This is a genomic window from Streptomyces sp. NPDC001858 (assembly GCF_053594615.1).
On the sequence record NZ_JBSFEV010000036.1, the window covers coordinates 57,672 to 100,217 of the forward strand.

Annotated in this window: 40 protein-coding genes (1 of these 40 cut by a window edge); 12 read left to right on the forward strand and 28 right to left on the reverse strand. The window is 72.1% G+C overall.

The features are described 5' to 3' along the window. A protein-coding gene (locus ACWCPF_RS35770; RefSeq protein ID WP_451049276.1) for an FAD-dependent oxidoreductase crosses the window boundary here: on the forward strand, positions 1-1,568 show its 3' portion. It extends 103 nt beyond the left edge of the window; 1,568 of the gene's 1,671 nt are visible here — the last part of the coding sequence; its start codon lies beyond the left edge, outside the window; the stop codon is at positions 1,566-1,568. A gap of 10 nt (positions 1,569-1,578) precedes the next feature. Here the strand turns inward: ACWCPF_RS35770 and ACWCPF_RS35775 are convergent, their stop codons facing one another. Both ACWCPF_RS35775 and ACWCPF_RS35780 read right to left on the reverse strand, forming a co-directional pair. After that, positions 1,579-2,751: a DSD1 family PLP-dependent enzyme gene (locus ACWCPF_RS35775; RefSeq protein WP_451049277.1), complete on the reverse strand. Its 1,173-nt coding sequence runs from the start codon at positions 2,749-2,751 to the stop codon at positions 1,579-1,581. 68 nt (positions 2,752-2,819) lie between these two features. Continuing rightward, the gene (locus tag ACWCPF_RS35780; RefSeq protein ID WP_451049278.1) at positions 2,820-3,824 is read right to left on the reverse strand and encodes an aldo/keto reductase; all 1,005 of its coding nucleotides are present in this window, start codon (positions 3,822-3,824) and stop codon (positions 2,820-2,822) included. 101 nt (positions 3,825-3,925) lie between these two features. Here ACWCPF_RS35780 and ACWCPF_RS35785 point away from each other — a divergent pair, with 101 nt between their 5' ends. Further along, entirely contained in the window at positions 3,926-4,852 is a 927-nt protein-coding gene (locus ACWCPF_RS35785) for an AraC family transcriptional regulator N-terminal domain-containing protein (RefSeq protein WP_451049316.1), read from the forward strand. Positions 4,853-4,879: 27 nt separating this feature from the next. Here ACWCPF_RS35785 and ACWCPF_RS35790 read toward each other — a convergent pair whose 3' ends face one another. Continuing rightward, complete coding sequence (locus tag ACWCPF_RS35790; RefSeq protein WP_451049279.1) at positions 4,880-5,581, reverse strand: hypothetical protein; 702 nt, start codon at positions 5,579-5,581, stop codon at positions 4,880-4,882. A gap of 171 nt (positions 5,582-5,752) precedes the next feature. On the opposite strand from ACWCPF_RS35790, the gene ACWCPF_RS35795 reads away from it, so the two are divergent. Next, complete coding sequence (locus ACWCPF_RS35795; protein ID WP_451049280.1) at positions 5,753-6,736, forward strand: DUF4037 domain-containing protein; 984 nt, start codon at positions 5,753-5,755, stop codon at positions 6,734-6,736. On the opposite strand, the gene ACWCPF_RS35800 is transcribed toward ACWCPF_RS35795, so the two are convergent. Continuing rightward, a complete protein-coding gene (locus ACWCPF_RS35800) occupies positions 6,708-7,136 on the reverse strand; it encodes a VOC family protein (protein ID WP_451049281.1) in 429 nt (142 codons plus the stop codon). The two genes, ACWCPF_RS35795 and ACWCPF_RS35800, sit on opposite strands and share 29 nt — an antisense overlap. Before the next feature lie 228 nt (positions 7,137-7,364). Between ACWCPF_RS35800 and ACWCPF_RS35805 the strand changes: the two genes are divergently transcribed. Next, positions 7,365-8,924 (forward strand): carboxylesterase/lipase family protein, encoded by a 1,560-nt coding sequence (locus ACWCPF_RS35805; RefSeq protein WP_451049282.1) that lies wholly within the window; start codon positions 7,365-7,367, stop codon positions 8,922-8,924. Here ACWCPF_RS35805 and ACWCPF_RS35810 read toward each other — a convergent pair. Beyond that, entirely contained in the window at positions 8,850-9,527 is a 678-nt protein-coding gene (locus tag ACWCPF_RS35810; RefSeq protein WP_451049283.1) for a maltokinase N-terminal cap-like domain-containing protein, read from the reverse strand. The two genes, ACWCPF_RS35805 and ACWCPF_RS35810, sit on opposite strands and share 75 nt — an antisense overlap. A gap of 39 nt (positions 9,528-9,566) precedes the next feature. After that, positions 9,567-9,860: a hypothetical protein gene (locus ACWCPF_RS35815; protein ID WP_451049284.1), complete on the reverse strand. Its 294-nt coding sequence runs from the start codon at positions 9,858-9,860 to the stop codon at positions 9,567-9,569. A gap of 179 nt (positions 9,861-10,039) precedes the next feature. On the opposite strand from ACWCPF_RS35815, the gene ACWCPF_RS35820 reads away from it, so the two are divergent. After that, on the forward strand, positions 10,040-11,008 hold the full coding sequence (locus tag ACWCPF_RS35820) for an aldo/keto reductase (protein WP_451049285.1): 969 nt from the start codon (positions 10,040-10,042) through the stop codon (positions 11,006-11,008). Between the two features lie 92 nt (positions 11,009-11,100). Here the strand turns inward: ACWCPF_RS35820 and ACWCPF_RS35825 are convergent, their stop codons facing one another. Beyond that, complete coding sequence (locus ACWCPF_RS35825) at positions 11,101-11,646, reverse strand: GNAT family N-acetyltransferase (protein WP_451049286.1); 546 nt, start codon at positions 11,644-11,646, stop codon at positions 11,101-11,103. A gap of 66 nt (positions 11,647-11,712) precedes the next feature. After that, the gene (locus ACWCPF_RS35830) at positions 11,713-12,825 is read right to left on the reverse strand and encodes an ABC transporter substrate-binding protein (RefSeq protein ID WP_451049287.1); all 1,113 of its coding nucleotides are present in this window, start codon (positions 12,823-12,825) and stop codon (positions 11,713-11,715) included. Between the two features lie 119 nt (positions 12,826-12,944). Here ACWCPF_RS35830 and ACWCPF_RS35835 point away from each other — a divergent pair, with 119 nt between their 5' ends. Continuing rightward, positions 12,945-13,982 carry a Gfo/Idh/MocA family protein gene (locus ACWCPF_RS35835; RefSeq protein WP_451049288.1) on the forward strand — a complete coding sequence of 346 codons (1,038 nt, stop codon included), beginning with the start codon at positions 12,945-12,947 and terminating at the stop codon, positions 13,980-13,982. A 27-nt stretch (positions 13,983-14,009) separates the two neighbouring features. On the opposite strand, the gene ACWCPF_RS35840 is transcribed toward ACWCPF_RS35835, so the two are convergent. From ACWCPF_RS35840 to modA, 4 genes are all read right to left on the reverse strand, one after another. Continuing rightward, complete coding sequence (locus ACWCPF_RS35840) at positions 14,010-14,780, reverse strand: class I SAM-dependent methyltransferase (RefSeq protein WP_451049289.1); 771 nt, start codon at positions 14,778-14,780, stop codon at positions 14,010-14,012. Positions 14,781-14,998: 218 nt separating this feature from the next. Next, complete coding sequence (locus ACWCPF_RS35845; protein WP_451049290.1) at positions 14,999-16,102, reverse strand: ABC transporter ATP-binding protein; 1,104 nt, start codon at positions 16,100-16,102, stop codon at positions 14,999-15,001. Beyond that, positions 16,099-16,971: a molybdate ABC transporter permease subunit gene (modB, locus tag ACWCPF_RS35850; protein WP_451049291.1), complete on the reverse strand. Its 873-nt coding sequence runs from the start codon at positions 16,969-16,971 to the stop codon at positions 16,099-16,101. Before modB ends, ACWCPF_RS35845 begins: the two co-directional genes overlap by 4 nt. Beyond that, positions 16,968-17,795, reverse strand: a complete 828-nt coding sequence (modA, locus tag ACWCPF_RS35855; RefSeq protein WP_451049292.1) for a molybdate ABC transporter substrate-binding protein — start codon at positions 17,793-17,795, stop codon at positions 16,968-16,970. Before modA ends, modB begins: the two co-directional genes overlap by 4 nt. Before the next feature lie 203 nt (positions 17,796-17,998). Here modA and ACWCPF_RS35860 point away from each other — a divergent pair, with 203 nt between their 5' ends. The 3 genes from ACWCPF_RS35860 to ACWCPF_RS35870 all read left to right on the forward strand — a co-directional run bounded on the left by ACWCPF_RS35860 (position 17,999) and on the right by ACWCPF_RS35870 (position 22,496). Further along, the gene (locus tag ACWCPF_RS35860) at positions 17,999-18,139 is read left to right on the forward strand and encodes a hypothetical protein (RefSeq protein WP_451049293.1); all 141 of its coding nucleotides are present in this window, start codon (positions 17,999-18,001) and stop codon (positions 18,137-18,139) included. A gap of 52 nt (positions 18,140-18,191) precedes the next feature. Then, the gene (locus ACWCPF_RS35865) at positions 18,192-18,884 is read left to right on the forward strand and encodes a M24 family metallopeptidase (protein WP_451049294.1); all 693 of its coding nucleotides are present in this window, start codon (positions 18,192-18,194) and stop codon (positions 18,882-18,884) included. Between the two features lie 129 nt (positions 18,885-19,013). Continuing rightward, entirely contained in the window at positions 19,014-22,496 is a 3,483-nt protein-coding gene (locus ACWCPF_RS35870) for an NACHT domain-containing protein (RefSeq protein ID WP_451049295.1), read from the forward strand. A gap of 45 nt (positions 22,497-22,541) precedes the next feature. On the opposite strand, the gene ACWCPF_RS35875 is transcribed toward ACWCPF_RS35870, so the two are convergent. Both ACWCPF_RS35875 and ppk2 read right to left on the reverse strand, forming a co-directional pair. After that, positions 22,542-24,305 (reverse strand): SulP family inorganic anion transporter, encoded by a 1,764-nt coding sequence (locus ACWCPF_RS35875; protein WP_451049296.1) that lies wholly within the window; start codon positions 24,303-24,305, stop codon positions 22,542-22,544. Between the two features lie 88 nt (positions 24,306-24,393). Next, positions 24,394-25,197 carry a polyphosphate kinase 2 gene (gene ppk2, locus ACWCPF_RS35880; RefSeq protein ID WP_451049297.1) on the reverse strand — a complete coding sequence of 268 codons (804 nt, stop codon included), beginning with the start codon at positions 25,195-25,197 and terminating at the stop codon, positions 24,394-24,396. A 290-nt stretch (positions 25,198-25,487) separates the two neighbouring features. Between ppk2 and ACWCPF_RS35885 the strand changes: the two genes are divergently transcribed. Further along, positions 25,488-25,976, forward strand: coding sequence for a hypothetical protein (locus ACWCPF_RS35885; RefSeq protein WP_451049298.1), 489 nt, complete (start codon positions 25,488-25,490; stop codon positions 25,974-25,976). A gap of 113 nt (positions 25,977-26,089) precedes the next feature. Here ACWCPF_RS35885 and ACWCPF_RS35890 read toward each other — a convergent pair whose 3' ends face one another. From ACWCPF_RS35890 to ACWCPF_RS35930, 9 genes are all read right to left on the reverse strand, one after another. Next, positions 26,090-27,814, reverse strand: coding sequence for a SulP family inorganic anion transporter (locus tag ACWCPF_RS35890; protein ID WP_451049299.1), 1,725 nt, complete (start codon positions 27,812-27,814; stop codon positions 26,090-26,092). A 6-nt stretch (positions 27,815-27,820) separates the two neighbouring features. Then, complete coding sequence (locus ACWCPF_RS35895; protein WP_451049300.1) at positions 27,821-30,604, reverse strand: cation-translocating P-type ATPase; 2,784 nt, start codon at positions 30,602-30,604, stop codon at positions 27,821-27,823. Positions 30,605-30,647: 43 nt separating this feature from the next. After that, complete coding sequence (locus tag ACWCPF_RS35900) at positions 30,648-31,613, reverse strand: polyphosphate kinase 2 family protein (protein ID WP_451049301.1); 966 nt, start codon at positions 31,611-31,613, stop codon at positions 30,648-30,650. Continuing rightward, positions 31,603-32,043, reverse strand: coding sequence for a DUF7144 family membrane protein (locus ACWCPF_RS35905; protein ID WP_451049302.1), 441 nt, complete (start codon positions 32,041-32,043; stop codon positions 31,603-31,605). Before ACWCPF_RS35905 ends, ACWCPF_RS35900 begins: the two co-directional genes overlap by 11 nt. Before the next feature lie 45 nt (positions 32,044-32,088). Then, positions 32,089-32,532 carry an SHOCT domain-containing protein gene (locus tag ACWCPF_RS35910; RefSeq protein ID WP_451049303.1) on the reverse strand — a complete coding sequence of 148 codons (444 nt, stop codon included), beginning with the start codon at positions 32,530-32,532 and terminating at the stop codon, positions 32,089-32,091. Between the two features lie 630 nt (positions 32,533-33,162). Continuing rightward, the gene (locus ACWCPF_RS35915; protein ID WP_451049304.1) at positions 33,163-33,831 is read right to left on the reverse strand and encodes an HdeD family acid-resistance protein; all 669 of its coding nucleotides are present in this window, start codon (positions 33,829-33,831) and stop codon (positions 33,163-33,165) included. A gap of 146 nt (positions 33,832-33,977) precedes the next feature. Next, on the reverse strand, positions 33,978-34,175 hold the full coding sequence (locus ACWCPF_RS35920; RefSeq protein WP_451049305.1) for a hypothetical protein: 198 nt from the start codon (positions 34,173-34,175) through the stop codon (positions 33,978-33,980). A 125-nt stretch (positions 34,176-34,300) separates the two neighbouring features. Further along, positions 34,301-34,873, reverse strand: a complete 573-nt coding sequence (locus ACWCPF_RS35925) for a TetR/AcrR family transcriptional regulator (RefSeq protein WP_451049306.1) — start codon at positions 34,871-34,873, stop codon at positions 34,301-34,303. Positions 34,874-34,930: 57 nt separating this feature from the next. After that, the gene (locus ACWCPF_RS35930) at positions 34,931-35,413 is read right to left on the reverse strand and encodes a winged helix-turn-helix transcriptional regulator (protein ID WP_451049307.1); all 483 of its coding nucleotides are present in this window, start codon (positions 35,411-35,413) and stop codon (positions 34,931-34,933) included. Positions 35,414-35,505: 92 nt separating this feature from the next. On the opposite strand from ACWCPF_RS35930, the gene ACWCPF_RS35935 reads away from it, so the two are divergent. Continuing rightward, complete coding sequence (locus ACWCPF_RS35935) at positions 35,506-36,006, forward strand: PaaI family thioesterase (protein WP_451049308.1); 501 nt, start codon at positions 35,506-35,508, stop codon at positions 36,004-36,006. Positions 36,007-36,026: 20 nt separating this feature from the next. Here ACWCPF_RS35935 and ACWCPF_RS35940 read toward each other — a convergent pair whose 3' ends face one another. The 5 genes from ACWCPF_RS35940 to ACWCPF_RS35960 form a co-directional block, all read right to left on the reverse strand. After that, a complete protein-coding gene (locus tag ACWCPF_RS35940; RefSeq protein ID WP_451049309.1) occupies positions 36,027-36,725 on the reverse strand; it encodes an SDR family oxidoreductase in 699 nt (232 codons plus the stop codon). 316 nt (positions 36,726-37,041) lie between these two features. Continuing rightward, complete coding sequence (locus ACWCPF_RS35945) at positions 37,042-38,436, reverse strand: aldehyde dehydrogenase family protein (protein ID WP_451049310.1); 1,395 nt, start codon at positions 38,434-38,436, stop codon at positions 37,042-37,044. Continuing rightward, positions 38,436-39,536: a phenazine antibiotic biosynthesis protein gene (locus ACWCPF_RS35950; protein WP_451049311.1), complete on the reverse strand. Its 1,101-nt coding sequence runs from the start codon at positions 39,534-39,536 to the stop codon at positions 38,436-38,438. Before ACWCPF_RS35950 ends, ACWCPF_RS35945 begins: the two co-directional genes overlap by 1 nt. Before the next feature lie 122 nt (positions 39,537-39,658). Then, a complete protein-coding gene (locus ACWCPF_RS35955) occupies positions 39,659-41,635 on the reverse strand; it encodes a prolyl oligopeptidase family serine peptidase (protein WP_451049312.1) in 1,977 nt (658 codons plus the stop codon). A 92-nt stretch (positions 41,636-41,727) separates the two neighbouring features. Continuing rightward, on the reverse strand, positions 41,728-42,159 hold the full coding sequence (locus ACWCPF_RS35960; protein WP_451049313.1) for a cupin domain-containing protein: 432 nt from the start codon (positions 42,157-42,159) through the stop codon (positions 41,728-41,730). Between the two features lie 291 nt (positions 42,160-42,450). Between ACWCPF_RS35960 and ACWCPF_RS35965 the strand changes: the two genes are divergently transcribed. Continuing rightward, on the forward strand, positions 42,451-42,546 hold a 96-nt coding region (locus ACWCPF_RS35965; protein WP_351812805.1), incomplete at its 3' end, for a hypothetical protein.

The following is a 42,546-nucleotide window of genomic DNA, read 5'->3' on the forward strand; positions in this document are numbered from 1 at the left end:
TCGCCAGTCCCGACTACGTGGTGGTGGCCACGAGCACCGCCGATGTGGTCGCCGCGCTCAACACCTACCTCCCCGGCACGGCGGGCAGCTCCTCGCCGCCGCGCCGGATCACGGTCCGCTCCGGCGGCCACTGCTACGAGAACTTCGTCTGCGGCGACGACGTCGCCGTCATCCTCGACGTCAGCACCATGGACGGCGTCTACTACGACGCCGACATGGAGGCGTACTGCGTCGAGGCGGGCGCGACCAACTGGCACAGCATCACCCAGCTGTACCGGCGCTACGGCCTCGCCCTGCCCGGCGGCTCGTGCTACTCCGTCGGAGCGGGCGGCCACATCTCGGGCGGCGGCTTCGGTCTGCTCTCCCGGCTGCACGGGCTCACCGTCGACTACCTGTACGCCGTGGAAGTGGTCACGGTCCGCGACCGGACGCACGCCGAGGTCACCGTGGCGCGCAAGGACTCACCGGAGCCCGCGCTCCAGGACCTGTGGTGGGCGCACACCGGCGGCGGAGGCGGCAACTTCGGCGTCGTCACCCGCTACTGGTTCCGCGGTCTGCCGGAGCCGCCGTCCCAGGTGCTGACCAGGGCGGTGGCCTGGGACTGGGGGCTCTTCGCGGGTCCCGAGGGGGACCCCGCCAGGTTCAAGTCACTGGTGCGCCGCTACGGCGAGTTCTTCGTGGCCGAGCGCACGGGCGAGGGCGGCCCCGCGTGCCTCCGCGACTTCGACTACAGCGATCTGTTCACGCTGTTCAAGCTGACGAACCTCGCCAAGGGCAAGATCGGCCTGGCCGTTCAGCTCGACGGCACCCGGGCCGACTCGATCGAGCGGCTCAACTGCTTCCTGGACTGGATCGCCCCCGAAGCCGACTACCCGCAGACCGTGTTCGACGTGTCCATGGGTGAACAGCCGCCGCTCAGCGACCAGTTCATCCCCACCCGGCTGCCCTGGCTGACGGCGACCCAGAACTTCAACGGTTCCGGCCCGAGCCGGTGCGGCAAGTACAAGTCCGCCTACCACACGGCGAACTTCAGCGACCGGCAGCTCGACGTGCTCTTCGCCCGCCTCACCACGGGCTACCCGAACGAGGACGCCCTGGTCCAGGTCGACTCCTACGGGGGCCGGGTCAACGACGTCGAACCGTTCGCCACCGCCGTGCCGCAGCGGTCGTCCGTGCTCAAACTCCAGTATCAGACCTATTGGAGCTGGGAGACCGACGCCAACCACGACGGCGTCTTCGACTACCAGGACGCCCTGGCCGACCCCTCGATCGCCGCACCGCACCTGAAGTGGATCCGCGACCTCTACCAGGACATGTACGCGGAGACCGGCGGCGTGCCGGTGACGCCCACCCCGGAGTCGTCCGACGTCAACACCGACGGCTGCTACATCAACTACCCCGACGTCGACCTGGGCGATCCCGCGTTCAACGATCCGGAGGTCGGCCAGCCCTGGCACCACCTGTACTACGGGGCCAACTACGCGCGGCTGCAGCGCGCGAAGGCGTACTGGGATCCGCGCGATGTGTTCCGGCACGCCCAGTCGGTGCGCCTTCCCGGCGCCCCGTAGCCGAGGCCGGTCACCAGCCGCTGACCCGGTCCCAGACGGCCTGGACGGCGGGCGCGCCGGTCGTCGGCTGTGCGCTGTCGACGACGTGGTAGCCGCGGTGCTGGGCCGCCGTCGCGCAGGCGTGGTTGGGCAGGATGCGCAGCCGGGCGCCGACGGGCAGGTCGGGCAGGACGGCCCCGTCCCGGGCGGTGAGGGTGCCGTGTTCCTGGCTCGCGGCGCTCATCACCAGGCCCGGGACGATGTTCCCCCACAGGTCGGCGACCAGGCCGTAGCCCTGGTCCTGGGACTGGTTCGCGGTGCCGCGGTCGCGGGACATGGCCATCCAGCCGCCGTCGGTCAGGATCCAGCCGTACTCGGGGCGGTGTCCGATGACGGTGACGACGACCGACAGGGCCAGATCGTCGAGCCGGCAGACGCCCAGTCCGGCCATGACCAGGTCGAAGAACACATAGTTGCCGGCGCGCAGTTCGGTGACGCCGGTGAGGTCCTCGGCGGCGTGCGCGGTGGGGGTGGAGCCGACGCTGACGGTGTGCACCGTCAGCCCGGCCGTGCGCAGCCGCTCGGCGGCGGCGACGGCGCTGTCGCGTTCGTTCTCCGCGGCCAGCCGCTGCTCCTCGCGGGTGTAGGCGAAGTAGGACTCGCCCGCGTGGGTCAGGACGCCGTCCAGGCAGCCGGCGTCCTGGAGGATCCTGCCGATGTCGACGAGCGAGGGGGCGTCGGTCTTGAGGCCGCCGCGGTGGCCGTCGCAGTCGATCTCGATCTGGGCGGGGACGGCGAGACCGGCCTCGCGGGCGGCCTTCGCGACGAACATCGCCTGCTCGGTGCTGTCCAGCAGGACGCGCAGGGTGACCCCGCGGCGCAGCAGTGCGATCACGCGGGGCAGCTTGTGGGGGTCGATGCCGACGGCGTAGGTGATGTCGGTGTAGCCGCCGTCGGCGAACGCCTCGGCCTCGGCGAGGGTGGAGACGGTGACCGGGCAGGGTGTGCCGCCGCCGCTCATCAGGGCGGCGACGCCGAGGCTCTTGGCCGTCTTGACGTGCGGGCGCAGCGCGACGCCGAGCCCGGACGCCCTGGCCGCGAGGCGGTCGATGTTCCGCAGCGCCCGATGCACGTCGACGACGGCGAACGGTGTGTCGGGATCGGCCAGGGTGTTCGGGATGTTCGGGGTGTTCGGGGTGTTCACAGGGGGAAACGATAGTCCCGCCTGGACGGGGTGTCCATTTCTGGACCTTCAGTCCAAGCGGGCGGTTGTTACCAGGTGGGCATGTAGGCCGCCGGGTAGCGGGCGCCGGCCGCGCCGTGCGGCAGGATCTGCTGGACGCGGGCGAGGTCCTCGGCGGTGAGGGTGACGTGCGCGGCGGCGACGTTCTCCGCCAGGCGCCGGGGGCTGCGGGTGCCCGGGATGGGCACGATGTCGTCGCCCTGGGCCAGCAGCCAGGCCAGGGCCAGCTGGGTGACCGCGATGCCCTTGGCCTCCGCCAGGGCGGTCAGCTCACGGACGGCGGCCAGGTTCTTCTCGTAGTTCCCGGGCTGCCAGCGCTCGTCCCACCGGCGCATGTCGCCCTCGGCGTACTCGGCGGCCGGCTTCACGCCGGCGGTGAGGAAACCGCGGCCCAGCGGCGAGTACGGCACGAAGCCGATGCCCAGCTCGCGGACCACCGGCAGTACCTCCACCTCCACGGCCCGCTCGAACACCGAGTACTCGGTCTGGAGCACGGACACGGGCTGCACGGCGTGCGCGCGCCGGATGACGTCGGGGCCGGCCTCGCTCAGTCCGAAGTACTTCACCTTGCCTTCGGCGATCAGCTCGCCGACCGTGCCCGCCACGTCCTCGATGGGTACGTCCGGGTCGACCCGGTGCTGGTAGAGCACGTCGATGTGGTCGGTGCCGAGGTAGCGCAGGCTGTTCTCGGCGACCGTGCGGATCCGTTCGGGTCGGCTGTCCGGGGCCCCGACGTTGCTCGGGTCGCTCAGGTCGAAGCCGAACTTGGTGGCGAGGACGACGTCGTCGCGGAAGTCCTTCACGGCCCGGCCCAGCAGCTGCTCATTGCTGCCCGTGCCCATGCCGTAGAGCTCGGCGGTGTCGAAGAACGTGACGCCGAGCTCGTAGGCGCGGCGGATGGTGTCGATGCCGCCCTGCTCGTCGGGGGCGCCGTAGGCCATGGTCATGCCCATCGTGCCCAGGCCGACGACGGCGACCTCCAGACCCTGGGTGCCGAGCCTGCGGTGGGGGAGTGTGCTGTCGTGCTGTGTCATGCCTCCACGCTAGGAACGCGACGCCGGGACGTCATGGGGCACCGCTCGCATAGGATTGCCTGATCCTCTCAAGCGGAGCTACTGTCCGAAGGGTGCGACTCATGCTGGACCGCCTCGCCGACGCCATCGAACGGCACTGTCCCGGACCGTGGACGGAGACCGCCGTGCCCAGACTGTCCCTGGTCGCGCTCGACGAGCTCATGGAACCGATCGACGTGACCTACGAGCCGATGATCTGCTTCATCGCCGACGGATCCAAGCGGACCGTGGCGGGAGACCGCAGCTGGGCCACCCCCCGGGGCGAGATGCTCCTGGTCACCCTCGACCTGCCGGTCACCGCCGCCTTCGAGAAGGTGCCCTACCGCTCCGCCGTCATCCGGCTCGACAACCAGGCACTCGCCGCCGTGCAGCTGGAACTGGACCAAGCCGGCCCGCCCGCGCCACCGCCCGTCGCCGTGGAGGTCACCGCGGAGATCGCCGCGCCGATGTCGCCGGAACTCGTCGACGCCGTCACCCGGTGGATCCAGCTCCTCGACACCCCGCAGGACATCGGGCCCCTGGCCCCCCGCATCGAGAGCGAGATCCTCTACCGGTTGCTGCGCAGCCCCCTCGGACCCGTGCTGCGCCACTGGTCGCTGGCCGACTCCGCCGCCGCCCGGATCCGCACCGCGGCCCGGTGGATCTGCGACCACTACACCGAGCCCCTCGGCATCGACGAGATCGCCGAGGTGGCCCGGATGAGCCCGGCCACGCTCCACCGGCACTTCAAGACGGCCACCGGAATGAGCCCGCTGAAGTTCCAGAAGCACCTGCGGCTGCAGGAGGCGCGACGGCGGATGTTCGCGGGCGATGTGACGGCGGCGCAGGCCGCACAGGCGGTCGGATACGTCAGCGCCACCCAGTTCAACCGCGAATACCGCCGCGCCTACGGCCTGCCGCCCGGCCAGGACGCGGCACACCTGCGCACCCGGCTCGACACCGCCCGGGAGGTCCCGGTCGTCCACGACGGATCGCCCGCCAAGCCCTGAACAGCCCCGGGGCCCGGGCGCGACGACTCAACTCGGGCGGGAACCCTGCGGCTTGTCCCGCCGCTCCAGCACGACCAGCTCGTCCAGCGGCGTCCCGGCGGCCCACCGCAGCAGCTGACGGGCGCCGAGCAGCACGCCGTGGCCCGGGACGGACGCGCGCGAGGCGTCGGCGCGGCCGGTCGAGGGCCTGGTCACGAGGACGCGGATCGCCTCTTCGTCCGCGGGCTGTCGGGACTCCTCGGTGGGCAGGAGACGGGTCCGGGCCTCGTCGGCCGCCGGGTCCTCCGCCGGGCTGAGGACGACATCGAGCCGTCGTCCCCCGCCGTCGCGCGCGTACAGACGCGGCCGCCCCCGGCTCGGCATCGCGATGGCGTCCCAGCCGTCGCGCCGCAGTATCCGTTCGACGGCCGACATCAGCTGGTCGTCGTCCAGGAGCACGAGTTCCGCGGCGGTGTAGACGCCGCGGCGGCGACGAACCGCCGCACGACGCCAGCGCGTGAGCACCACGGCGACCGCGCCGAGCACGACCAGTCCCGGAGCCAGTCCGAGGACGCCGAGCCGGTGCGCCCACGCCAGAAGGGCGACCGACAGGCCGACGGCCAGGCCCAGTTTGAGGAAGGCCGGCAGCACCTCGCGGAAGGTCGGACCGTGGCTGTCCCGGGTGCGCGCCGCGGAGACCGGCGGACGCCGCCGAGCACGGCGCGGCCCGGGCACGGGGGTACGGTTCACCACAGATCCACCAAGGTCAACTCCGCCAACTCTCCTTCATCGGGTACCGCCCACGGTACGCAGGGGACGGCAGTGACCCGTCGGCGGGTCCGAGCCGCCGCAGTCGAAAACTTTGTCGCCCGGGTCCGGATTCCCGCGCATGATCGTCACCGGATCGGCAAGGCCCTTCACATGAGCATCACGAACATGCCGCCGTTCATCCCCGGCTTAGAACTCTCCCGCCGTTTCTACACCGAGCTCATACGCCCGCTCCTGGAGGAAGCCGCACCCGGAATCCCTCATTCCGCCGCGCGTCTGGGCGCCGGCTCCGAGGTGCTCGGCCTGGACACCCCGCACTCCCCGCACGACGAACGCGTCCCACGCCTCCAGCTCTTCCTGCGCTCCGGGGACGTCTCCCGCCACGCGGGACGCATCAGACGCCACCTTGCCGAGCACCTCCCGAAGACCTTCCACGGCCGGCCGACGCACGCCACTGGGACACCGCTCCACCGCACGGTCGAAGTCACCCACGTCTCCTCCTGGTTCACGGCCACGCTCGGCTTCGCGCCCTCCTCGCACATCGCCCCGCTCGACTGGCTGGCCACCCCCACCCAACTCCTCGCCGGAGTCACCGCCGGCGCCGTCTTCCACGACGGCCTCGGTGTGCTCGCCCCCTTGCGCGCCGCCCTGCGCTGGTATCCGCACGACCTGTGGCTGCATGTGCTGGCCTGCCAGTGGCAGCGCCTCTCCCACGAAGAGGCCCTCGTCGACCGCTGCGGCGAGGCGGGCGACGCACTCGGCTCCGCCGTCGCCGCCGCCCGTCTCGTGCGCGACCTGATGCGCCTGTGCCTGCTGATGGACCGTCACTATCCGCCGGGCGACCAGTGGCTCGGCAGCGCCTTCGCCCGCACCTCCGCGGGCCCCCAGCTCACTCCGATCCTTACCGCGGTCCTCGCCGCGACGGACCGGCACAGCCGCGAACAGCACCTGACGGCCGCGTTCGAGGCGGTCGCCCACCTGCACAACCAGCGCGAACTCACCGATCCGCTCGACCCGGCCACCACGACCTGCCGACGGTTCGCGGCGGAACTGCTCGGCCGCGTCCGTGATCCGGCGGTCCGCGCGCTGCCGACGAGCCACGGTTTCCTCAGGGGCGGAGGTACGGCCGGGTCATGATCTCCAGGTTGTGGCCGTCCGGGTCGGCGAAGTACGCGCCGCGACCGCCGAACAGCCGGTTGATCCGCCCGGGTTCGGTGTGGCTGGGGTCGGCGTAGTAGGTGACCCCGACCGCCTCCAGGCGGGCGATCATGCCGTCGAACTGCTCGTCGGGCACGAGGAACGCGTAGTGCTGCGACTGGATCGGCTCGTCGCGCTTCTCGTAGTAGTCGAGGGTCACGCCGTTGCCCAGGTCGACCGGCAGGAACGGGCCGAAGGGCGCGCCGACTTCCAACCCCAGGACCACGGCCAGGAATTCGGCCGAGAGGCGGCGGTCCCTGGCGTAGACGGCGGTGTGGTTCAACTGCACGGTGTCCGTCGGCAGTTCGGCTGCGTACGGGTACTGCTGTTCGTGTGACATGGGTGGTGTGTCTCCGGGTCTCGGGATCCGCGGGAAGCAGCGCCGCATACGGGCGTCAGGCAGAAGGACTCGGAAACTGCGGCGGGGCTCTCGCCCGCCTCGCGCTCACGCCGAGGCCGGGAACCTCACTCGTGCATGGCCCATGGCCGACCCGGCAGTCACCCGGCCGACTTTAGTGACCGCGAAGAATCGAGGCAACACGTCGGGGCCATGAGAGGCTGGTGGCCTATGGGGGACAACACACCGGCAGGTCCGCAGTGCCGAGGGACGCGATTCCGGACGACCAACGGCCTTGTGCGCGGCAGGCGTTCACCGGACGACGGCACCGTCGTCGTCCTCGGCGTCCCGTATGCCGCCGCGCCCTTCGGCCCCCACCGGTTCCGCGAGCCGCAGCCCGTCGTCGGCTGGAGCACGCCACGGGACTGCCGCGACTTCGGGCCCATCGCGCCGCAGTCGGCCGAGCTGCCCGGCTCACCGGTGTGGCGCCCCGGCGACGAGGACGTCCTCACCGTCAACGTGTGGACGCCGCCCGCGCCGGACGGCGGCCCGCTGCCGGTGCTGTTCTGGATCCACGGCGGGGCCTATACCTTCGGCTCCTCCGCCCAGCCCGACTTCGACGGCGCCGCGCTCGCCCGTGCCGGAGTGGTCGTGGTCAGCTGCAACTACCGGGTCGGCTTCGAGGGCTTCGGACATGTGCCGGGCTTCCCCGACAACCGGGGACTGCTCGACCAGACGGCCGCGCTCGCCTGGGTCCGGGACAACATCGCCGCGTTCGGCGGCGACCCCGACCGGGTCACCGTCGCCGGGCACTCCGCGGGAGCGGGCTCGATCGCCTGTCTGATGGCGAGGCCGGAAGCCCGCGGTCTGTTCCGCAGAGCCGTCCTCCACAGCGTGCCCCACGCCTTCTTCACCGTCGAGGTCGCCGCCGCGATCACCTCGCGGATCGCCGCCGAGGCCGGGGTCGCCCCGACGGGCGACGGACTGCTCTCCGCCTCGCCGCAGCGCCTGCTCGCCGCCTCCGACACGGTCGCCGCGCGGTGCGGGGACGACCCCGTCACGCCGGTCCAGGCCTACGACCCGGTGCTGTTCCAGCCGGTCGTCGACGGTGACGTGCTGCCCGTCGACCCGCTCTCCGCGCTGGGTTCCGGCGTCTCCCGTGATGTGGACCTGCTGGTGTGCCACACCCTGGAGGAGTACTGGTTCCTGCACGAGATCGGCGGAGTACGGGAGATCGCCTCGGAGCCGGAACTCGCCGACTTCGCCGAGGCTCTCCGCCTCCCGGCGTCCCTGGTCCTCGGCTATCGCGCGCTGATGCCCGACGCCCCGGTCCTCGACCGCTACCTCGCCCTGTTCGGCGACGCGACGTTCGGCGAGTACAGCACCCGGCTCGCCGAGCAGCACGTGCGGGCCGGCGGCCGGGCACACCTGGCGCGCTTCGCCCGCAGACGCCCCACCCCGAGCGGCGCGACCCGACCCTGGCACACCGCCGACATCCCCTTCGCCTTCGGCAACCTGGACGCCGACGGCGCAGCCTTCCTCATCGGAGCCGCCCCCGACGCACAGGACCGTGCTCTGTCCCGCCGCATGCTGCGCGCCTGGGCCGACTTCGCCGCCTGCGGAGACCCGGGCTGGCCCCCGGTCACCGACGCCGTCACGACGGTGCGGCTCTGGGCCGTCCCGGAAGACCGCACGACCGACGACACCGGCTCCGCCCTACGCGCACTGTGGCGGAACGTCCCGCTCGGCCACGGTGACGAAGAGCCCCCGGACGCGGGTGCCGTCCGGTAGCCGCCAGGCGCCGGCGAGATGGCCGGTCGTGCCCTGTGGAGGCAGGGACGGGCCGTCCGGGGCGGGGCGCAGAACCCGGTGCAGACGGAGCGTCATGCCCTGCGGTGCGGGCAGCTCGGTGCCTTCCCGGTCGTCGACGGCCGTGCCGACGAAGCCCGTGGAGAGCGGGGCCGCACCGGTGTAGGAGCGGGTGACCTCCCGGTCGGGGGCGTCGGTGGTGTTCTGGTCCTGGGCCTGGACCCGGCCTTCGAGCAAGGCCGCCAACTGGGCGGTCAGCACCGGGTCGTGGCAGCCGTCGTAGGCCCAGCGCCGCCCCAGCACCCCGTGTTCCATGGTGCCGACCAGGGCGTGCTCCGCCCCGTCGAGCGGGGCGCCGCGATAGGTGAGCGGCACCAGGTAACCGGCCGGTTCGGGGCCGCGGGCGTCGGTGACCACCATGAACTCGATCCCGACCTCGCCCTGCGGATCGTCCAGCCGGAAGCCGCCGGCCTTGGCCAACTCCGGTCGGCCCGCCCCGCCGCCGTACCAGGGGCGGGACGGCAGCCAGGACGTGAGCAGTTCCAGCTTGGTCGGCGTGAGGGTGGTGTGGTGGATGACGGCCATGCCGAAGGCTCCCTTCCGTCGCGTGGACAGGTGTGGCGGCTATGCCGTGACGAGGTCGGTCTCCTCGTCCGGGACGGCATCCGCGGGCTCTTCCTCCACCATGCGAAGGAAGCGTCGGATCGCCTCGATGGGCATGTCGAGTTCCTCGGACGCGGCCAGCTCGCCGCCGAACACCTGCACCGCCTCCGAGACGGCGACGGCGAGTTCGGCCTCCGCCTTGTGGACCTTGACCTCGGCCTTGTCCACGGTGTCGACCACGGCCAGCTGGCGGCGCTGCTTCTCCTGAAGTCGCTGCTTGCGGGAAGGCGTCTTGTCAAAGCTCTGCACAGTCATGACCAAGATCATAATCGGCCGAGCGGCAGGCATGGCCGTCTCGGCACCCTTGACGGCGGCGTGATCAAGACAGTCTCGGGCGCCCTCGTGTACACCTGGCGGGAGAAGGCCACGACGAGCAGTACAGCGCCCCACGCACCTGCGCCCACCGAACGACCCCGCGGAAAGGAACAGCCTTCATGCGCACCACCACCCTCGGCCCGAACGGCCCCGAGACCGGCGTGATCGGACTCGGCTGCATGGGCATGAGCCACGCCTACGACCAGGCCGCGCCCCGCGACCTCGACACCCAGGTCTCGGTCGTCCACCAGGCTCTCGACCTGGGCATGACCATGCTGGACACCGCCGATGTGTACGGCCCCTTCAGCAACGAGGAACTGCTCGGCCGCGCCTTGGCCGGCGGCCGCCGCGAGCGGGCGGTGCTGGCCACCAAGGTCGGCGCCCTCACCCGCGACGAGCAGGGCAACGCGGTGGTGGGCAACAACGGCCGTCCGGAGCACATCCGCCGCTCGATCGACGAGAGCCTCCGGCGGCTGGGCACCGACCACGTCGACCTGTACTACCTGCACCGCGTCGACCCGGCCGTGCCGATCGAGGAGACCGTGGGCGCCCTGGCCGAGACGGTGACCGCGGGCAAGGCCCGCCACCTCGGGCTCTCCGAGGTGGACGTCGAGCAGATCAAACGGGCCCAGAGCGTGCACCCGATCACGGCGGTGCAGTCCGAACTGTCGCTGTGGACGCGGGACTGGGCGGACGAGGTGCTGCCGTACTGCCAGGAGCAGGGCATCGCCTTCGTGCCGTACTCGCCGCTCGGCCGGGGCTTTCTGACAGGCCGCTTCTCGTCCTTCGACGACCTGCCTCCGGACGACTTCCGCCGCGGGCTGGCCCGCTTCCAACAGGACGCCCTCACCCAGAACCTGGCCATCGCCGACGGGGTCAAGCGGATCGCGGAGCGCGTCGGCGCCACCTCGGCGCAGGTCGCGCTGGCCTGGGTGCAGGCACAGGGCGAGTACGTCGTCCCCATCCCCGGCACCAAGACGCCGACGTACCTGCTGGACAACGCCGGCGCCGCCGAGGTCCGGCTCAGCGCCGAGGACCTGGCCGAACTCGACGCCCTGCCGGTCCCACAGGGCGGCCGCGTTTACTGACCCCGTCGCCGTCGTTCCGCTGCGGCACCGTCGTGGCTGGTCGCGCAGTTCCCCGCGCCCCTTCAGGGCGCTGCCGACCTCCCCCGACCCGCTCAGCCCTGCTGCGCGTCCGGCTTCCAGTCCTGGACGAGGAGCCCGAGCAGCACCTCGTCCAGGAACTCGCCCATCACCCAGGCCGCGGAGCGCAGCACTCCCTCGCGGACGAAGCCGTTGCGCTCGGCGGAGCGCAGCATCGCGGCGTTGTCCGACAGCGTCTCGATCTGCAGGCGTTGCAGACCGCGCACCACGAATCCGTAGTGGCACAGCACCGCGACCGTATCGCCGCCGTAGCCCTTGCCACGGGAGGACGGCAGCAGTCCGAGGCCGATGTGCGCGGACCGGTTGTGGTTGTCGATGCCCCACAGCGTCGCGGTGCCGACCAGCGCCCCGCCCTCCAGCTCCACCACGGAGAACGGGACGCGCCCCTGCTCCTTGTCGTCCACGACGAGCCGCGAGTCCTTCGAGCCGGGCGTGATCGGCCGCCACGGCCGGCTTTCGGACCGCGAGGAGTTGACCACGTCGTCGTAGAGCTCGGCCCGCAGGATCGGGATGTCCTCGTCGTGCCGGGCCCTGAGCCCGACCTTGCTGCCCCTGAGCATGCACACTTCCTATCCGACCGCGCCGACCGGCGGCAACCGGATAAGCGGGCGGGTCGCCGCCCGCGCTCAGCCGGTATGGCGGATCCGGAAGCGAGCGGGTTCCGCCGGATCCCGATCCACGACCTGGACCGACGGCCAGGCCCATTGCCAGACACCGCTCCCCGGCGGGCGGGAGAACCGGATCTGCCCGCGGGTGCCCTCGACCGCGACGTGCGGCCAGGACGCGGCGATGTGCGCCCGGTCCACGCCGTGCGAACGCAGCAACTCGGCGAGGACGACGATCGTGTCGTAGCCCTCGAAGGCGACGAAGGAGGGCGCTTGGCCCAACTGCCCGCGCAGGGCCGTCCCGACCCGTGCGCCGAGCGGGCCGAGACGCTCGGGCAGATAGCGCAGGAACGGGATCGCGGCCCCGTCTTGGCCCAGCAGGGCCGCCCATTCGGCGAACTCCGGCTGCCCGGCCGGAGCGCCCAGCAGGATGTCGGCGAGGCGCCGGTCGCGGCGGACGGACCTGACGATCGGCACGGCCGGCTCCGGATGGCCGACCAGCAGCAGGAGGGCTGTCGCGCGTTGGTCGACGAGTGCGTCGCACACCGCCTCGGGGGTGAGCGCGCTCATGTCGAGTTCGACGACGCTGCCGCCGCGTGGCGTGAGGCAGTCCCGCAGAATGCGGGTGCCGGCCGCCCAGTAGACGCTCGGCTGGGCGGCCACGGCGATACGACGGTGGCCCGCGGCGAGGAGGAAGTCCGCGTAGATCCGCCAGCCGCGGGACTGCGGCGGGGAGAGGCGCGCCACCCGGTCCGTCGGGTGTTCGGTGAGCGCGTCGAGCACCGCCGACGAGCAGAGGTACGGCAGGCCGAGGGCGTCGGCCCTGGTCGCGGCGGCGCGGGCGACGACGCTGTGGTACTCGCCGGCCAGGGCGGCCACGCCCAGGCCCGCCAACTCGTCCACGGCCGCCATGGCCTTCTGCGGATCGGCCGCGGTGTCCCGGACCACCAGTTCCAGCGGTCGTCCGCCGATCCCGCCGGCGTCGTCGGCCTCGCGGACGCCCAGTTCGAGTCCGGCGAGCAGGTGTCGGCCCGCCTCGACCCAGCCGGGCCGGGTCAGCGGAACGAGAGCGCCGATCCGGACGGCGGATCCGTCGGCCCGCTCGGCATCGGACGGCGATGGCGGCGTGCTCATGAACGTCATCGGCCCCAGCGTAGTGAAGCTCGTGGAGACCGGGCAGAAGATCGGCAACGTCGTCATCACCGTCGTCATCACCGTCGAACCGCCGAACTGAGCACCGGAGACACCCGAACATGTCACTCACGTCAGCCCTGTCCTCTCAGCGAGCACTGCGCGTCGCCGTCGTCGGCACCGGCAAGATGGGCGCGGACCATGTCCGCAGACTCCAGCACGTCATCAGCGGGGCCCGCGTGACGGCCGTCGCGGACATCGACGCGGAACGCGTCCGGACCCTGGCCGACGCGATCGAGGGCTGTACCGCGTACACCGACCCCGTGCTCGCCATGGCGGCGCAGGACGTGGACGCCGTCCTCATCGCCGCACCGGGGCCCGCCCACGAGGCGGCCCTGCTCGAAGCGCTCGGCCGGGACCTGCCGGTGCTGTGCGAGAAGCCCCTCACACCCGACGCGGCCTCCGCCCTCCGGGTCCTGGAGGCGGAACGACGCCTGGGCCACCGGCGCATCCAGGTGGGCTTCATGCGCCGCTACGACAGCGAGTATCTCCAGCTCAAGCGGCTGCTCGACGGCGGCGGGCTGGGCCGGGCGCTGATGCTGCACCAGCGGCACCGCAACCCCGCCATGCCCGCGTGGTTCACGGAGGAGATGCTCATCAACGACTCGGTGGTGCACGAGATGGACGTGACACGCTGGCTCCTCGACCAGGAGATCACGGCCGTCACCGTGCACAAGCCGGCCCCTTCGTCCCAGGCCCCGGCAGGGATGAGCGACCCGCAGTTCGTCCTCTTCGAAACCGAGTCCGGCGCCCTCGTCGACGTCGAGATCTTCGGCCACTGCGGCTACGGCTACCAGGTGCAGGCCGAGGCCGTCTGCGAACGGGGCACCGTGCGCATCGGCGACGAGCACGGGCCACGGGTCGACGCCGACGGCCGTTCGAGCGGACGCATCACCCCGGACTACGTCGAACGCTTCGAGGACGCCTACGACCGCGAGGTCCAGGCATGGGTCGACGCCACCCGCCGCGGGGAGACCACCGGCCCCAGCGTCTGGGACGGCTATGCCGCCGCGGCCGTGTGCGAGGCGGGCGTGCGGTCCCAGCGCGAAGGCGGGTGCGTCGAGGTGGAGTTGATCGAGCGGCCGCCCCTGTACCGGTAGGCCGTGCACACGGGCGGGCCCGACCGCTCAGTCGGACAGCGAGCCCCGGGCGTGGGACGTGAGGACCATGTACGGAGCGATGTGGGCTTCGGCCGGAGCGGGGCCGTCGTCGCCCGGTGGCGGGGGAGTGGTCGGCAGGTCCACGATGGGGGGAGGGAAGCCCGCGCCGGCGAGGAACGAGCGGTAGGCGTCCAGCGAGCGGTAGTGGCAGGCCGTGGTGATCCAGTCGCCGTCGAGCCGCCGCAGCGCGGTGGGCACGGTGTCCCCGTCGGTGTGGACGGCGGCGGGTTCGCCGTAGCGGAGGGTGGAGAACTCCCGCCCCGTTCCCGCCGGGTTGAGGTCCGCGAGGACGAACGGGGCGCCCGGGCGCAGGACCCGGTGGATCTCGCGGGTCAGCGCGGCCAGCCGCCGGTCGTCGGAGTCGGCGCAGTAGACCAGGCAGCACACGACGGCGTCGACGGATGCGTCCGGGATCCAGGACAGGCTGTGGCCGTCGAAGAGCCGGTAGTCGACGCGGTGGTGCGGGCGGTCGGCGCGGGCGATGTCGAGCATGTGTGACGACGGGTCGAGCCCCTGCACGTTCCAGCCGTCGCTCTCGGCGAGGTGCGCGGCGAGGGCTCCGGTGCCGCAGCCGACGTCCAGGGCGGTCGGGGCGGATGCGGCGGAGGGGGCGGGACGGCCGAGGCGGCTGAGCGTGGTGGGAAAGATCAGTTGCCTGGCGAGGCGCATGTCGCGCTCGCGGTATGCGGCGGCCGCTGCCGGGGTGTCCCAGACGAGCGGGCGGTCGGGGGCGGTCAAGGGCGGGTGCCTCCGTCAGCTGCGGGTGCGGGCGCGCGAGCACGCGCGTGCGCGGGTGTGGGTGGTGTTGGTGGTGCCGGTGGTTTCGATGATCCCGTTGGTTCGGGGTCGTCGCGGCGGGTCCGCAGGAGCGCTTAGAGGTGCGTGGGGCGCAGAGGCCGGGCCTTTGCGCCGTCCGCCGCGCCGCGCTGTGCCGTGCCGTGCCGCGCTGTGCCGTGTCAGGCCGGGTACGCGTGGGTCTGCGTCGCCTTCACCGTCGCCCAGACGCGGGCGCCCGGGTGGAGGTCCAGTTCCGCCGCGGCCACCGTCGTCAGGTCGGCGGCGAGCGGGAGTTCGCCGGTGAGGTCGGCGCGGATCTGGTCGCCGTGGGTCTCCAGACCGGCGACCTCGCCGCTCCAGAGGTTGCGGGCGCTGGTGCCGGTGGGCCGGTCGCGGAAGAGCGTCACCGCGCTGGGCGGGAAGGCGACGAACACCGGGCCCGTCAGGGGTTCGGTCGTGGTGATGGCGGGGCCGGCGTCGAGCCGGACCGTGTGGCCGTCCGCCCTGCCCTTGTAGAGGTTCAGGCCGACCAACTGCGCGATGTAGTCCGTGCGCGGGTGACGGGCGATGTCGGCCGGGGACCCCTCCTGGACGACCCGGCCGTCCTCGACGACGACGAGCCGGTCGGCGAGCACCATCGCGTCGAGCGGATCGTGCGTGACCAGGACGGCGACCGCCTCGAACTCGGCCAGATGACGGCGGAGTTGGGCGCGGATCTCCAGCCGGGTGCGGGCGTCGAGGGCGGCGAGGGGCTCGTCGAGGAGGAGCAGCCGCGGGTGCGTGGCCAGGGCGCGGGCGAGGGCGACGCGCTGGGCCTGGCCGCCGGAGAGGCGGCGCGGCTTGGCGTCGGCGTGGGCGGCCAGGCCCATGCGCTCCAGCCATCCGGCGGCCTGCGCCCGGGCCTCCGCCTTGCTCGCCCCCTGACAGCGCGGGCCGAAGGCCACGTTGTCCATCGCGGACAGGTGCGGGAAGAGGAGGTAGTCCTGGAAGACGACGCCGACCGGGCGGGACTCCGGCGGTGTGCGGTCCAACGAGGCGCCGTCCAGGCGCAGATGACCGTCCGTCAGCGGGACCAGACCGGCGAGCGCCCGCAGCGCGGTCGTCTTGCCGGCGCCGTTCGGGCCGAGCAGGGCGACGACGTCACCGGGCGCGGCCGTCAACGCGACGTCGAGCCGGAAGGCGCCGCGCTCGACGACGAGCCGGGCGTCCAGCCCCTCGGCGGTCGGCCCTCCGGCGGCCGGCCCTTCGACCGCCCCTTGCGCGGACTTCTCGGTGTGTGTCATCCGGCGGTCATCCAACGGTCGCGCAGCCCGGCCAGCACCGCGATCGACACGGTCAGCAGCACCAGGCTGAGGGCGATCGCCGCCTCCGGGTCGCTCTGCAGCGCCAGATAGACGGCGAGGGGCATGGTCTGGGTACGGCCGGGGAAGTTGCCGGCGAAGGTGATCGTCGCGCCGAACTCGCCGAGCGCCCGCGCCCAGGCCAGCACCGCGCCCGCCGCGATGCCCGGCGCGATCAGCGGCAGGGTGACCCGGCGGAACGCGGTGAAGCGGGAGGCGCCCAGGGTCGCGGCCGCCTCCTCGTAGCGGGGGTCGGCGGCCCGCAGGGTGCCCTCGACGCTGATCACCAGGAAGGGCATCGCCACGAACGCCTCGGCCACCACCACCCCGGCCGTGGTGAAGGGCAGCGTGATCCCGAACCAGTCGTCCAGCCACTGCCCGACGATCCCGTTGCGGCCGAGCGCCATCAGCAGCGCCACACCGCCGACGACCGGGGGCAGGACGAGCGGCAGGGTGACCAGGGCCCGTACGAAGCCGCGCCCGCGGAACTCGACCCGGGCCAGCAGCCAGGCCAGCGGCACCCCGAGCACCAGGCTCACGGCGGTGGCGGCCGTGGCGCACACCAGCGACAGCTGCAGTGCCTGCCACACCTCCGTGCTGGTCAGCTGTGTCGGCAGGCTGCGCCAGGGCGTGCGCACCAGCAGGGCGATCAGCGGCAGCACCAGGAACGTCAGGCCCAGCAGCGCGGGCACGAGCAGCGGAAGCGGGACGCCCCGGCCACGCGCGGGTTCACGGGCCCGGACGCGACCGCGCCGTGGCCCACCCGTCAGGGTGTCGGCCACGGCGGCGGACTTGTCGTGCGGGGAGGTCACGGCTTCAGGAACCCGGCCTCGGTCAGCACCTGCCGGCCCTCGGCGGACTGCACCAGCGCGATGAACGCCTTGCCGGCCGCCGGGTTGGGGGCGTCCTTGAGGAGGGCGATGGGGTAGTCGTTGACGGCGTCGGCCGATTCGGGGAAGTCCACACCCTCCACCTTGTCACCGGCCGCGTGCACATCGGTCTTGTACACGACCGCCGCATCGGCCTCCTTCAGCGCGACCTTCGTCAGCGCGGCCTTGACGTCCTGCTCGTAGGAGACGGGGGTCAGCTTCAGCTTGCCGGCGTCCAGGGCCTTCTGGGCGGCGGCGCCGCACGGCACGGTCTTGTCGCACAGGACGACCTTCAGACCGGACTTGGTGAGGTCCTTCAGGGAGGCGATCTTGTCGGGGTTGCCCGGCAGGGTCGCGATCTCCAGCTGATTGCGGACGAACGTGGCCGGCTCGGTGGCGTTGTCCTTCGCGTCCGTCACGATCTTCATCGTCTTGGGGCTGGCCGAGGCGAACACATCCGCGGGCGCGCCGCCCGTGATGCTCGCGGCGAGGGTGTCGCTGCCGCCGAAGTTGAACGTGACCTTCGTGCCGGGGTTCGCCTTCTCGAAGGCCTCGCCGAGTTCGGTGAAGCTCTCCTTCAGCGAGGCCGCCGCGAACACGGTCACCGTGCCGGACGGCTTCGGCGAGGAGGACGCGGACGCCGAGGAGTCGGCCTTGGCGGAGGCCGAGTCGTCGGACGACGAGCAGGCGCTCAGGGCGAGCAGCGCGGTGGCTCCCACGGCGCCCACCTGCAAGGTCCGGCGGGTCCGGCGCGTGGAACGGGTCATCACGGATCTACTCCCTCTGCTGCGACCGACATGCTGAGACCGACCGTGCGGATACGACGATCATAGTGCCGCAAATGCGAGGTGTAAGTCTCCTGTGCCCTTGCATGAGCTGGATCACGGATCCCATGGCATGGCATGTGCGTTTGTACGGAAGGCCCGCTCGGGTACCGTCATTCGGGAGGGCCCGCCCGGGCCGGCTGACCGTGGCCGAACTGCCGGCCTGGCCCCAGCGCCGGGCGCAGGTCACCTTCGAGTGCGCCACCAGCGGCGTCCGGCGCCACACCTTCACCGGACCGCTGCTGCACCACGTCCTCGTCGACGGCGCCTGCACCGCGTGGACGTGAGGAGGGCCTGAGGATTGCCCGCGAAGGACACGGAACCGTACCGTTCGCGACCATGGCTGATGATGAACCCACGCGCGCGGCACGGCTGCTGGACGCCCAGGCGAAGGCCGCCCGGCTCTTCGCGGCGATCGAGGAGCGCGGACTGGTCGCGCCGGGCGAGGGAGAGCGGGCGGTCAGCGACCGCGTCCGGGACCTGGCGAACGAACTGTTCGGCACCACCCGGCACTGGCACAAGCGCATCGTCCGCTCCGGCCCGAACACGCTCAAGCCCTACCGGGAGAACCCGCCGGACCGGGTGATCGGCGCCGACGACATCGTGTTCGCCGACTTCGGGCCGATCTTCGAGGAGTACGAGGCCGACTTCGGGCGGACCTTCGTCCTGGGCGACGACCCGGTCAAGCACCGGCTGCGCGGCGACCTGCCCGAGGTGTTCGCGGCCGGCCGGCGCGCCTTCGAGGCCGATCCGGGCATCACCGGCGCGGGGCTGCACGCCGAGGTGCAACGGCTGGCCAAGGAGGCCGGGTGGGAGCTGGGCGGCTGGCACGCCGGGCACCTGGTCGGCGAGTTCCCGCACGAGTGGATCGACGGCGCGGACACGGAGTCGTACATCACCCCCGCCAACGACACCCCGCTGCGCCGCACCGACAAGGCCGGCCGCCGGTGCCACTGGATCCTCGAAATCCACCTCGTCGACCCCGACCGAGGCTTCGGCGGCTTCTACGAGGAACTGCTCACCCTCGGCTGACCTTGGTGACGGGACTGCGCCGTCCCGGTAGATTCGCGATCTCAGGGTCTCGAAAGTCCGACGGTCCGGTGGTCGGACGGTCCGAAGGGGCGATGGTCCGAAGGGCCCGATACGGGGGCGGGGGCGCACATGGGGGACAGGGACGACGCTGTGCTCCGCGCCGCCTCCGCGGCCGATCGCGTCGTCCTGGTCGACGGTGAAGAACAGGGCACCGGCGTACTGATCGGCCCCCGGCACGTCCTGACGGCGGCTCATGTGCTGACCGGGCCGCCCCGGGCACGGGTACGGCATCCGGAGGGCGTCAAGGATCTCCGGGCCAGGCCGCCCAAGCTCGTCCTCCTCCCCACCCGGCCGCCGCGCACCGCCAGGATCATCCACCCGTGCAGTTCCGAGTGGGTGACCTGCGAGGTGCAGTGGATCGACACCGATCGCGACCTCGCGCTGCTGCGCACCCGCAACGAGGTGGCGGGGCAGGACTTCCTGCAGCCGCTGGGCCGGACCCGGCTGGGGCGGATCGCCACGTCGCAGCCCGTCGCCGACTGCCAGATCATCGGCTTTCCGGCCGTACAGCGCGACCCGGTCAGCGCGGAGATCGAGTGCGACCAGTACGAGGTCACCGTGCTGCCGCTGGCGAGCCGACTGCGGCCGGACGTCATGGTCTGCGAGTTCCGCCGACAGCCGGCGGCCGAGACGGTCGGCCGCTCGTCTCCGCTCGCCGGCCTCTCGGGCGCCCCGGTCTTCGCCGGCGGGGTGCTGCTGGGGATCGTGACGAAGATCCCGCGCGGGCGCGACCACCTGCGCATCGAGGCGGCTCCCGTCGAGACGGAGCACCTGACCGAGCAACTGCGGACGGCGGCAGGCGCCGAGACCGGGCTGCTCCTGCCGCGTCTGGAGGACGTCGCCGAGACGCACCGCCGCGACGAGGAGTTCGAGCGGGAGTACCGGCGGGCGGTCAGGAACCGCTATTGCAAGATCGACATCATCGGTCTCGACGAGCTCACCGCCCATGAGTCCCGCTATGACCTGGACACCGCCTACCTGCATCTGGAGGCGGAGAGCACGCAGCCGGCCCCCGCGTCGTCGGCGTCCGGGGGCGCTCCGTCCCGCCCCGGGCGCGTCGACGACCTGCTCGTGCGGGCGGGACCGCGGGTGCTGCTGCGCGGCGAGGCCGGCGCGGGCAAGACCACCCTCGTGTGGTGGCTGGCCTCGCACGCCGCCTCGGGCACCCTCGGCGGCAGCCTCGCACCGCTGAACGGACTGGTGCCGTTCGTCGTCCCCATGCGCAACCTCCGGGCCGGCGGCCACGGCCTGCCCCGGCCGGGCGAACTCGACCGGGCCGCCCGGCTGATGACGGACGACGCCCCGCCCGGCTGGGCCCGCCGCGTGCTGGCCGCCGGACGCGGGTTCCTGCTCGTCGACGGCCTCGACGAGGTACCGCGCGGCGACCGGGCGGACGCCCGCCGCTGGCTCGGCGATCTGCTGGCCGAGTACGCCGCGCTGCACTGCCTCGTCACGGTGCGCCCGCTCGCCGTGGGCCTGAACTGGCTCGGCCACGAGGGCTTCCGGGAACTGCGCCTGCTGCCGATGCGGGACGCCGACATCCAGGCCTTCGTGCACGCCTGGCACGACACCGCGCGCCTGGACCCGTCGGCGACGGCGGAGGAGCGCGGACAGCTCGCCGAACGCGAGGCCGAGCTCAAGGGGAAGTTCGCCAGCACCCCCGCACTGCGCAACCTGGCCCGCACCCCGCTGCTGTGCGCCGTCGTCTGCGCGCTGCACCGCCAGAACCGCGGACGCCTCCCGGCCAGCCGCCCGGAGCTGTACACGGCGGCGCTGAGGATGCTGTTGGGCAACCGGGACGACCAGCGCGGCATCCCCGACCCCGAGGGCGTCCTCCTCGACCGGAAACAGCATCAGATCCTGCTCCAGCGCATCGCCGTCTGGCTGGTGCGCAACGGCCAGTCCCAGCTCTCCCACGAACAGGCCGAGCGACAGCTGACCCCGGTGCTGCGCGGCATGGCCGACGTGCCGTATCCGGTCGACGCCGTCCTGCGGCACATCCTCATCCGCAGCGGAGTGCTGGAGGAACGCACCCAGGACAGCATCCAGTTCATCCACCGCACCTTCCAGGACTACCTCGCCGCCCGGGAGTTCCTGTACAGCGAGTGTCTGCAGGAACTGCTGAGCCACGCCGCCCAGGAGGAGTGGCAGGACGTCGTCCTGCTGGCCGTCGGCCACTGCCGGACCGCCGAGATCGAGCTGGTCGTCGACCAGCTGATGGCCCAGGGGGACGCCCAGGACGGGCATCAGCGCTGGAACCTGCACCTCCTCGCCGCGAGCTGCGCGGCCGAGGCCGTCTTCCTTCCGCAGGACCGGCGCGAGGCCGTCGCGGAGCGCCTGCGGGCCTTCATGCCGCCCAAGGACATGCTCCAGGCGACCGAGGTGGCCCGGCTGGGCGCCTATGTCCTGCCCATGCTCCCCGCCCCCGAGAGCCTGCCGGAGAGCGTGCAACTCCTCGTGGCCTCGACGCTGAGCAAGATCGGAACCGTCGGCTGCCTCCCGCTGGTGCGTGCGTACGCGAACCAGCCGAGCAGGCCGCTGCGCCAGTTCCTGGCCTCGGCCTGGGGGGACTTCCCGGCCGAGCCCTACGCGCGTGAAGTCCTGGCCGGCATGCGGCTGGACGACCTGGAGATCATGGTCGACCGCGACCACATGCTCGCCCCCCTGCACCACCTCGGGCCGCTCACCCATCTCGTCGTCGACGGGGCGCTCTCCGCGGCCCGGCTGGACCGGCAGCTGCCCCGCACCCCGCTCGACCGGTTGGTCCTCACCGGCAACCCGAGCCTGACCGACCTGTCCTTCCTGCGCGGGCGCCCGGGGATCAAGCACCTGATCGTCGACTCCACCGCCCGGATCGTGGACGTCTGCGACCTCGCGGGCTGCGCCCTCACCACCCTCGGCCTGGACGCCTCGCTGCTGCTCCCCGAGGACCTCGAGGTCGTCGCCACCATGGACGGACTGCGCGAACTGCACCTACAGGGGCTGCCGATCGGACTGTACGCGCAGCTGCCACCGCCGAACCCGTCGGTGGCACGGCTCTCGGTGTCGAGCCCCGACCTCCAGGTCGACACCCTGTACCGGTGGACGGGCCTGCAAGGCCTCGCCGTCTGGCAGCCGACCCCGCTGCACGAGCTCTTCGCCCAACTGGCCGCCCTGCCGAAGCTGTTCGCCCTCCAACTCCCCCTCACCGACCCCGTGGAACAACTGCGCGGCCTTCCCGCACTGCCCCGGATCCACGCCCTGACGCTGCCCTCGCTCCCGAACGAACCCGACCTCGACGGACTGACGACCGCGTTCCCCTCGCTGCGCAGACTCACCGTCGACCTCAGGCTCGCCGCCGCCCCCGCAATCGACCTGACCCCTCTTCACGCACTCCCGGACCTCCGCGTGACGATCCTCGCCGACACGGAGCCGACGGTGCGCGAGCCGGGGCCGTTGGCCGGCCGGCTCCGGTGGCGGACCGCCGAGCCCAGCGGGACTCCCGCCGCCACGCCGCCACCGCACTACCGCGCCCTGGGCACCGGCGCCCGACGCCGACGGGACAACCGCTGACCGGGTGACCCGGACCGGGCGGGGCGCCGCGCGTCCGCCGGTCGTTCAGAGCTGTTCGGGCTGCTCCCGCTGCTCAGGCTCAGGATGTGCTGTCAGCCATCGGCGGTACGCCGACACCGCGGTCGGGAGCGTCGGGAAGATGTGGTCCGTGCCCACGGACTCCGCGAGGCCGTACGCCAACAGATCGTCCAGCAGGTCCTGCTTCACCCGGGCGAGGGTGAACACGACGCCGCGTCCGGTCAGCTCGCGGCGCAGTTCGTCGACCGCGTCGAGGGCGGTGATGTCCACCTCCACATTGGCCTCGGTGTTGAGGACGAACCAGCGAACCGGGTCCCGCTGTTCGTCGACGGCGGCCAGGGCGCGGCGCCGGAAGTCCTCCGCGTTGGCGAAGAACAGCGGCGAGTCGTAGCGGTAGACGAGCAGACCGGGGATCGTGCGGGCCTGCGGGTAGTCGTCGACGTCGTGCATGCCCGCCACACCCGGGACGACGCCCTCGACCGCGTCGTGCGGACGGGCCACCCGGGTCAGCAGCTCGGCCACCGACAGACCGACCGCCACGATCACCCCGTACAGGATGTCCAGGGCGAGCACCCCGGCGAGGCAGCCGAGGGCGAGCAGCAGTTCCCGGCGGCGGAAGGACGCCAGCCGCCGGAAGCCCGCGAGGTCGATCATGCGGACCGCCGCGTAGACGACGAGCACGCCCAGCACCGCGGCCGGTGTCCGCGCCAGCAGCGGACTGAGGAAGAGCAGCACGCTGAGCACCAACGCCCCCGCCACCAGCGAGTACGCCTGGCTGCGGGCGCCCGCGGAGGAGGCGAGCGCGGTGCGGCTGGCGCTGCTGCTCACCGGGAAGCCGTGCAGCGCCCCGGCGCCGAGGTTGGCCGCCCCCAGGGCGAGGAACTCCTGGTTGGCATCCAGGCCGGGGCCGTCGTCGCCGGGGACGTGGAAGGCCCGCGCGGTGAGGATGAAGTCCGTGTAGGCGACCAGCAGCACCCCGAGCGCGGGCAGGACGAGCTGCGGCAGCTCGGTCAGGTCCGGGACGGCGAACGAGGGCAGGCCGGAGGGGACGTCGCCGATCACCTTGAGTCCGTACCGGTCGTCGAGGTCGAAGACGACGACGGCGGTGGTGGCGAGGACGACCGTCACCAGCGGGCCGGGCACGACGCGCGCATACCGGGCCATGAGGAACAGGAAGACGAGGGCGGTCCCGGAGAAGACGACGGTGGCCGCGTGCGCGTCCGGCAGGTGGGTGAGGAAGGACCACAGTTCGGGGAAGAACTCCGAGCCGGACTTCGGCACCCCGGTCAGCTTGGGCAGCTGGTCCATCATCATGATGAAGGCCACGCCCGCGAGGTAGCCGATCAGGACGGGGCGGGACAGCAGGTCCGCGAGGAAGCCCAGCCGCACCGCCCGCGCCACCAGGCACAGCAGCCCGACGGTGACCGCGAGGGCCGCCGCCAGCGACGCGTAACGCGCGGGGTCCCCGACGGCGAGCGGCGCGACCACGGTCGCCGTCATGAGGGCGGTGGTGGACTCGGGGCCGACCGACAGCAGACGCGAGGAGCCGAACAGCGTGTACAGGGCCAGCGCCGGGAGGATCGCCCACAGCCCGGCGACCGGCGGCAGCCCGGCCACCCCGGCGTAGGCCATGACCTGCGGCACGAGATACGCGGCCACGGTCACGCCGGCCAGCAGGTCGCCCGTGAGCCACGCGCGCCGGTATCCCAGGAGCGCGCCGAGCCCGGGCATCACTCGGCGCCACCCCGAGACCTGTCCGCCCGAGACCTGTCTGCCCGATCCCTGGGACATCTGCCGCCTTCCGTCGTCCGGCCTCATGATCCGAAGGAAATCATGACCACGAACGCGGTCGAGCACGAGCCCCGGGTAAGACGGCCGGTCAGAGGCTTGCCGCGTGGTCGGGGACGTAGGTCTGCAGATCGCGCGGGGGACGTTCGTAGCCGGTAGACGCGGGACGCTTCGGCAGTTCGAGAACGGGCGGGGGCACGTCGACGTACGGCAGCGAGTCCAGCAGGTGGGCGATCGTGTTCAACCGCGCCCGGCGCTTGTCGTCGCTCTCCACCACGAACCAGGGCGCCTCGGCGATGTCGGTGTGCACCAGCATCTCGTCCTTCGCCCGCGAGTAGGCCTCCCAGCGGGTGATCGACTCCAGGTCCATCGGCGACAGCTTCCAGCGCCGCAGCGGGTCCTCCAGCCGCCGCCGGAAGCGCTCCTGCTGCTCGGTGTCGCTCACCGAGAACCAGTACTTGCGCAGCAGGATCCCGTCCTCGACCAGCATCCGTTCGAAGATCGGGCACTGCCGCAGGAACAGCTGGTACTCCTCCTTCGTGCAGAACCCCATCACATGCTCGACCCCGGCCCGGTTGTACCAGGACCGGTCGAACAGCACGATCTCCCCGGCCGCCGGCAGCTGCTCGACGTACCGCTGGAAGTACCACTGCGTACGTTCCCGCTCGGTCGGCTTCGGCAGGGCCGCGATCCGTGCCACGCGCGGGTTGAGATGTTCGGCGACCCGCTTGATGGTGCCGCCCTTGCCCGCCGCGTCCCGCCCCTCGAAGACCACCACCAGCCGGGCGCCCGTCGCCCGCACCCACTCCTGCACCTTCACCAACTCGGTCTGCAGGCGCAGCAGTTCCTGCTCGTACATCTTGCGCGGCAGCCGCGCCGCCTTCTTGTCGGCCATGCCGCCTCCACCGGATCGAGCTCGAACACCAGGACGCCACCGTACGTTCCGCCGACGACCCGCGCACACGCGACGCGCACCGGCTCCGCCGACCACCGGCGCGCCAAGCGCGCCGCTGGACGTGCCGCGATGTGACGTCGTTCCGCTGCGGCGCCGTCGTGGCCGGTCGCGCCCGCGCGGCGGAGCCGCATATGTCAGCGCCCCGCGCCCCTTCAGGGCGCTGTCACCCGTGTCGGTGATCATCAGCGAGGCCGGCCCGGTGTCCTGCGGCGCGCCGCCACGCTGGGGGCATGCGTATGAGCCACCCCCTCGCCGTCGCCGCCCTCGCCGCCGCCCTGCTCACCGCGGGCTGTGTCGCCGTCCCCTCCCACGCCCCGCCCCCGCCGGCCATGGCCCCGGCCGCCGCCCGCACGCCGTCCCCCGTCCCGGAGCCGGGCCAGGCGTCCGCCCGCACCGCCCTCGTCACCACGGCCGCCACCCGGACGCCGAAACCACGCGCCGGCCAGGACCGCCGCGTCCCCGAGCCGCGGTCCGCCGACACCCCCGCGCGCCGAGTACCGCGCGCGGACCCTCCGACCCGGCCGCGGCCCGTCACGCCCCCGCGCGCCCCTCACCGACCCGCGGCCCCGGCCGCGCCCCGCCGTCCGGCCGAACTCCCTAGCCCCGCCCGGCCGCAGCCCTCCTACGACCTGGGCACCGTCTGCGGGTGGTCGCACCACTCGCCCGTGCCACCGGCCGTCCGCGACCTCTGCGACACCTACGTCCACAGCGACGGCTGAGGTCGGCAGCGCCCCGAAGGGGCGCGGGGCGCTGACATCTGCGGCTCCGCCGCGCGGGCGCGACCAGCCACGACGGCGCCGCAGCGAAACGAGACGGCCCATCGCCGCATCGGCTAGTCCGCACCCGACCGCTGACGGAAAGCGGCGACGGCCGCTTCCACGGTGGGGAAGAAGTGGCGCGGGTCGATGGTGCGGGTGAGTTCGTACCGTTCGATCTTGCGCCGCACGGGGTCCTTCAGCTCGGCGAACACCAGGTGGATGTGTTCGGCGTTGAGCTCCAGGTCGAGTTCCTCCAGAACGTCCGCCGCGGTCGTGTCCACGTCGGTCATCGGCTCCGCCGCGATCACGATCCAGCTCGGCCTCGGCTCCGTGCGCGCCAGCCGCCTGATCTCGTCGCGGAAGGACTTGGCGTTGGCGAAGAAGAGCGGGGCGTCGAACCGGTGGATCACCAGGCCCGGAAGCTGTTCGGCCTCCGGGTAGGAGCGGATGTCGTGATAGCCCTCCAGGTCCTTCACCCGTCCCAACACGGTGTTGTACGGCCACCAGGCGCGCCGGAACACATTGAGGACGGACAGGGCCACGGCGATGGCGATGCCCTCCAGGACGCCGATCAGGGCCACCCCCAGGAACGCGGTGACCGACAGCAGGAACTCCGCCGGGCGCTGCCGCCACAGCCGTACCGACCCCGGCACGTCGGCCAGCGACAGCGAGGCGGTGATGACGACGGCGGCGAGGGCCGGCTGGGGAAGGTTGCGGAACATGCCCGGCGCCAGCACCAGCATGACGACGATGAGCGCGGCCCCGACGACTCCGGTGAGCTGGCTCTTGGCCCCCGCCCGTTCCGCCACCGCCGTCCGCGATCCGCTGGCGCTGATCGGGAAGCCCTGGAACAGGCCCGCCGCCAGGTTCGCCACGCCGACCGCGGTCATCTCCTCGTTGCCGCGGACCTCCCGCCCGCTGCGGGCCGCGAACGCCGACGCGTTGGAGATCGTGTCGGCCAGCGACACCAGCGCGATGCCCAGCGCACCGGCGAACAGCGGCGCGAGATCGGAGAGCCGGACGTCGGGGATCGTGAACGGCGGGAAGCCCTCGGGGAGTTCGCCGACCAGGTCCACGCCGTGCTCGCCGAGGTCGAAGACCGCGGTCGCGGCGATCGCGAGGGCCACCATCACGAGCACGGCGGGGACCTTCGGCAGCCATCGCTGGAGCACCAGGATCAGCAGGATCCCGCACCCGCCGACCGCGGCGGAGGCCGGCACCGCGGCCCCGTCGGCGAGCTGCTGCACCAGGCCGACGCACTCCCCGATCAGGTGGTCCGCGTCGACCTTGAAGCCGAGGAGCTTGGGCAGCTGGCCGATCAGGATGGTGAGGGCCAGGCCGTTCATATAGCCGATCATCGTCGGCTTGGAGATCAGGTCGGCGACGAAGCCGAGCTTCGCCACCGAGGCCAGGATCATGATCGCCGCCACCATCACCGCGAGCACCGAGGCCAGCGCGACCGCCCGGTCGGGGTCCCCGTCCGCCGCCACCAGCGGCAGCACGGTGGCGGCGATCATCGGTCCGAGCGAGGAGTCCGGGCCCAGCACCAGGATGCGCGACGGCCCGCACACGGCGTAGCCGAGCAGGCACAGGATCGTCGTGTACAGGCCGGTGATGGCCGGCAGCCCCGCCAACTCGGCGTACGCCATGCCCTGCGGCACCAGCAGCGTGGTCAGGACGATCCCCGCGATCAGATCCTTGACCAGCCATTCGCGCCGGTACGACGACAGCGCCCGGATCCCGGGGACGACCCGGAGCCGGGATTGCACCCCGTGGCCGCCCTCCGACTCATCCGGCACTCACACTCACCCGACCTCGCCCGCCCGCTCTGCCGCTCCCGCCCGCTCTGCCGCCCCCGACCGTACGGCCCGCCGCGACCGCCTGGCCAGCAGTTTGCCCCCTTCCCATACGAGCAGCAGCGCGACGGCGCTCAGCAGGGCCCAGCCGAACTGCCGCGCGTCGATCTCGGTCGTCCCCAGGATGTTGCGGAAGCCGTCCAGTTGGGTCACCGCCACCGCGAGGACGAGCTGGGCCAGGGCCACCCAGTTCAGCTGCCTGCTGTCGAACGTGGCCGGCGTCAGCACGGACTCCGTCTCGCTGCGGCACTCGAACGCGGCCACGATCAGACAGAGCGCGAAGGCGGTGAACGCGATCGACTGACCGGTCTCGACGCTGTCGAAATGGGCCTGACCCAGCTTGATCAGCCCGAGCAGCGCGCAGGTGATCGCCAGCCCGCCGAGCCCGACCGTCACCAGCACGGACCGGGTGAGCACCGACTCCCCGCGCGGTCGCGGCCTGCGGCTCATCAGCCCCGGACTCTCCCGGTCGAAGCCGAGCGCGAAGCCGAAGGAGGCGTTGACCACGAAGTGGATCCACAGCACCTGCGGCGGGGTGAAGGGCTCACCCGCCGCGATGTTCAGCACGGTCGCCCCGAGGAACGTCAGCACGAAGGTGACCAGCAGAAGCAGCACGAACCGGATGTACTTGGTGAGGTTGTCGTAGATCGTCCGGCCCTGCTCCACGGCGTAGACGATGGTGGCGAAGTCGTCGTCGGAGAGGATCATGCGGCCGGCGTTCTTCGCGACGTCCGTGCCGCTGCCCATCGCGATGCCGATGTCGGCCGCCTTGATGGCGGGCGCGTCATTGACGCCGTCCCCGGTCATCGCCACGACGTCGCCCTTCTTCTTCAGCGTGTCGGCGAGCAGCACCTTGTGCTCCGGCGCGACCCGCCCCACGACGCCGATGTCCTCGATGCGGGCCAGCCGCTCCGCCTCGCTCATCGCGGCGAAGTCCGCGCCGAGGACGGCCTCGCCGGGGATGCCGATCTGCCGGGCGATCGCCGCGCCGGTGGTGACGTCGTCGCCCGTCACCAGACGGACGCGGATGTGCGCCGACCGGGCGTCCGCGACGGCCGTCCTCGACTCCTCGCGCGGCGGGTCGACCATGCCGACGAGACTGCTCACCCGCAGCTCGGTGACGTGACCGAGCAGGTCGCCGTCCGCGTCGAACTCGGCCGGGTCGAGATCCCGGGTTGCCGCCGCCATCACCCGGCGTCCCTCGCCGCCCATCCGCGCGATCGCCGCCTCGGCGCGCTGCCGGAGAGCTGCGTCCCACGGCACGGTCTCACCGGCCGCGAGCGCGGTGGCGGCGCGCGCCAGCACGGCCGGCGCCGCGCCCTTGACGAAACAGCGCACGACGGGACGGCGCTCGGCGTCGAGCGCCGAATGGAAGGTGGCCATCAGTTTGTAGTCCGGGTCGAACGGCAGGGTCGCGAGCCGGGGGAGCGCCTCCCGGGTGGCGTCCGTGTCCAGCCCCGCCTTGTGGGCGAGCACCAGCAGCGCGCCCTCGGTCGGGTCGCCCACCACCTTGCCGTCCACCAGCTTGGCGTCGCTGGCCACGACATACGGCAGGATCGCGTCCTCGATGCCCGCGGAGGACCCCGCGGCGTGGTGGACCTTCCCCGCCAGGCCGTAACCCGTGCCCGAGACGGTGTACTTGTCGGTCGGGCTGAGCACTTCGACGGCCGTCATCTGGTTCATCGTCAGGGTGCCGGTCTTGTCCGAGTTGATCGCCGAGGTGAACGCGAGGGTCTCCACCGACGGCAGCTCCTTCACGATGGCGTTCCGCTTGGCCAGGTTGAGGCTCCCGACGGAGAGGATCGCCTGGGTCACGGTCGGCAACGCCTCGGGGATGGCCGCGATGGCCAGCGAGACCGCGCTGACGAACAGCACGTCCCACGCCTCGCCCCGGCTGCGCCCCAGGACGAACATCACGATCATGGTGAGGGCGGCCGCCCCCGTGATCCACAAGGTCAGCGTGTCCAGCTCCTTGGTGAGCGGCGGCACCTCCTTCTCGGTCGCCGCCAGCATCCCGGAGATCTTGCCCAGCTCGGTGTCCGCGCCGATCGCGGTCACCACGAGCAGCCCGCTGCCATGGGTGACCGGGGTGTTCATGAACGCCGTGTTGATCCGGTCGCCCGGCGGCAGCAGCCGCCCGCCGGGCAGTGCGGCGGTGCCCTTCGCCGCGGGGACGCTCTCGCCGGTGAGCGCCGACTCGTCGATCTGCAGCGCGCTGGCCTCGACGATGCGGCCGTCCGCCGGGACCTGGTCCCCGGCCGAGACGAGCACGATGTCGCCGACGACCAGCTGCTCGGCGGGGATCTCGGCCTCGGTGCCGTCCCTGCGCACCCGTGCCGTGGCCCTCATCATCGACTTCAGCGCGTTCATCGCGCTCTCGGCCTTGCCCTCCTGACGCAGGCCGACGACGGCGTTCAGCAGCGTCAGCACGAGGAGCAGGACCGCGGTCGTCCACTCCTGGATGAGCAGCGAGACGACCGCCGCGGCCACCAGGACCAGCTGCATATAGCTGCGGTACTGATCGAGGAACCGGCGCCAGGCCGGTGTCCGGCTCTCCTCCGGCAGCGCGTTCGGGCCCTGCGCGGCGCGGAGTTCGGCGGCCCGCGCGGCGGTGAGTCCGGCCGCCGGATCGACGCCGAGCGCCGCCGCGACCTCCGCCGGGGCATGCGCGTACCACTCGTCGCCCGGCGCGGCCCGCTGCCGAGCGCCCACGGAATCCGGCTGCACCGTCATCGCCCTGCCTCCGATCCTGGCCGGTCAGGTCCCTCAGCGGTTCCTAGCCGCGCTTCTTCTTGGCCGCCGACGGATGCCGGGCCGCGTACGGGTCGGCAGGCAGGCCCTCGGGAGCCTCCCGCTCCAGCCGCCGCTTCGCGGTGCGCAGGTCCTTGCGGGCCCGGTCGTCCACCTCCGGATACCGGGGGTCGATGTCCATCAGGGTGTGCGCCAGGATCGCCGCCGTGCAGATCCGCGCGAACCACTTGCGATCCGCCGGCACGACGTACCAGGGCGCCCACCGGGTGCTCGTCGCCGACAGCATCTTGGAGAACGCGCGCTGGTAGTCGTCCCAGTACTGACGCTCGCGGACGTCGGCGGCGGAGAACTTCCAGTTCTTCTCCGGCAGGTCGAGCCGCTTCAGGAACCGGGTGCGCTGCTCCTCCTTCGACAGGTTCAGGAAGATCTTCACCACCTTGAACCCGTTGTCGGTGAGGTAGCGCTCCCAGTCGTTGATCTCCCGGTACCGCCGCTTCCACACGCCCGATCCGCGCGCGTGGCCGGGCAGTTGCTGCCGCAGGAGGAGTTCGGGGTGCACCCGGACGACGAGGACCTCCTCGTAGTGCGAGCGGTTGAAGATGGCGATCCCGCCGCGCTCGGGCAGCCGTTCGGCGTAGCGCCACAGGTAGTCGTGGTCCAGTTCCTCGGCGGAGGGCACCTTGAAGCTGCTCACCCGCACGCCCTGCGGATTCACGCCGCTCATCACATGGCGGATCGTGCCGTCCTTGCCGCCGGCGTCGAGCGCCTGCAGACAGAGCAGCACGCCGTAGGTGTCCTGGGCGGCCAGCCGTTGCTGGTACTCCGCCAGCAACTCGACTCCGACCCGCAGTAGTTGGACCCCGTCCCGCTTCTTCAGGCCGCCCTTGTCCCGGGGGTCGAAGTCCCGGCCCAGACGGACCTTCGACCCCGGCTCCACCCGCAGCGGCTCGATGAAGTCCGCGATGCGCTCCGCTCGTTCGTCACCGGGCACCGTAGCCGCCGGACGAATCGGGCCGGTCCACGCACAGAGCCCAGATGATGAACCCGGAGAAGGCGATCATCACGACGGACCAGACCGGGTAGTACGGCAGGGAGAGGAAGTTGGCGATGATGATGAGTCCGGCGATGGTCACGCCCGCGATCCGGGCCCACAGCGCGGACTGGAACAGCCCGAGGCTGACGATCACCGCGACCGCGCCCAGGGCCAGATGGAGCCAGCCCCAGCCAGTGAGGTCGAACCGGAATACGTAACTGGGCGTCGTGACGAAGACGTCGTCCTCGGCGATGCCCATGATCCCGCGGAAGATGTCCAGCACCCCGGCGATCATGAGCGTGACGGCGGCGAAGACCGTCAGGCCCTCGGCCCAGTGCCGCTTGGCTGCGTGCGGGTCGGTGTGTGCGTGCGTGGGCGATGTGGTCATGACCTGGCCTCGATTCGCTGTCCTCGGTGTCGTGGGGCGGCCGGCTCAGTGGCGTACCGGGGGGCCGTAGTCGCTCAGGACCAGCTCCTTGGCCCGCTGGAACTCCTCCTCCGTGATGTCGCCGTGGGCCTTGATCTCGGACAGTCTGGCGAGCTCGTCCACACTGCTGGACGGACCGCCGGAACCCTTGGCGGTCTCCCGGACGTAGTCGTCGAACTGCTTCTGCTGGGCCTGCGCCTGTGCGACCTCGCGGCGGCCCATGTTCTTCCCCCGGGCGATCACGTAGACGAACACGCCCAGGAACGGCAGGCAGATGCAGAACACCAGCCAGCCGGCCTTGGCCCAGCCGCTGAGGTCGTCGTCGCGGAAGATGTCGACGACGACCCGGAACAGCAGGACGAACCACATGACCCACAGGAAGAAGATCAGCATCGTCCAGAAGGCGCCCAGCAGTGGAAAGTCGTACGCGAGGTAGTTCTGCCCGCTCATCTCTGTCTCCTCCGTTCCGGGCCTGCGCCCGAAAGCCGGTCCGGGCGAGCGCCCGTTCCGTGCCGTCTTCAGCGTGCACACGGCAATCGCCGCCCGCCTCACCCCCGGCGGGTGACCCTGCCCCCGAGCCGCAGCGGCTGCACCGCGCCTTGCGACACAGCCACGCACCTCGCTTTGCGGCGAAGCCGCGCACCCGCCTGACGGCGAAGCCGCCGCGCCCTGCGGTGCGGCCTGCGGCCCCCAGCGGCGTGGCCTGCAATGCGGCCTGCGGCCTGCCTTGCGGCGCGGCCCGTAGAGCGCGCAGCGCCCCGCCCTGGGACAGGGCCTGCGGCCCCACCCAGCGGCGCGGCCGTGCGGCTCGCCTTGCGGCGCTCGGCGGGGCGGCGGGGGGACTTGCCCAGCGCCCCGCTCAGCGGCGTGGCTTGCGGCCTGCCCGGCGCCCCGTCCAGCGGCCCGCCCGGCGGCCCCCTGCGGCACCGCCTGCACCCCGCCCTGCGACGGGGCCTGTGACCGTACGGCGGGCGGTGGCCGCATGGTGGGGCTTGCCCGTAGGGCGGGGCCGTGGCCGCGTGGTGGGGCCTGTGCCCGTAGGGCGGGGCGGTGCCGCATGGGGGGGGCGGTAGGTGGGGGTTAGGGGTGTGTGGGTTTGGTGGGGGTGGTTGTGAGGCCTGCTTGGTGTAGGGCGGCTCGCCAGGCTAGGGCGACTGCTGCTTCGGCCAGGCCGAGTAGCACGAGCCACAGGCCGAGCAGCCGGGTCAGGGCGCGGGCCGACTCGGTCGGCAGGGCCAGCACGACGATTCCCGCGACGATGCCCAGCACCGCGACGGCGAGGACGAAGCCCCGGTGGGGCAGGCCCCTCGCGGCGATGGCCGTGTAGAGCGTGAGGATGCCGGACACCAGCCACAGCACGCCGACGATCAGCGACAGCGCGGCGATGGTCTGCAGCGGGTGGCGCAGGCACAGCACCCCGGCCAGGACGTACAGCACGGCCAGGAGGAGCCCCGTCAGCCGTCCGCCGTGGTCCTCGTGGGCGAGGGCGAAGAGGGCGACGAACCGGAACAGCCCGGTCGCGAGCAGATACAGGCCGATGAGGACCGCCAGGACGTGCAGCGTCTCGTCCGGCCAGACCAGCACCAGGATGCCGGGGACGAGCGTGACGAGGGCGGAACCGAGGATCCACGTCCAGGAACGCCCCAGGGCGGCCAGGACGTCCGCGGCGTCGCCCATCGCTCCCGGGGCCGCCCCGCCGGGTTCCTGCTCCGGTCCGGAACGCGATGCCGGACCATGCGAAACGGTCATGGCTCCTCCTCGCACGGTCCGGCGGGCCGCGTCCGTACCGCCGGCGGGGCGGTGTGTGGTGACCTGACCGGACCAGCGTGCCGCCCGCCGCCGCCCGCCGCGTCACCCACCGCGGGTGATCGGGCCCGCCGCCCCGGCCCGGCCGCTCACTCCGGCAGCTGCCGCATCTCCATCAGCCGCAGGCCCAGGTTCTGGCAGCGGTCCAGGAGCTCGTACAGGTGCGCCTCGTCGATGACGGATCCGAACAGCACGGTCTGGCCGGACATGACGACCTTGTCCAGCTCCGGGAACGCGCGTTTCAGCGTCTCCGACAGCTGGCCGTCGACGCGGATCTCGTAGCGCATGGGCTGCTCTCCCCGGCGGGGGCCCTGGGACGGGCTGACGGCTCCTTTCCCCGCGATGCTCCGCCCGGGGCCGGTCCCGGACCTCACCCCGCACAGGTGATAAGCCGCCGCTGCTTCCCGGCTCCTCAGTTCAGGAGGTCGAGGGCGTTCCTCGTCCCCCGTTCGAGGACGTCGTCGGCGAACGCCGGGTCGGAGACGGCGCGGGACAGCTGCAGCGTGCCCACCAGCATGGTGAAGAGCCCGACGGCCCGGTCGTGAGCGGACCGCGGATCCCCGGGGGACAGGCGGGCCGCGATCTCGTCGACGATGGTGCGCGCACCGTCCGTGTAGGCCTGTTTGGTCGCGTCCCCGCAGCGGCCGATCTCGTCGAGCAGCGCGGCGGAGGGGCAGCCGATGCCGGGCTGGTCCCGGTGCTCGGGCGACAGATACGCGCGAATGAACTCCTCGAGCCCCGCGCGACCGGGCGCCAGCGTGTCGTACCGCTCCACCTGCGCGCGCAGTTGATCGGCAACGACGTTGGCGACGAGGTCGTCCTTCGACTCGAAATGCGCGTAGAACGCTCCGTTGGTGAGCCCGGCGTCGGCCATCAGCGTGGAGATTCCCGAGCCGTCGATCCCGTCCTGCTTGAAGCGCTGCCCGGCCCGCTCGATGATCCGCTGCCGCGTCACCTGCTTGTGCTCCTTGGCGTAGCGCACCACAGGACTTCTCCCACCCTCTGAGCTATGGCCACAACTTATGGCCTGACGTACGTAATATTACGCCCGCGCCCGCGCTCGCCGCCGGACGGCTCCCGGGCCCAGCCGGGCCGTGACGTCCGCGGGGGTCAGGGCGGAGTGCTCCGCGGAGCACTCGACGACGACGCGGACCGGGGCGTCGCAGTCGGTGTGGCGGACGTCCAGTACCGGGCCCTCGGCGCCGAGCGCGTGCCTCTCGCCCCACTGGCTCAGCGCCATCAGGACGGGCCACAGGTCCCAGCCCTTGCGGGTCAGGCGGTACTCGTTGCGGGCACGGCTGCCGGGCTCCTGGTACGGGACGGTCTTGAGGACGCCGGCCGAGGTCAGCTTGCGCAGGCGGTTGCTGAGGACGGCCTCCGACAGGCCGATGTGACGGCGGAAGTCGTCGAAGCGGCGCACTCCGTTGACGGCGTCGCGCAGGATCAGCAACGTCCATTTCTCTCCGACCACGTCCAGCGTGCGCTGGACGGGACAGTTCTCCGTGCTCGCCTCAAGCCACTCCATTCCGCCATCGTAAGGGGCTGGCTTCGTCATTGACAGTCAGGCGAGCCGGAAGCTAGCTTCACCGGAAAAAGCCAGCGGGAAGGCGCTCTGCCGTGGGACGGACACGCACGTATCAATGGGAAGACCCCGCGATCCTGGCGGAAGCCGCCGGACGCATGGCAGGCCTCGACTTCCTGCGCGAACTGCAGAAGGGGAGCCTGCCGGGGCCGCCCATCAGCGCCACCCTCGACATCGCCCTGGCCGAGGTGGAGCCCGGCAGAGCCGTCTTCGCCCTGACGCCGGGCGAGGAGCACTACAACCCCATCGGCAGCGTGCACGGCGGCGTCTTCGCGGCCCTGCTGGACTCGGCGGCGGGCTGCGCCGTCCAGTCGACCCTGCCGCAGGGCATGGCGTACACCTCGCTCGACCTGACGGTGAAGTTCCTGCGGCGGATCACGGTCGACACGGGCCCGGTGCGCGCCGTGGGCACGGTGGTCAGCCGCGGTCGTCAAACCGCCCTCGCCCAGGCCCAGTTGTTCGACGCGACGGACCGCCTGCTCGCCCACGCCACCAGCAGCTGCATGCTCTTCCCGGTGCCCGCGCCGCAAGGCTGACGGTTGCGGGGCCGCCCCTCTCAGGGGAGCTGCGGGTACAGGGCGGCGACGCCGTGGGCCAGTGCGGCCTGCGCCTGGCGGGCGGCGTCGTCCGCGAGGATCTCGTACGCGCCCGCGGCGATGCCGTCCACGGCGATCCGGGCGATGTCGGCGGGGTCGGACTTGGGCGCGGTGACCGTCTGCGCCATGTCGGTGTCCATGTAGCCGACGTGCAGCCCGGAGACTCGGATGCCCTGGCCGGCGAGCTGCACGCGCAGGGCGTTGGTGAGCGACCACTCCGCGGACTTGGCGGCGCAGTAGGCGCCGACCTCCGGGAAGCTGAGCCAGGACAGACCGGACAGCACGTTCAGGATGGCCCCGCCGCCGTTGGCCGCGATCCGGGGCGCGAAGCTGCGGACCATCGACAGGGTGCCGAAGTAGTGGGTGTCCATCTCCAGACGGATGTCGCCCAGGTCGGCCGCGAGCAGGTCGGCGCCGGTGGCGGAGCCCGCGTTGTTGATCAGGACGGTCACATCGCCGGCGGCCTCGGCGGCGGCTGCCACGGAGGCGGGGTCGGTGATGTCGAGGGCGATCGGCTTGACGCCGGGCAGGTCGACCTGGTCGGGGTTGCGGGCGCCGGCGTAGACGGTGGCGCCGCGGCCGAGCAGTTCGGCGGCGAGCGCCCGGCCGAAGCCCCGGTTGGCTCCGGTGACGAGGACGGTGCTGGTGGAGAGGTCCATGACGGGTTCCCGGTGCGATGAGAAGGGCTGCTGATCGGGTCGGCGCGGCGGCGCGGACTCGATCAGCATTAGCTTACGGTCGTAATGCTATGAGGGTGCGGTGGCGAGCGCAAGCGCGATGCGGTGCGCTGCGGTGCGCTGCGGTGTGGCGACGGCCGACGCTGCCGACCGCGCACCCCGCACCTGATACGCGCCCAGGGGGCGGCAGCGGCGCGCGCTGCCGCCGCCCGTCACAACGCGGCCGACGCTGCCGACCGCGCACCTCGCACCTGATGCGCGACGTGGGGGCGGCAGCGGCGTGCGCTGCCGCCGCCCGTCACAACGCGCCGATGACCGCCTTGCTGCGCATCAGGAAGTCCGACAGATAGCTGTCGTGGGGCACCCCCGGCGCCATCCAGTGGGTCGGGTGATCGCCGATGTACAGATTGGCGATGCCGGGCTCCGCCAGCAGGGCGTCCAGCAGCGCCCCGTCACGGGTCAGCGCCGACAGGACGAGCGTGTCCCGCAGCGGAGCGATGCCGTCGGCCCGGCTCCAGGGCGCCACCCACACACAGGGGAACGGGAGTTCGGTCCGCAGCTGCCCGGCGCCGGGACCGTCGACCTGATGGACGGCGGGCCGCAGCACGGCACTGCCGTCGCCGAGATCGTCGACGATCCCGTCCCCGCCGAGCCAGGCGCGCGTCCCCGCCGCCACCTTTCCCAGGTGCGCGCTGAGGGCGACCGCCCGGTCCAGGGGGCACACCGGCAGCACGGCCCGCTCGTCCTGCGGAGGCAGGCTGGGCAGCACGGACAGGCGGGCCGCGACGGCCTCGGCGAGGGGCGCCGGATCGCCCTCGACGAAGACCGCGGTGGCGTTGACGCACGCCGTGCCCGCCTCGTCGGCGATCGAGCCCACGATCGTGTCGAGATGATCCCGCCAGTCGGTGTCCGCGGTGACGAGGATCTTCGTGCGGCCCGGTCCCTGCGGCAGGACCCGAGGGTCGTGCGCGAACCGGGCGACCACGTCGTCGCCGCCGTACACCACGGCCCGGTCGGCCTCGCGCACCACCGTGTCGGCGGCCCCGTGGTCGGTGGGCAGCAGCACCAACTGGTCCTCGCCCACGCCCGCCTGACGCAGCGCCGCGACGAGCCGGTGCGGGGTGAACGGCTCACGCCTCGACGGCCGGACGGCGACGCGATAGCCCAGCGCCAGCGCCTCCAGCCACAGCCGGTGCACGCCGGGATGGTTGCCGGAGGCGTTGACCGCGAAGACGTCGCCGCGCCGCGCCCACACGGCATGCCCGCCGCTGACAGCGGCGTCGCGCAGCCCGGCGACCGCGCCCTGCGGCCTGCCCCGCTCGGCGGAGACCCTGGCCTGCCGCACGAACCGCGCCGTGCCCCGGGTGGCGGCGCGCACGACCGTGAGGGGAGTGCCCGACACCCGGCTCACCAGCCGCTCGTACTCCCGTACACCCAGACCGCCGACGACGCCGGAGGCGAACGCGTCGCCCGCCGCCGCGAGCACGGCGTCGAGACCGGCCGTCGGCACCGGGTCGGCCTTGCGCAGCGCGGCCATCGCCAGCGTGACGTACACCGGCGGCACCAGACTCAGCCGCGCCGCCTCGGCGCCGGACACGTCCGGCACCACGCTCGGCACCCGCGTCCGGTACGCCCCACGGGCACCCAGCGCGTCCAGGTACACCGGGTCGGCGGTGGTCGGCGTGGCCGTCATCAGTAGACGCCCTCGATGACCGTCTCGCCCTGGACGGTGCGCACCGGCGCCACATCCGCGACGGCGTCACCGGCGTGACCGTCGACCGGTGCGACGCGCAGGGCGGTGTCGCGCTCCGCGTTGTGGGGGATCAGCATGGACTTGCTGACGTGGCTGACCACGACCTGACCCCGCGCACCCATCTCCACGGGCTCTCCGGTGCCGGGATCGACGACCGAGAGGAAGACGTACGGGGAGACCGGGTCGAACACGCACGGCTCCGACGCGGTCAGGCCGACGCGCTCCATGAGCGCGGTGAGCATCATGGTGTTGCCGTACATGCCGATGACCGGCACGTCGGGGAAGACCTCGGTGCTGAGCAGGTGCCGGGTGTCGGGGTCCATGTGGGTACCTCCCCACATGATCGTCTTGACCTTGCTGTTGATCACGTCGAGGAGGTCGTCCTCACGCGCGAAGCGTTCCAGGAGCGGGGTGGTCGCGGCGAGGACGCCGATGTCCTGACCGAGCAGGATGCGCCGGCACTGCGCGACCAGATGGTCGGTGTAGGCCTCGACCTCGTCGGTCCGGCCCGCGGCGATCAGCTTGCGCACCCATCGGGGATCCATGTCGATGCTCAGTCCGGGGCCGCCGAGCGAGGCCGCGGCACGTTGCAGCACGTCTCCCACGAGGTGCGGACCGGTCGGGGCGACCGTCAACCACTGGGCGCCGAGGGGCATTCCGTGAGCGCGCAGACGCTGGTCCACCTGTTCCGTGCTGTGCCGCATCCAGTCTTCGAGCTGGATGACGCGCTTGGGCGCGCCGGTCGTTCCGCCGCTGTCGAAGACGTTCAGCAGCCGGGCCTCGGACCCGTAGCCCTGGGGGATGAGGTCGGCCACCCGCACGTCCCGCAGCTCGTCCGCCATGTCGGGGAAGAGCGCGAGGTCCGCCACCCCCTTGACGTCCTGGCGGGGGTCGAAGTCGAGCCGTTCGGCCCGGCTGAGCCAGTACCGGGACCCGGTCGCCGGGTCGAAGTGCCACTGCATCGCCGCTCTGACGTGGTCATCCGGGTCCACGCCGTCCGACGGGCCGGCGTCCAGAACGGTCGAAGTCTTGCGCGACATGGGGATGTCCCTTCTCGAAGTGGTGAGGATCGGTCCTGGCGGGCGACGGACATACGGTGTGACACCTTGGACCTGCCAGGTGGCCTCGATGTGACACCTGCGTGGACCGCATGACCGAGTGCCTAGGACACGGTGAAGCCGAACACGTCGGCGTAGAAACGGAGTTCCTTCTCCAGACAGGCCATCAGCGTCGACTGGTGTCGGAAACCGTGTCCCTCACCCTCGAACGTGTGATATCCGCAGCGCCCCGAGTGCCGGGACAGTGCATCGACGAAGGCTTCGGCCTGCGAGGGCGGGCAGACCACGTCCTGCGTTCCCTGGAAGACGAGCAGCGGCACTGCGATGCGGTCGGCGTGCTGGATCGGGGAGCGGGCACGGTAGAGATCCGTGCGGTCCTTCGGGCCGACGAGCGATTCCAGATAGTGCGACTCGAAGTCGTGGGTCCCTCCGCCGGCGAGGGAGAGCAGATCCAGCACCGGGTAGTAGAGGGCGGCGCACGCGTAGAGATCGTCCGACGCGACCGAGAGCGCCGCGGTCAACCCGCCGGCGCTGCCGCCACGGATCCCCACGCGCCCGGCGGCGGCGGTGCCCTCGTCGATCAGGGCCTGGGCGACCGCCGCGCAGTCCTCGACGTCCACCTCGCCCCATTGCCCGCGCAGCCGTTCACGGTAGGCGCGTCCGTATCCGGGCGTGCCCCCGTAGTTGACTTCCGCGACCGCGATGCCCCGGGAGGTGAAGTACGCGATCTCCGGATTGAGCGCGAGGGGAGCTCTGAGCCCCGGACCGCCATGGGCCCAGATCAGCAGCGGAGGCACATCGCCCCTCGGGCCTTCGAAACCGGGATTGCGCGGGGGATGCACCTGCGCGTGGATCGCCTTCCCGCCGGGGCCGACGAACACCCGGGGCTGGGCGGCCGGCAGATACTCGGCGTCCACCGTGAACCTGGGCTCCGCGCCCACGGGCCGGACGACCAGGGAGACGGGGTCGACCTCGACGACTTCGTAGGGGGAGCGGCGTCCGGCGGCCACCCCGACGATCCGTTCCTCGGCGGCGTCGAGATGCGGCAGCCATTCGTCCTTCGGCCCCGGTGTGTCGACGAGTTCCCCGCTGTCGGGGTCCAGGACGCCGAGCCGCTGCGCTCCCACTCCGTGCAGCACGGCGATGCGGCCGTCGGACAGCGGCTGGAACCACCGGTGGCCCAGGCGCTGAAGACCGGCGAACTCCTCGCTCGCCCGGTAGAGCGAGCGTGTGACACCGGTGTCCGGGTCCACCGCGTACAGGTTCCACCACCCGGTGCCCTCACAGGCCGCGACCAGGGTGCCGTTCGGCAGCCATTCCGCCTGTGCCACCGGATCGCCCGGCCCGCCGGTCAGCGTCCGGGCGTGCCGCAGGAAACCGTCGTCGCTCACCTCGGCCACCCGTAGTTCAGCGGCGTCCCAGGGCATATGGGGGTGGTCCCAGGCCAGCCACGCGGCCAGTCGTCCGTCGGGGGACCACCGCGCCTGGGAGACGAAGCGATGCACCGCGGGCGCGAGTTCCCGGACGGCGGAACGGTCCGCGGCCGCCGATCCGTCCAGGGGGACGGCGGCGTGGACGCGTCGGACGTCACCCGCGCCCTCGCCGGTGAACTCCTCCAGCACACAACGGACTTCACCGCGCCCGAGGTCGAGCATCGGCTCCGCCCAGCGCAGGCCCGCGCCCACCGGCGAGACCGGGGTCAGCGGACAGGGGGTGCCGCTGCGGTCCCCGTCCACACGGACGGCGTACAGCCGCTGGTCCGCGCAGTGGACGAAGACCACGAGCGTCCCCGTCCCGCCGGTGGCGCCGGTCGAGGCGGCCCAGGGGCGGCCGCCGTACTCGATGACCCGACTGCGGACATCCCAGGGCGCGGGCAGCAGCGACTCCGTCGCACCGTCCGCGCGTCGGCGCACGAGTGCGGTCCGGCCGTCCTCCTCGGGACGCGGTTCCACCCACCAGACCTCGTCGCCGACCAGGCCGACGTACGACGGGGCGGCGAGCTGCCCGGCGGCCAGACCTGCCGTGGCCGTCCTGCTGCTGACGGGGGAGCCCCAGGAGCCGAAGGGGGCCACGGTTCTCACAGGACGCTCCAGTTCGATCAGGTCTGCGGGTGCGGCGCCGATGTCCTGTGTGCACAAGGTGTGCTCAGCACAGTGTTGACGCCGCACGGGAACTACTCGAAGTCGCAGCCGGGGTTGGGGGCGTCACGGGAGAAGGGCGCGCCGTGCGGCAGGACGTACAGAACCTCAAGGACGATGTCGGTGGCGCCGAGGTTCCTGCCGATGTGCACGTTGTCGGCGCCCGACGGCTCCTTGACGGAACTGCCCTTGGCGTACACGCCGTCGGACGCGCACGTGGAGTCGAAGTGACTGAGGGTGCCCTGCTTGACGTACGCGTAGAGCGTGCCGTCGTGGTAGTGCCAGCCGGTCGCCTGACCAGGAGGAATGGTGACCTCCCGCAGGATGTAGTCCGTCCCGCCGATGGTGGTCTGGGCTATGACCTTGCCGGTCACACCGGGACCTCCCGGGGTGGCGTACGCGGCTCCGGGAACGGACAGACCGGCGAGCAGGGCGCCAACGGCTCCTGCACGTAAAAGAGTGTTCATACTCGTTCCATTTCCTGGTGAGTTGCGGTGCCGATCGGGTCGGGCTGCGCCTCAGCTTAGGCCATGACTTCACACCATGGTTCACCGTTCACACGGTCTTGGAGGTAGGCGCTGAGATAGTGTTACTCCCGAAGCCGACGGCGGGCGCACCCCGGATCGGCGCCGACCGGAACACGCTCGGCGGACCGGACATACCCACACGCTTCGGACTGTGCTCCAGACGCCGTTCCTGCGCATGTGCGCCTCCGGGGCTTCTTCCATGACGACCATTACGACGTAAGGGTGTTCTCCATGGCCGAGCTGTTCTACGACGCCGACGCCGACCTGTCCATCATCCAGGGCCGCAAGGTCGCGGTCATCGGTTACGGCAGCCAGGGCCATGCGCAC

Bases quoted from the DNA above. Each gene is read 5' to 3' on its own strand.
- ACWCPF_RS35930 (WP_451049307.1), bottom strand. From the start codon at position 35,413: ATGGAGTGGCTTGAGGCGAGCACGGAGAACTGTCCCGTCCAGCGCACG.
- ACWCPF_RS35835 (WP_451049288.1), top strand. From the start codon at position 12,945: ATGTCACTCACGTCAGCCCTGTCCTCTCAGCGAGCACTGCGCGTCGCC.
- ACWCPF_RS35795 (WP_451049280.1), top strand. From the start codon at position 5,753: ATGAGCATCACGAACATGCCGCCGTTCATCCCCGGCTTAGAACTCTCC.
- ACWCPF_RS35950 (WP_451049311.1), bottom strand. From the start codon at position 39,536: ATGTCGCGCAAGACTTCGACCGTTCTGGACGCCGGCCCGTCGGACGGC.
- ACWCPF_RS35845 (WP_451049290.1), bottom strand. From the start codon at position 16,102: ATGACACACACCGAGAAGTCCGCGCAAGGGGCGGTCGAAGGGCCGGCC.
- ppk2 (WP_451049297.1), bottom strand. From the start codon at position 25,197: ATGGCCGACAAGAAGGCGGCGCGGCTGCCGCGCAAGATGTACGAGCAG.
- ACWCPF_RS35820 (WP_451049285.1), top strand. From the start codon at position 10,040: ATGCGCACCACCACCCTCGGCCCGAACGGCCCCGAGACCGGCGTGATC.
- ACWCPF_RS35910 (WP_451049303.1), bottom strand. From the start codon at position 32,532: ATGAGCGGGCAGAACTACCTCGCGTACGACTTTCCACTGCTGGGCGCC.
- ACWCPF_RS35815 (WP_451049284.1), bottom strand. From the start codon at position 9,860: ATGACTGTGCAGAGCTTTGACAAGACGCCTTCCCGCAAGCAGCGACTT.
- ACWCPF_RS35830 (WP_451049287.1), bottom strand. From the start codon at position 12,825: ATGAGCACGCCGCCATCGCCGTCCGATGCCGAGCGGGCCGACGGATCC.
- ACWCPF_RS35905 (WP_451049302.1), bottom strand. From the start codon at position 32,043: ATGACCACATCGCCCACGCACGCACACACCGACCCGCACGCAGCCAAG.
- modA (WP_451049292.1), bottom strand. From the start codon at position 17,795: ATGACCCGTTCCACGCGCCGGACCCGCCGGACCTTGCAGGTGGGCGCC.
- ACWCPF_RS35945 (WP_451049310.1), bottom strand. From the start codon at position 38,436: ATGACGGCCACGCCGACCACCGCCGACCCGGTGTACCTGGACGCGCTG.
- ACWCPF_RS35785 (WP_451049316.1), top strand. From the start codon at position 3,926: ATGCTGGACCGCCTCGCCGACGCCATCGAACGGCACTGTCCCGGACCG.
- ACWCPF_RS35800 (WP_451049281.1), bottom strand. From the start codon at position 7,136: ATGTCACACGAACAGCAGTACCCGTACGCAGCCGAACTGCCGACGGAC.
- ACWCPF_RS35915 (WP_451049304.1), bottom strand. From the start codon at position 33,831: ATGACCGTTTCGCATGGTCCGGCATCGCGTTCCGGACCGGAGCAGGAA.
- ACWCPF_RS35875 (WP_451049296.1), bottom strand. From the start codon at position 24,305: ATGTCCCAGGGATCGGGCAGACAGGTCTCGGGCGGACAGGTCTCGGGG.
- ACWCPF_RS35870 (WP_451049295.1), top strand. From the start codon at position 19,014: ATGGGGGACAGGGACGACGCTGTGCTCCGCGCCGCCTCCGCGGCCGAT.
- ACWCPF_RS35810 (WP_451049283.1), bottom strand. From the start codon at position 9,527: ATGGCCGTCATCCACCACACCACCCTCACGCCGACCAAGCTGGAACTG.
- ACWCPF_RS35960 (WP_451049313.1), bottom strand. From the start codon at position 42,159: ATGAACACTCTTTTACGTGCAGGAGCCGTTGGCGCCCTGCTCGCCGGT.
- ACWCPF_RS35780 (WP_451049278.1), bottom strand. From the start codon at position 3,824: ATGACACAGCACGACAGCACACTCCCCCACCGCAGGCTCGGCACCCAG.
- ACWCPF_RS35865 (WP_451049294.1), top strand. From the start codon at position 18,192: ATGGCTGATGATGAACCCACGCGCGCGGCACGGCTGCTGGACGCCCAG.
- ACWCPF_RS35940 (WP_451049309.1), bottom strand. From the start codon at position 36,725: ATGGACCTCTCCACCAGCACCGTCCTCGTCACCGGAGCCAACCGGGGC.
- ACWCPF_RS35920 (WP_451049305.1), bottom strand. From the start codon at position 34,175: ATGCGCTACGAGATCCGCGTCGACGGCCAGCTGTCGGAGACGCTGAAA.
- ACWCPF_RS35825 (WP_451049286.1), bottom strand. From the start codon at position 11,646: ATGCTCAGGGGCAGCAAGGTCGGGCTCAGGGCCCGGCACGACGAGGAC.
- ACWCPF_RS35805 (WP_451049282.1), top strand. From the start codon at position 7,365: ATGGGGGACAACACACCGGCAGGTCCGCAGTGCCGAGGGACGCGATTC.
- ACWCPF_RS35885 (WP_451049298.1), top strand. From the start codon at position 25,488: ATGCGTATGAGCCACCCCCTCGCCGTCGCCGCCCTCGCCGCCGCCCTG.
- ACWCPF_RS35895 (WP_451049300.1), bottom strand. From the start codon at position 30,604: ATGACGGTGCAGCCGGATTCCGTGGGCGCTCGGCAGCGGGCCGCGCCG.